The 54,128-nt window shown below is 60.4% G+C and carries 62 protein-coding genes, 1 other RNA gene, 1 pseudogene and 1 riboswitch (2 of these 65 only partly in view); of the genes and pseudogenes, 30 read left to right on the forward strand and 34 right to left on the reverse strand.

The features are described from left to right. From rsmH to rsmI, 4 genes are all read right to left on the reverse strand, one after another. Positions 1–233, reverse strand: the beginning of a protein-coding gene (gene rsmH / locus HKK54_RS04835) for a 16S rRNA (cytosine(1402)-N(4))-methyltransferase RsmH (RefSeq protein ID WP_010170491.1). Its footprint begins 715 nt before the window's first position; 233 of the gene's 948 nt are visible here — the first part of the coding sequence; its start codon is at positions 231–233; its stop codon lies off the left edge, out of view. Beyond that, positions 230–685 (reverse strand): division/cell wall cluster transcriptional repressor MraZ, encoded by a 456-nt coding sequence (mraZ, locus tag HKK54_RS04840; RefSeq protein ID WP_003171868.1) that lies wholly within the window; start codon positions 683–685, stop codon positions 230–232. The genes rsmH and mraZ overlap by 4 nt, the downstream gene beginning before the upstream one ends. Before the next feature lie 355 nt (positions 686–1,040). Then, positions 1,041–1,394, reverse strand: an RNA gene (rnpB, locus tag HKK54_RS04845) — RNase P RNA component class A. Positions 1,395–1,489: 95 nt separating this feature from the next. Next, positions 1,490–2,395, reverse strand: a complete 906-nt coding sequence (rsmI, locus tag HKK54_RS04850) for a 16S rRNA (cytidine(1402)-2'-O)-methyltransferase (RefSeq protein WP_169386287.1) — start codon at positions 2,393–2,395, stop codon at positions 1,490–1,492. Positions 2,396–2,571: 176 nt separating this feature from the next. On the opposite strand from rsmI, the gene HKK54_RS04855 reads away from it, so the two are divergent. The 4 genes from HKK54_RS04855 to HKK54_RS04870 all read left to right on the forward strand — a co-directional run bounded on the left by HKK54_RS04855 (position 2,572) and on the right by HKK54_RS04870 (position 6,018). Next, positions 2,572–4,383, forward strand: a complete 1,812-nt coding sequence (locus HKK54_RS04855; protein ID WP_169386288.1) for a penicillin-binding protein activator — start codon at positions 2,572–2,574, stop codon at positions 4,381–4,383. Continuing rightward, complete coding sequence (locus HKK54_RS04860) at positions 4,383–4,754, forward strand: YraN family protein (protein ID WP_010170499.1); 372 nt, start codon at positions 4,383–4,385, stop codon at positions 4,752–4,754. Before HKK54_RS04855 ends, HKK54_RS04860 begins: the two co-directional genes overlap by 1 nt. A gap of 92 nt (positions 4,755–4,846) precedes the next feature. Beyond that, positions 4,847–5,440: a phosphoheptose isomerase gene (locus HKK54_RS04865; protein WP_003216190.1), complete on the forward strand. Its 594-nt coding sequence runs from the start codon at positions 4,847–4,849 to the stop codon at positions 5,438–5,440. Continuing rightward, positions 5,437–6,018, forward strand: coding sequence for a BON domain-containing protein (locus HKK54_RS04870; RefSeq protein WP_010170507.1), 582 nt, complete (start codon positions 5,437–5,439; stop codon positions 6,016–6,018). Before HKK54_RS04865 ends, HKK54_RS04870 begins: the two co-directional genes overlap by 4 nt. Positions 6,019–6,086: 68 nt before the next feature. Here the strand turns inward: HKK54_RS04870 and HKK54_RS04875 are convergent, their stop codons facing one another. Continuing rightward, complete coding sequence (locus HKK54_RS04875) at positions 6,087–6,857, reverse strand: OmpA family protein (RefSeq protein WP_029615883.1); 771 nt, start codon at positions 6,855–6,857, stop codon at positions 6,087–6,089. A 217-nt stretch (positions 6,858–7,074) separates the two neighbouring features. Beyond that, a complete protein-coding gene (locus HKK54_RS04880) occupies positions 7,075–7,719 on the reverse strand; it encodes an MBL fold metallo-hydrolase (protein WP_169386289.1) in 645 nt (214 codons plus the stop codon). A 169-nt stretch (positions 7,720–7,888) separates the two neighbouring features. Between HKK54_RS04880 and HKK54_RS04885 the strand changes: the two genes are divergently transcribed. From HKK54_RS04885 to HKK54_RS04905, 5 genes are read left to right on the forward strand one after another with little or no spacing between them, the layout of a single operon-like run. Beyond that, positions 7,889–8,485, forward strand: coding sequence for a paraquat-inducible protein A (locus HKK54_RS04885; protein WP_010170513.1), 597 nt, complete (start codon positions 7,889–7,891; stop codon positions 8,483–8,485). Further along, complete coding sequence (locus HKK54_RS04890) at positions 8,482–9,126, forward strand: paraquat-inducible protein A (RefSeq protein ID WP_169386290.1); 645 nt, start codon at positions 8,482–8,484, stop codon at positions 9,124–9,126. The genes HKK54_RS04885 and HKK54_RS04890 overlap by 4 nt, the downstream gene beginning before the upstream one ends. Then, complete coding sequence (locus tag HKK54_RS04895) at positions 9,107–10,762, forward strand: PqiB family protein (RefSeq protein ID WP_169386291.1); 1,656 nt, start codon at positions 9,107–9,109, stop codon at positions 10,760–10,762. Before HKK54_RS04890 ends, HKK54_RS04895 begins: the two co-directional genes overlap by 20 nt. A gap of 17 nt (positions 10,763–10,779) precedes the next feature. Beyond that, positions 10,780–11,334: a PqiC family protein gene (locus HKK54_RS04900; RefSeq protein WP_169386292.1), complete on the forward strand. Its 555-nt coding sequence runs from the start codon at positions 10,780–10,782 to the stop codon at positions 11,332–11,334. Between the two features lie 23 nt (positions 11,335–11,357). Beyond that, positions 11,358–11,702 carry a hypothetical protein gene (locus HKK54_RS04905; RefSeq protein WP_010170520.1) on the forward strand — a complete coding sequence of 115 codons (345 nt, stop codon included), beginning with the start codon at positions 11,358–11,360 and terminating at the stop codon, positions 11,700–11,702. A gap of 9 nt (positions 11,703–11,711) precedes the next feature. Here the strand turns inward: HKK54_RS04905 and HKK54_RS04910 are convergent, their stop codons facing one another. The 5 genes from HKK54_RS04910 to HKK54_RS04930 form a co-directional block, all read right to left on the reverse strand. Further along, entirely contained in the window at positions 11,712–14,441 is a 2,730-nt protein-coding gene (locus tag HKK54_RS04910; RefSeq protein ID WP_169386293.1) for a LuxR C-terminal-related transcriptional regulator, read from the reverse strand. Positions 14,442–14,751: 310 nt separating this feature from the next. Then, positions 14,752–16,116, reverse strand: coding sequence for a DUF1329 domain-containing protein (locus HKK54_RS04915; protein WP_169386294.1), 1,365 nt, complete (start codon positions 16,114–16,116; stop codon positions 14,752–14,754). A 43-nt stretch (positions 16,117–16,159) separates the two neighbouring features. After that, entirely contained in the window at positions 16,160–18,028 is a 1,869-nt protein-coding gene (locus HKK54_RS04920; RefSeq protein WP_169386295.1) for a DUF1302 domain-containing protein, read from the reverse strand. A gap of 330 nt (positions 18,029–18,358) precedes the next feature. Beyond that, positions 18,359–20,041 carry a fatty acid--CoA ligase gene (locus HKK54_RS04925; protein ID WP_010170531.1) on the reverse strand — a complete coding sequence of 561 codons (1,683 nt, stop codon included), beginning with the start codon at positions 20,039–20,041 and terminating at the stop codon, positions 18,359–18,361. Positions 20,042–20,172: 131 nt separating this feature from the next. Continuing rightward, complete coding sequence (locus HKK54_RS04930; RefSeq protein ID WP_010170532.1) at positions 20,173–20,805, reverse strand: LysE family translocator; 633 nt, start codon at positions 20,803–20,805, stop codon at positions 20,173–20,175. Between the two features lie 84 nt (positions 20,806–20,889). On the opposite strand from HKK54_RS04930, the gene HKK54_RS04935 reads away from it, so the two are divergent. The 3 genes from HKK54_RS04935 (at position 20,890) to HKK54_RS04945 (ending at position 23,728) form a co-directional block, all read left to right on the forward strand. Next, complete coding sequence (locus HKK54_RS04935) at positions 20,890–21,855, forward strand: 2-hydroxyacid dehydrogenase (protein ID WP_010170533.1); 966 nt, start codon at positions 20,890–20,892, stop codon at positions 21,853–21,855. 30 nt (positions 21,856–21,885) lie between these two features. Beyond that, positions 21,886–22,884, forward strand: a complete 999-nt coding sequence (locus tag HKK54_RS04940; RefSeq protein ID WP_010170534.1) for a class I SAM-dependent methyltransferase — start codon at positions 21,886–21,888, stop codon at positions 22,882–22,884. Between the two features lie 50 nt (positions 22,885–22,934). Then, positions 22,935–23,056: riboswitch (yybP-ykoY riboswitch) on the forward strand. Between the two features lie 87 nt (positions 23,057–23,143). Next, positions 23,144–23,728 carry a TMEM165/GDT1 family protein gene (locus tag HKK54_RS04945; RefSeq protein ID WP_003216166.1) on the forward strand — a complete coding sequence of 195 codons (585 nt, stop codon included), beginning with the start codon at positions 23,144–23,146 and terminating at the stop codon, positions 23,726–23,728. Positions 23,729–23,886: 158 nt separating this feature from the next. Here the strand turns inward: HKK54_RS04945 and HKK54_RS04950 are convergent, their stop codons facing one another. After that, positions 23,887–24,705, reverse strand: coding sequence for a M48 family metallopeptidase (locus tag HKK54_RS04950; protein ID WP_010170535.1), 819 nt, complete (start codon positions 24,703–24,705; stop codon positions 23,887–23,889). A gap of 1,333 nt (positions 24,706–26,038) precedes the next feature. Between HKK54_RS04950 and HKK54_RS33925 the strand changes: the two are divergent. After that, positions 26,039–26,239: pseudogene (locus HKK54_RS33925) on the forward strand (HAMP domain-containing protein); the annotation flags it as partial. 114 nt (positions 26,240–26,353) lie between these two features. Next, positions 26,354–27,097 (forward strand): methyl-accepting chemotaxis protein, encoded by a 744-nt coding sequence (locus tag HKK54_RS33930; protein ID WP_371318568.1) that lies wholly within the window; start codon positions 26,354–26,356, stop codon positions 27,095–27,097. Positions 27,098–27,227: 130 nt separating this feature from the next. Here HKK54_RS33930 and HKK54_RS04960 read toward each other — a convergent pair whose 3' ends face one another. Genes HKK54_RS04960 through HKK54_RS04970 form a run of 3 tightly spaced genes read right to left on the reverse strand, consistent with a single transcriptional unit; the run spans position 27,228 to position 28,335 of the window. Further along, on the reverse strand, positions 27,228–27,848 hold the full coding sequence (locus tag HKK54_RS04960; protein WP_010170537.1) for an SOS response-associated peptidase: 621 nt from the start codon (positions 27,846–27,848) through the stop codon (positions 27,228–27,230). A 36-nt stretch (positions 27,849–27,884) separates the two neighbouring features. Continuing rightward, positions 27,885–28,145 carry a putative signal transducing protein gene (locus tag HKK54_RS04965; RefSeq protein ID WP_169386296.1) on the reverse strand — a complete coding sequence of 87 codons (261 nt, stop codon included), beginning with the start codon at positions 28,143–28,145 and terminating at the stop codon, positions 27,885–27,887. A gap of 10 nt (positions 28,146–28,155) precedes the next feature. Continuing rightward, positions 28,156–28,335, reverse strand: coding sequence for a CPXCG motif-containing cysteine-rich protein (locus HKK54_RS04970; RefSeq protein ID WP_010170539.1), 180 nt, complete (start codon positions 28,333–28,335; stop codon positions 28,156–28,158). Positions 28,336–28,479: 144 nt separating this feature from the next. On the opposite strand from HKK54_RS04970, the gene HKK54_RS04975 reads away from it, so the two are divergent. After that, entirely contained in the window at positions 28,480–29,643 is a 1,164-nt protein-coding gene (locus HKK54_RS04975) for a 1-acyl-sn-glycerol-3-phosphate acyltransferase (RefSeq protein ID WP_029615884.1), read from the forward strand. Between the two features lie 30 nt (positions 29,644–29,673). On the opposite strand, the gene HKK54_RS04980 is transcribed toward HKK54_RS04975, so the two are convergent. After that, the gene (locus HKK54_RS04980) at positions 29,674–29,931 is read right to left on the reverse strand and encodes a hypothetical protein (RefSeq protein WP_010170543.1); all 258 of its coding nucleotides are present in this window, start codon (positions 29,929–29,931) and stop codon (positions 29,674–29,676) included. 181 nt (positions 29,932–30,112) lie between these two features. On the opposite strand from HKK54_RS04980, the gene HKK54_RS04985 reads away from it, so the two are divergent. After that, a complete protein-coding gene (locus HKK54_RS04985; RefSeq protein WP_008434269.1) occupies positions 30,113–30,322 on the forward strand; it encodes a hypothetical protein in 210 nt (69 codons plus the stop codon). A 57-nt stretch (positions 30,323–30,379) separates the two neighbouring features. Here the strand turns inward: HKK54_RS04985 and HKK54_RS04990 are convergent, their stop codons facing one another. Next, positions 30,380–30,964 carry a YajG family lipoprotein gene (locus HKK54_RS04990; protein WP_010170546.1) on the reverse strand — a complete coding sequence of 195 codons (585 nt, stop codon included), beginning with the start codon at positions 30,962–30,964 and terminating at the stop codon, positions 30,380–30,382. A gap of 184 nt (positions 30,965–31,148) precedes the next feature. On the opposite strand from HKK54_RS04990, the gene HKK54_RS04995 reads away from it, so the two are divergent. Beyond that, complete coding sequence (locus HKK54_RS04995; protein WP_169386297.1) at positions 31,149–31,382, forward strand: hypothetical protein; 234 nt, start codon at positions 31,149–31,151, stop codon at positions 31,380–31,382. Between the two features lie 8 nt (positions 31,383–31,390). Here HKK54_RS04995 and HKK54_RS05000 read toward each other — a convergent pair whose 3' ends face one another. Continuing rightward, positions 31,391–31,711: a hypothetical protein gene (locus HKK54_RS05000; RefSeq protein WP_141629498.1), complete on the reverse strand. Its 321-nt coding sequence runs from the start codon at positions 31,709–31,711 to the stop codon at positions 31,391–31,393. A 397-nt stretch (positions 31,712–32,108) separates the two neighbouring features. Between HKK54_RS05000 and mqo the strand changes: the two genes are divergently transcribed. Continuing rightward, entirely contained in the window at positions 32,109–33,617 is a 1,509-nt protein-coding gene (mqo, locus tag HKK54_RS05005) for a malate dehydrogenase (quinone) (RefSeq protein ID WP_010170555.1), read from the forward strand. Between the two features lie 137 nt (positions 33,618–33,754). On the opposite strand, the gene HKK54_RS05010 is transcribed toward mqo, so the two are convergent. The 4 genes from HKK54_RS05010 to HKK54_RS05025 form a co-directional block, all read right to left on the reverse strand. Beyond that, entirely contained in the window at positions 33,755–34,042 is a 288-nt protein-coding gene (locus HKK54_RS05010) for a PA4642 family protein (RefSeq protein WP_010170557.1), read from the reverse strand. 208 nt (positions 34,043–34,250) lie between these two features. Then, positions 34,251–34,736, reverse strand: coding sequence for a hypothetical protein (locus HKK54_RS05015; protein WP_010170559.1), 486 nt, complete (start codon positions 34,734–34,736; stop codon positions 34,251–34,253). A gap of 35 nt (positions 34,737–34,771) precedes the next feature. Continuing rightward, a complete protein-coding gene (locus HKK54_RS05020; protein WP_169386298.1) occupies positions 34,772–35,239 on the reverse strand; it encodes a WbuC family cupin fold metalloprotein in 468 nt (155 codons plus the stop codon). Between the two features lie 3 nt (positions 35,240–35,242). After that, positions 35,243–35,800, reverse strand: coding sequence for a hypoxanthine-guanine phosphoribosyltransferase (locus HKK54_RS05025; protein ID WP_003216150.1), 558 nt, complete (start codon positions 35,798–35,800; stop codon positions 35,243–35,245). 164 nt (positions 35,801–35,964) lie between these two features. On the opposite strand from HKK54_RS05025, the gene upp reads away from it, so the two are divergent. Continuing rightward, on the forward strand, positions 35,965–36,603 hold the full coding sequence (gene upp, locus HKK54_RS05030; protein ID WP_003216149.1) for a uracil phosphoribosyltransferase: 639 nt from the start codon (positions 35,965–35,967) through the stop codon (positions 36,601–36,603). A 2-nt stretch (positions 36,604–36,605) separates the two neighbouring features. Continuing rightward, positions 36,606–37,880, forward strand: a complete 1,275-nt coding sequence (locus tag HKK54_RS05035) for a uracil-xanthine permease family protein (RefSeq protein ID WP_010170563.1) — start codon at positions 36,606–36,608, stop codon at positions 37,878–37,880. A gap of 137 nt (positions 37,881–38,017) precedes the next feature. Here the strand turns inward: HKK54_RS05035 and hisC are convergent, their stop codons facing one another. From hisC to HKK54_RS05090, 11 genes are all read right to left on the reverse strand, one after another. Continuing rightward, on the reverse strand, positions 38,018–39,070 hold the full coding sequence (gene hisC / locus HKK54_RS05040; RefSeq protein ID WP_169386299.1) for a histidinol-phosphate transaminase: 1,053 nt from the start codon (positions 39,068–39,070) through the stop codon (positions 38,018–38,020). A gap of 3 nt (positions 39,071–39,073) precedes the next feature. Then, on the reverse strand, positions 39,074–40,402 hold the full coding sequence (gene hisD, locus HKK54_RS05045) for a histidinol dehydrogenase (RefSeq protein ID WP_010170565.1): 1,329 nt from the start codon (positions 40,400–40,402) through the stop codon (positions 39,074–39,076). A gap of 127 nt (positions 40,403–40,529) precedes the next feature. Continuing rightward, positions 40,530–41,165, reverse strand: a complete 636-nt coding sequence (hisG, locus tag HKK54_RS05050; RefSeq protein WP_003188599.1) for an ATP phosphoribosyltransferase — start codon at positions 41,163–41,165, stop codon at positions 40,530–40,532. Positions 41,166–41,405: 240 nt separating this feature from the next. Next, positions 41,406–42,671, reverse strand: a complete 1,266-nt coding sequence (gene murA, locus HKK54_RS05055; protein ID WP_010170568.1) for a UDP-N-acetylglucosamine 1-carboxyvinyltransferase — start codon at positions 42,669–42,671, stop codon at positions 41,406–41,408. 23 nt (positions 42,672–42,694) lie between these two features. After that, positions 42,695–42,934: a BolA family protein gene (locus tag HKK54_RS05060; protein ID WP_010170570.1), complete on the reverse strand. Its 240-nt coding sequence runs from the start codon at positions 42,932–42,934 to the stop codon at positions 42,695–42,697. Between the two features lie 114 nt (positions 42,935–43,048). Continuing rightward, a complete protein-coding gene (locus HKK54_RS05065; RefSeq protein ID WP_010170571.1) occupies positions 43,049–43,354 on the reverse strand; it encodes an STAS domain-containing protein in 306 nt (101 codons plus the stop codon). Then, complete coding sequence (locus tag HKK54_RS05070) at positions 43,351–44,004, reverse strand: MlaC/ttg2D family ABC transporter substrate-binding protein (RefSeq protein ID WP_010170573.1); 654 nt, start codon at positions 44,002–44,004, stop codon at positions 43,351–43,353. The genes HKK54_RS05065 and HKK54_RS05070 overlap by 4 nt, the downstream gene beginning before the upstream one ends. 11 nt (positions 44,005–44,015) lie before the next feature. Then, complete coding sequence (mlaD, locus tag HKK54_RS05075) at positions 44,016–44,483, reverse strand: outer membrane lipid asymmetry maintenance protein MlaD (protein WP_010170575.1); 468 nt, start codon at positions 44,481–44,483, stop codon at positions 44,016–44,018. Further along, complete coding sequence (mlaE, locus tag HKK54_RS05080) at positions 44,483–45,280, reverse strand: lipid asymmetry maintenance ABC transporter permease subunit MlaE (protein WP_003216131.1); 798 nt, start codon at positions 45,278–45,280, stop codon at positions 44,483–44,485. The genes mlaD and mlaE overlap by 1 nt, the downstream gene beginning before the upstream one ends. Then, positions 45,280–46,089 carry an ATP-binding cassette domain-containing protein gene (locus HKK54_RS05085; protein WP_003216128.1) on the reverse strand — a complete coding sequence of 270 codons (810 nt, stop codon included), beginning with the start codon at positions 46,087–46,089 and terminating at the stop codon, positions 45,280–45,282. The genes mlaE and HKK54_RS05085 overlap by 1 nt, the downstream gene beginning before the upstream one ends. Before the next feature lie 24 nt (positions 46,090–46,113). Then, positions 46,114–46,335, reverse strand: a complete 222-nt coding sequence (locus HKK54_RS05090) for a hypothetical protein (protein WP_141629499.1) — start codon at positions 46,333–46,335, stop codon at positions 46,114–46,116. A gap of 46 nt (positions 46,336–46,381) precedes the next feature. Between HKK54_RS05090 and HKK54_RS05095 the strand changes: the two genes are divergently transcribed. From HKK54_RS05095 to HKK54_RS05140, 10 genes are all read left to right on the forward strand, one after another. After that, positions 46,382–47,356, forward strand: coding sequence for a KpsF/GutQ family sugar-phosphate isomerase (locus tag HKK54_RS05095; RefSeq protein WP_169386300.1), 975 nt, complete (start codon positions 46,382–46,384; stop codon positions 47,354–47,356). Then, positions 47,357–47,881, forward strand: a complete 525-nt coding sequence (locus HKK54_RS05100; protein ID WP_010170579.1) for a KdsC family phosphatase — start codon at positions 47,357–47,359, stop codon at positions 47,879–47,881. Positions 47,882–47,889: 8 nt separating this feature from the next. Then, the gene (gene lptC, locus HKK54_RS05105; RefSeq protein ID WP_010170581.1) at positions 47,890–48,462 is read left to right on the forward strand and encodes an LPS export ABC transporter periplasmic protein LptC; all 573 of its coding nucleotides are present in this window, start codon (positions 47,890–47,892) and stop codon (positions 48,460–48,462) included. After that, positions 48,449–49,021: a lipopolysaccharide transport periplasmic protein LptA gene (gene lptA / locus HKK54_RS05110; RefSeq protein WP_010170582.1), complete on the forward strand. Its 573-nt coding sequence runs from the start codon at positions 48,449–48,451 to the stop codon at positions 49,019–49,021. The genes lptC and lptA overlap by 14 nt, the downstream gene beginning before the upstream one ends. Beyond that, a complete protein-coding gene (gene lptB / locus HKK54_RS05115) occupies positions 49,021–49,746 on the forward strand; it encodes an LPS export ABC transporter ATP-binding protein (protein ID WP_003216119.1) in 726 nt (241 codons plus the stop codon). The genes lptA and lptB overlap by 1 nt, the downstream gene beginning before the upstream one ends. 184 nt (positions 49,747–49,930) lie before the next feature. Then, positions 49,931–51,424: an RNA polymerase factor sigma-54 gene (locus HKK54_RS05120; protein ID WP_010170584.1), complete on the forward strand. Its 1,494-nt coding sequence runs from the start codon at positions 49,931–49,933 to the stop codon at positions 51,422–51,424. Between the two features lie 75 nt (positions 51,425–51,499). Then, a complete protein-coding gene (hpf, locus tag HKK54_RS05125) occupies positions 51,500–51,805 on the forward strand; it encodes a ribosome hibernation-promoting factor, HPF/YfiA family (protein ID WP_010170586.1) in 306 nt (101 codons plus the stop codon). 12 nt (positions 51,806–51,817) lie between these two features. Beyond that, on the forward strand, positions 51,818–52,282 hold the full coding sequence (gene ptsN, locus HKK54_RS05130) for a PTS IIA-like nitrogen regulatory protein PtsN (protein WP_010170588.1): 465 nt from the start codon (positions 51,818–51,820) through the stop codon (positions 52,280–52,282). Positions 52,283–52,284: 2 nt separating this feature from the next. Continuing rightward, on the forward strand, positions 52,285–53,142 hold the full coding sequence (rapZ, locus tag HKK54_RS05135; protein WP_010170589.1) for an RNase adapter RapZ: 858 nt from the start codon (positions 52,285–52,287) through the stop codon (positions 53,140–53,142). 16 nt (positions 53,143–53,158) lie between these two features. After that, positions 53,159–53,431, forward strand: coding sequence for an HPr family phosphocarrier protein (locus tag HKK54_RS05140; protein WP_010170591.1), 273 nt, complete (start codon positions 53,159–53,161; stop codon positions 53,429–53,431). A gap of 108 nt (positions 53,432–53,539) precedes the next feature. On the opposite strand, the gene HKK54_RS05145 is transcribed toward HKK54_RS05140, so the two are convergent. Next, positions 53,540–54,128, reverse strand: the 3' portion of a protein-coding gene (locus HKK54_RS05145) for a ZIP family metal transporter (RefSeq protein ID WP_010170593.1). Its footprint extends 305 nt past the window's final position; the window shows 589 of its 894 coding nt (coding positions 306–894); its start codon lies off the right edge, out of view; its stop codon occupies positions 53,540–53,542.

Consider the following 54,128-nt stretch of genomic DNA (forward strand, 5'->3'; position numbering starts at 1 on the left):
ACGACAAAGCGGCCGTCTTCGGCCGCTAGCGCTTGCCCGGTGGCAATCGCTTGAGGGTCTTTGTCGAACCCGAGGAGCTTTCCGTCCGAACCGAGCTGGCTGAGGATCAGCCGACTGTGCCCGCCCCTGCCGAAGGTGCCATCCAAATAGCAGCCATCTGCGCGTACGGCGAGAGCCTCAACGGCTTCGTCAAGCAGTACGGTGATGTGGTTAAAGCCGCTATCAATAGTCACAGGATCAAATCACGCAGTTCATCAGGCATGGCGCCCGGTTGTTGAATAGCAGCCAGGTCAGCTGCAGAAACAGCATCCCAGGCATCTTCGTCCCACAATTGGAACTTGTTCAGTTGGCCTACCAGCATTGCGCGCTTGTCGAGCTTGGCGTATTCGCGCAGACGCGGTGGAACCAGGAAACGACCACTGCCATCGAGTTCGAGGTCGACGGCATTACCAATCAGCAAACGTTGCAGGCGGCGGTTTTCTTCACGCAATGAAGGCAGCGCACGCAACTTGGTTTCAATCAGCTCCCACTCGTCGAGCGGGTAAACACATAAACAAGGGTCAACGGCATCAATGGTGATGATTAACTGTCCGGAACTTCGCGAAATAAGCTCGTCACGATACCGGCTCGGCATGGCGAGACGGCCTTTTGCATCGAGACTGATAGCGTTAGCTCCGCGAAACACAGATGCGTTTCTCCAAATTTTAGCGTTTTACGTTCAAAAAACCCACTTTGTGCCACTTTCCGCCACTTGCGCACACTATAGGAATGCGCCCACCACACCGTCAAGGCGCGGATTCAAGGAAAAGCCTTACAGAACGGAGATTTAGGAAGGTAAAGCGAGGAGAAACGAGAGTTCGAGGGCGATTTTGACTCGACAACGCCAAATAGCTCAAAGAGCTAGGACTTAAAGTTAAAGTAATTTATTAAGAGTAAGATTTTTTCGGTATTACGAAGACGCATCTGCTAATGATTCAGCAGGGAGGGATTCTCGCGTTACTACCAGGTTCCTGCCCGAGATTCGGACAGAAGGAAAAAAGGTGGAGAGTCGATCTGTAAGCCGGGTTCTGTCTTGAACAGTCATTCGTCTACGATGGCCATCACTGGACATCTTTAGCAACCTACCCGGTCCCAGCGCGGGCCACGCCTTGGGACCCTATTTGGTCTTGCTCCAAGTGGGGTTTACCTAGCCACGAACTGTTGCCAGTCGTGCGGTGCGCTCTTACCGCACCTTTTCACCCTTACCGGTACCGAAGTACTTAGGCGGTTATTTTCTGTGGCACTTTCCGTAGGCTCACGCCTCCCAGGCATTACCTGGCACTTCGCCCTATGGAGCCCGGACTTTCCTCCCCCCTCTAATTTTCATAGAAGGCAGCGACTGTCCAATCGACTCTCCGCCGCGCAGGTTAACGGCACGGCGGCGTTAGAACAAGTATTAAAAGACACTAATGCCATCATGTTCAGACGGAGTGCAGGTTAGAACCTGGAACTATTCGCCCTTTTGTTTATCCAGCGCGACTTGATACAACACGTTTTTGCGCACGCCGGTAATTTCCGCCGCCAGGGCGGCCGCACGCTTCAATGGCATCTCCTTGAGCAGCAGATCAAGAATGCGCATCGCCTCACTGCCCACGGCGTCTTCACTTTCCGGCGCCGCCCAGCCCGCTACCAGCACCACGCACTCGCCGCGCTGCTGATTGCTGTCACCTTCGACGAACGCACGCAGCTCTTCCAGCGGCAGGCCCTTGAGGGTTTCGAAGGTCTTGGTGATTTCCCGCGCCAGCAGCGCAAGGCGATCGCCACCGAACACCAGCTCCATGTCTTGCAGGCACTCAAGGATACGGTGCGGGGCTTCGTAGAAAATCAGCGTGCGCGGCTCTTCTTTCACCAACTCCAGGCGCGCCCGGCGCCCCACTGCCTTGGCCGGCAGGAAACCTTCGAAGATAAAACGGTCCGATGGCAAGCCGGCCGCCGACAATGCAGCAATCAGCGCGCACGCTCCCGGAACAGGCACTACATTGATACCAGCAGCCCGCGCCTGGCGAACCAGGTGATAACCGGGATCGGAAATCAGCGGCGTACCGGCATCCGAGATCAAGGCCACATCATCGCCTGCCAGCAAGCGGGTGATAAAACGACTGCCTTCTTCGCGCTCGTTATGTTCGTGGCACGCGGCCAGGGGCGTTGGAATGCCAAAATGCTGCATTAACCGTTGGGAATGCCGGGTGTCTTCGGCGGCGATCAATTTTACGTCGCGCAACACTTTCAGCGCCCGAGCACTGATGTCGTCCAGGTTGCCAATGGGCGTCGCCACGACAAAAAGCGAGCCTGCAGTGGAATTCAAAGGACCTGGAGCAGTCAAAGCGCACACCTCGATGATTGGCAAAAGCCACATTGTAGCGCGTAGACGCCTTGAAAATATGCCCTCCGGGCAGGCTCCATTTCAGCCATCCATTGGGTCTTGCAACATTTACACGACCTAAATAGACGGTTTCACGCCAGTAACATCGCGCCCCGGCCAGTGCTTGGGTACAATTCCACGCTAATTTGATCGGTATCAGGAACACTTACATGATCGCTTGCCTGCGGCTGTTCTCTGCCCTCTGCCTCGCTGCCCTGTTGGCGGCTTGCGCCAGCTCGCCCTCGTCCAGCCTTGGCGACCTCCCCCGGACCCCGGATGCCAGCATCGAGCAACTGCTCGAACAGGCGACTTCGGCCAAGACTCCGGAAAAAGCCGCGCTGTTGCGCTTGAGTGCGGCTGACCTGGCGTTCCACCAAAACAATCCGGCACGCTCGGCGCAGATTCTTGCCCAGGTCCCACTGGACGTCCTGAAACCGGCGGCGCAGGTATTTGCCAGCACCCTGTCGGCTGAACTGGCGATGGCCCGCAACCAGCCCAAGGCCGCGTTGGCGGCGTTGAACCACCCGAGCCTGCAAAGCCTGAAGGAGCTGCCGCCTGAACAGCAGATCCGTACCGGCACCGTGCATGCACGCGCTTATGAGGCCGACGGCCAGACCCTGGCCGCCGCGCGCGAGCGCGTCGCCATGGCGCCGCTGCTCAGTGGTGACGCTTACAACAGCAACCACGAAGCCATCTGGGCATTGATTGCCGCCCTGCCTGCCGAACAGCTGCAAGCCAGCGGCAACCCGACGCTGGACGGCTGGATCAGCCTGGCCCAGGCGGTCAAGAGCGCCGGCACCCTGGAGCAACAACAGGCAGCCATCGACACCTGGCGTGCCCAGAACCCTGGTCACCCGGCGGCCTCGCAATTGCCGCAGCCGCTGACCAAGCTCAAGCAACTGGCCAGCCAGCCACTGAACAAGATCGCCTTGCTGCTGCCGCAGGAAGGCCCGCTGGCCGGCGTCGCCAAAGCGTTGCGCGAAGGTTTCATGGCCGCGCACTACCAGGCTGAACAAGCCGGGCAGAAGCCGCCAGTGATCGAGTTCTATGACAGCTCGCGCCTGACCTCCATCGATGAGTTCTACGCCAAGGCCCAGGCCGCCGGCGTGCAACTGGTGGTCGGCCCGCTGGAAAAACCGCTGGTCAAACAACTCAGCGCACGTCCGCAATTGCCTATTACTACCCTGGCCCTGAACTACAGCGAAGCCGACCAGAGCCCGGCACAACTGTTCCAGTTCGGCCTGGCCGCTGAAGACGAGGCCCGTGAAGTGTCCCGTCGCGCCCGTGCCGACGGCCTGCACCGCGCCGCCGCCATGGTACCGAGAGGCGAATGGGGCGAGCGTGTCTACAAAGCTTTCCGTCAGGATTGGGAAGCCAATGGCGGCACCGTGGTAGGCGTTGAATACGTTGACCAGCCGGTAGCCCTGGCCCAACAGATTGCTGACCTGTTCCAGTTGCGTAAAAGCGAAGGCCGCGCCAAGAGCCTGCAAAGCACGGTAGGTTCGGACGTTTCAGCCCAGCCATCGCGCCGCCAGGACATCGAGTTCATCTTCCTGGCCGTGACCCCGCAACTGGCCCAACAGATCAAGCCGACCCTGAACTTCCAGTACGCCGGTGATGTGCCGGTGTATGCGACGTCGCACGTGTTCAGCGCCAGTGGCGACAAGAACCAGTACCTGGACATGACCAACGTGATGTTCTGCGAAACCCCTTGGCTCCTGAACACCACCGACCCGCTGCGCAACCAGGTCGCTGCCCAATGGCCACAGGCCAACGGCAGCCTGGGCCGCCTGTACGCGATGGGTGTTGACGCCTATCGCCTGGCGCCGCGCCTGGGGCAACTCAAGGCATTGCCGGACACCCGCGTTGACGGCCTGTCCGGCAGCCTGGGCATCAGCCCCAACCAGCGTGTTGACCGCCAGATGCCATGGGCGAAGTTCGTCGGTGGCGATATCCAGCGCCTGCCTGATACCCCGCGCTGATGCCCGAGCGGTCAAGCGCACAAAGCGGCAAGGACGCCGAACTTCAAGCTCTCGAGTACCTGCAACAACAGGGTCTGCGCCTCCTGGCGCAGAACTGGTTGTGCAAGCGTGGCGAGCTTGATCTGGTCATGCTTGACGGCGATACAGTAGTATTTGTCGAAGTCCGCTACAGAAAACACGCACAATGGGGTGGCGCGCTCGCCAGTATCGACGGGCGCAAGCGCCAGAAGCTGATACTCGCCGCGCAGTTTTTCCTGCTCAAGGAGCGTCGCTGGGCCGATCACCCCTGCCGTTTCGATGTGGTTGCCATAGAAAGCACTCCCCAGGGAACAGCCGATCTGAACTGGCTGCAAGATGCCTTTGACAGCTGATTCGCCGGACATCTACACCGCACATTTTTGCTCTTTGCTTTGCGGGCTGCACATTCCTGTGCCAAACAGCCGCGCTACTTAAGGTCACACAGATGGACATGCAATCCCGAATTCGCCAGCTTTTCCAGGCCAGTATCGATACCAAGCAACAGGCGATGGACGTACTTGCACCGCACATCGAGCAAGCCAGTCAGGTCATGGTCAACGCCTTGCTCAACGAAGGCAAAATGCTTTCGTGCGGCAACGGCGGTTCGGCCGGTGATGCCCAGCATTTCTCCTCCGAGCTGCTCAACCGCTTCGAGCGCGAGCGCCCGAGCCTGCCGGCCATCGCCCTGACCACCGACACCTCGACGATCACCTCGATCGCCAACGACTACAGCTACAACGAAATCTTCTCCAAACAGATTCGCGCCCTTGGCCAGCCGGGCGACGTACTGCTGGCGATCTCCACCAGCGGTAATTCGGCGAACATTATTCAAGCGATCCAGGCCGCACATGATCGTGAAATGATTGTCGTAGCATTGACCGGGCGCGACGGCGGCGGCATGGCCTCGTTGCTGTTGCCCGAGGACGTGGAAATTCGCGTCCCGGCCAATGTCACCGCACGTATTCAGGAAGTCCACCTGCTGGCGATCCACTGCCTGTGCGATCTGATCGACAGCCAACTGTTCGGGAGTGAAGAATGACCGTTAAACGCCTTAGCCTATTGGCAATCACGCTGTGCCTAGGCATCAGCGGCTGCAGCTCGGTAATCGAAGCGAGCCGTGACACGCCTATCCAGGACGATAAAGGCACCCGTACTTTCGGCAGCAAAATCGACGACTCGCTGATTGAAACCAAGGTTTCCGTCAACGTTTCCAAGGCCGCTCCAGACCTGGGCAACGGCGCCTCGCGCATCGTGGTCGTCAGCTTCAACGGCGTGGTGCTGCTCACCGGGCAAACCCCGCGCGCCGACCTGAAGGCCCAGGCTGAACAAGCCGCTTCCACCGTTCAACGGGTCAAGAAGGTACACAACGAATTGCAGGTGATGGAGCCGATCACACTGCTGGCAATCAGCAACGACGCCCTGCTGACCACCAAGATCAAGACCCAGATGCTGACCGACAGCGCGATCCCCGGCTCACGGATCAAGATCGTCACCGACAACGGCATCGTCTACATGATGGGCCTGCTGACCCAGGCAGAAGCCACCCGCGCTGCCAACCTGGTACAAGGCGTGTCGGGCGTACAGAAGATTGTGAAGGTGTTCGAATACATCGACTGATCCCTTCAACAGCTACAAAAAAGGGCGCCGTGCATTGACTGCACGGCGCCCTTTTTATTGCCTGCCCGTTACTGGTATTGCGAGTACGGGTTGCCCTGGAACTGGTTGTTCTGTTGCGGCGCCTGTTGTTGCTGAGCGCCTGGCTGGCCGTATTGCTGGCCAGGGATCGGGCCAAGGTTGACCTCTACACGACGGTTCTGGGCACGGCCATTGACGTCGGCGTTGCTGGCGATCGGGTTGTCCGGGCCGGCACCGCGAGCACTCAGGTTTGTCGGGCTCACGCCTTGGGATGTCAGGTAGTTAGCCACGCTTTGCGCACGACGCTGGGACAGGTCCATGTTGAGCTGGCGGGTACCGGTGCTGTCGGTGTAGCCGACAATCTGGATGGTGTTCTGGTTGAACTGCTTGAGGGAGTTCGCCAGGTTGTTCAGCGGGGTGTAGAAGCTGCTGGAGATCGCGTCCGAGTTGGTGGCGAAGGTGATGTTACCCGGCATGATCAGCTTGATCTGATCGCCCTGGCGCTGCACCTCAACCCCGGTATTGGCCATGCTTTCGCGCAGTTTCTTTTCCTGCTGGTCGGCGTAGTAGCCATACCCCGCACCACCGAGACCGGCGACGGCAGCGCCGATCAGCGCACCTTTGCCGCGGTTGTTGTGGTCGATGGCCGCACCTGCCAACGCACCGGCCAGGGCACCCAGGCCGCCGTACTTGGCGGTATTGCTCACACCGGAAGAGCCACCACCCTGTGCCTGGCTGCCGTCATAAGGATTAGGTGAAGCGCAGCCGGACAACAGGGCTACGGCAGTAGCGACAACAAGCAGACGACGAGAAGTGAACATGAAGGAAGCTCCTACTTTTGCATTCTGTGATGCAGAGGACATTGGCAATGGACCTGTGCCGAGCTTGGAACACGACAAACGGTAAAAATTCCATGCCCGGCCAACGGTGTGCACAGTGAAACCCTAGCAGAGACTACCTGAACGGTAATTGTCATTTTCTCTATAAGGTTCGTCTGATAGTCGCCACTTGGTATCCGGAAAAATACCGGCGTTTGCTTTACGCCCTCACAAACGGATTCTCACGCATTTCATCCCCCAGGCGCGTATCCGGACCGTGCCCGGTCACCACCACAGCCGCCTCATCCAGGGTGTAGAGCCGTTGCTTGATCGAGCGCACGATGGTCGCCTGATCACCGCCCCAGAAATCCGTACGCCCCACGCCACGTCGAAACAGGGTGTCGCCGGCAATCAGCAACTTCGCATCGGCGAACCAGAAACTCATCGAACCAGGTGTGTGTCCAGGTGTGTGCAACGCCACGCCACAGCCGCAGGCCAACTCTTCCTCATCCTCCAGCCAGCAATCCGGCGACGGCACCGGTGTGTACGGCACGCGGAACATCTGGCACTGCATTTCCAGGTTGTCCCACAGAAACTGGTCTTCCTTGTGCAGGTGCAAGGTGGCACCGGTCTTTTCCTTCAACTGCCCGGAGGCCAGGAAATGATCGAGATGGGCGTGGGTGTGAATGATGCTGACCACTTTCAGGCCCAGCGCATCGAGGCGCGCCAGGATCAACTCATGGTTGCCACCCGGGTCGACGACGATGGCTTTTTTGGTGACCGGATCGCCGATGATCGTGCAATTGCACTGCAACGGGCCGACCGGGAAGGTTTCGCGGATCAGCGCGGGGGACTGGATATTCATGGGTATTCCTGCAAATTCAAAGGCACACTCTTTTGTACTGCATTCTGGCGCACAGTATGTTCGACGATGCGCCCGATCCGAAAGCGCACGAGTATCAAACCTGCCAACTGCTAAGCTACTCTGGCGCCCGTCATACAACGCGCAACCCAGAGCGCTTGGAGTGGGACTCATGGCGACCCTCAGCCCATTGATCATCTGTGAACACTGCGATTGCGTGTACGAAAAAGTCACGCTCGCCAAACATCAAAAGACCCTCTGCACCCGCTGCGCAGGCGTGCTCCAGCGCTATAACGGGCTGTCGGTGGAACAGCGCCTGGCCCTGACCCTGACCGCCGCCGTGTTGTGGATTTTCGCTAACTTCTACCCCGTGATGAGCATCAGCCTGCAAGGCCTGAAAAGCAGCGCCACATTATGGGATTCGGTGGTGGCGCTGGCCCAGGGCCCGATTACCTTCATCGCCCTGGTGGCGGCCATTTCCATCATCATCGCGCCGGTGTTCCAGTTGCTGCTGTTGATGTGGGTGTTGAGCTTTGCGATGAAGGGCCGCCGCTCGCCGGCGTTCAAGGTATGCATGCGCTGGCTTGAAGCCCTGCGCCCCTGGAGCATGCTGGAGGTCTGCCTGCTCGGCGCCATGGTGGCGGTGTTCAAGCTGGCGGGCATGCTGGATGTATTGCCCGGCACCGGACTGTTTGCCCTGGCCGCCCTCAGCCTGTTGCTGATCCGCATTGCCGGGCGTGATATTCGCGACCTGTGGGACATTGTATGAGCCGGCCACCGACCGCCAGCGAGCTGAACCTGTGCCTGTGCCACAGCTGCGGCCAGGCCTGCGACGTCAGCGCCAACCCCGACGAATGCGAGCGTTGCGGTGCGCCCTTGCATCGACGCAAGACCCATTCGCTGACCCGCACCTGGGCCTACATGCTGACGGCCCTGGCGTTCTACGTTCCCGCTAATTTACTGCCCGTGATGAACACCTCGATGCTCGGCTCCGGCGCCGACAGCACCATCATGAGTGGCGTGCTGGAGTTCTGGCAGCACGGTGCGTGGGATATTGCCCTGATCATTTTCATCGCCAGCATCGCGGTGCCGGGCATCAAGTTCGTGGCGCTGACCCTGCTGCTGGTCACCGTGCAACGCAACAACCAGTGGGCGCGCAAGGAGCGCTCGAAGCTGTTTCGCTTTGTCGAGGTGATCGGCTATTGGTCGATGCTGGATGTGATCGTGGTGGCGCTGGTGGCTGCCCTGGTGAGGTTCCAGGCCCTGGGCACCATCGAGCCGCGCCTGGGGATTTTATTCTTTGGCCTGGTGGTCGTATTTACCATGCTGTCGGCAATGAGTTTTGACCCACGCCTGATCTGGGAAACCCCACACAACGAGGAGAGGCCGGATGGCGTCGCAAACCCCTGACAAACCGCAGCCTGCGGGCCAACCCGCGATCAAGACGCGGCGCTTCAGCGTCTCGCTGGTGTGGATCGTGCCGATTGTCGCGGTGCTGGTGGGCATTTCGCTGGTGGTGCACAGCATCCTTCAGCAGGGGCCGAGCATTACCATCACCTTCAAGACCGGCAGCGGCCTGACCGCCAACAAGACCGACGTCAAATACCGCAACGTGGTGATCGGCCAAGTGACCGACGTGGAGCTGAGCGACGACCAGAAAAGCGTCAACGCCACGATCAAGCTGTCCAAGCAGGCCGAAAGCTTCACCCGTGAAGACTCGCAATTCTGGGTGGTCCGCCCGCGTATCGGCGCCGGGGGCGTGTCCGGCATTGATACGCTGCTCTCCGGGGATTACATCGGCGCCGACATCGGCCAGTCCGATACCCGCGCCAATCAGTTCAAAGGCCTGGAAAACCCGCCGCCGATTACCTATGGCGAGCCCGGCAAGCGCTTCACCTTGCACACCCAGGATTTGGGTTCACTGGACATCGGCTCCCCGGTCTATTACCGCAAAATCCCCGTCGGCCAGGTGGTGGCCTATGCCCTGGACGCAGACGGCAAAGGCGTGAACATCGACGTGTTCGTGCATGCGCCGAATGACGCCTACGTCACCGAGAACACCCGATTCTGGAACGCCAGTGGAATTGATGTGAGTGTCGGCGCCAACGGGTTCGCGCTGAAAACCGAATCCCTGTCGTCCATGCTGGTGGGCGGCATCGCCTTCCTGGCCCCGCCGTACAGCCCCAACGACAAGCCGGCCAGTGAGGAGCACTCCTATGAGCTGTTCGCCGACCAGCAAACCGCGCTGGCCCCGCCCAATGGCAAGGCGCAATACCTGAACCTGCGGTTCGATCAGGCCTTGCGCGGGCTCACGGTGGGTGCGCCGGTGGAGTTCCTGGGCATCGAGTTCGGCAAAGTGGTATCGATCAACCTGGATTTCGACGAGAAAAAACGCAGCTTCCCGGTCAACGTCGGCATCGTGATTTACCCGCAGCGTCTCGGCGAAGCCAACACCAAAATGCTCACAGTCTTGAAGCATGACCCCAACGATGAAGCGGGCGGCGTGCGCCTGATGGGCAGCTTCATCGAACACGGCCTGCGCGCCCAGGCCCGCAGCGGCAACCTGCTCACCGGCCAGTTGTACATTGCCCTGGACTTCTTTCCCAAGGCCGACAAAGTCGTGTTCGACCCGAACCAGCGCCCCGTCAGCATCCCGACCATCCCCGGCAACCTGGAGCAACTGCAGGAAAAACTCGAAGGCATCGTCAACAAGATCAACCAACTACCCATCGAGCGGATTGCCGGCAACCTCGACGGCAGCCTGGTGGAACTGCGCAAAGGGCTGGGCCAGTTCAATGCCAAGACACTGCCGGGCGTGCAGAACACCCTGGCCGACGTGAGTAAAACCTTGCAGTCCGCCAGTTCGACCCTGGCCGAGGATTCGCCACAACGGGAACAGCTAACCCAGACCCTGGATGAACTGAGCCGCATGTCGCGCTCCCTGCGAGAACTCTCGGACTACCTGGCACGCCATCCCGAATCGCTGATTCGCGGTCGCCCCGACAACGCCGCGCCCTCAGACCTGCAAGGGCCACCGCGCAAATGACCACAGGAGCAACCACCATGGCTTTGCCGCTGAAGATCACGCTGATCACCGGGTTGCTGCTGCTTGCGGCGTGCCGCAGTGAGCCGATTCAATTTCACACCCTGACGCCGGTGCACCGCAGCAATGCGTCACTGGCCGCCGGGGGTGAGATCCGCATTGAAAGCATCACCGTCCCGCCACAGGTCGACCGGCCGCAGATTGTCATCCGTGAGGGCGACAGCGGCGTGGCCATCCTTGAGACGCAATGGTGGGCCGCCAGCCTGGTGGATGAGTTGCGCAGCGCGCTGGTGGATCAACTCGCCAGTCACCGCAAAAACCTCGCGGTGCGCATTGAAGTGCAGCGCTTTGACTCGATTCCCGGGCAATACGCCCTGCTCGACGTCAAATGGCGGCTGCGCCAGACCGGCACAGATGAGCGCACGCCGCTGACATGTCGCACGGTGGTGCAGTCGCCTTCCGGTCCGACCATTGATGACCTGGTGATCGCGCAGCAAAACAACGTCAAACGGTTTGCCGCGCTGCTCAGCCAGGTCGCCGACAGATCACCGAGTGAATGCCCCGCAGCGCAGTAAATATTGATCCAAGGGATTGAGACATGCGCACCTTCTGGAAGTGGTACCTGCAACTGCTGGAGAACGACTTCAGCACCCAAGTCTTCGACAATGTGAAGAACCTGCTGGTATGCGCGCTGCTGTTTGCGGCGGGTACCAATGCACTGGCCGGGAAGCCCGAATTGTTCCTCGGCATATTGGCCTCAAGCGTGGCCGGGTGGGGGTTGATCGTGGTCTCGACCTTGCTGATGGTGCTGAATGTGAGCGATGGCATCCGCAGGCTCGCCAAGCTGCGTTATCACTTGGTGCTGCAACTGCTGCTTATCCTGGTCTATGTGCTGGTGGCAGCCCGCGTGGTGGAAATCGTCTGGGGCTTTCGATCCCATTGATCCAGGTTGCTACCCCAACAAACCCATCTCCTGGGCGCGCGCCACCGCCTGCGTACGCCGTTCCACGCCCAGCTTGCTGTTGATATGGCTCGCATGGGTTTTCACGGTGTGCAGGGAGATGAACAACTGATTGCTGATTTCCTGGTTCGAACAGCCTTGGGCAATCAAGTGCAGTACCGCCAGCTCGCGGGTGCTCAGGGTCTCAAGGGTGTGCGGGGTTTCAACCACCGCGACCTCCGGCAAGAGGGCCAGCAAGCTCTGGTTCAGCAGGCCATGGGAATCCCGGGCAAGCTGCTCCCGCGACCAGTCGGGATAGCGCTCCAACACGCGCTGGAAGGGTTGCATCGCGCCACCGGCAGCCGCCTCAAGCGCACGGGCAAACACCGGCCGGGCCTGCGCCTCCTGTCCACAGTCCAGCAATAACAGCGCCTGCTGGGTCAATGCCATCAGGCTGATCATCTGCCGGCCGCTGTTATGGGCCTGGCTTGCCAGTTCGTCGAGCCGTTGCAGTGAAGCCATCGGCTGATGACGGATAGCGTCGAGCGCCGCCTGTTGCAGTTCGATATGTTGCGGCAGGTGCGGGTGAAACTCCGGCGCAGCGGCGGCCTGTTCACCGTTGTAGGTTTGCCCCAGCCGGGTCAGCCAGGCGTCGGCCAGGTCGGTACGCCCCTGGGCCAGCCACAGCTCGCATTTGACCAGGGTGATCATCGCCAGATAGAAAATCGGCGGCACGTCCCAGATGTGCATCAAGCGCTCAGCCTCGGCCAGCTCGGCAAAGGCCATGGGGAAATCGCCACGGCGGCCTTCGAAGCTGGCAATCACGCAATGGCCGATCAATACGCTGATGTCCCGACAGGCCCGTGCCTCGGCCAATCCGGCACGCAGGCGGGCCAGCCCGGCTTCGGGCTGGCAGCGCATCAGCAACAGGTAGCCTTCATACAACGCCAGTCGGGCACGCACTGCGTACAGCCGTTGCGGCGCGAGGCCTTGCAAGCGTTGCAGGCCCTGGCGCACTTCATCCAGGGAACGCAGGATCTCGCCACGGGCCTGTAACACCCGCGCGCGGTCGTAATGGGCCAACGCCTCGAACAACGGATTGCCGACGCGCTGCGCCAGCTCCAGAGATTCGCGGTTCAGGCCACGGGCGCGCCACAGGTCGGCGTCGACGATGGCCAGGTTGGACAGGGTCGACAGGCACATCAACCGCTGGCCATAGCGTTTGTGCGGCAGGCTTTCCAGGGCCTCGCTGCAATACAACTGGGTCAGCTCGCGGTCGCCACGGCCCCGGGCAATGATTCCGCTGAGGGCCAGCCACTGGGCCAACATCGACTTTTGCGCGGTGGCCGACGGCGCCGGCAGAAAGCGGCTGAGATGGCTGGCCAGTTCCTGCGCCGCGTCCAGCTGGCAGGCCAGGCCCAACGCCCAGCTGTAGAGCACGATCAGGCGTGGCGTGCTCATCAACAAACTGTCGGGCAAGTCCATTTTCCAGCGCAGCAGCATGCCGACGTTTTGCTCCGCCAGCAGTTGCTCTTCGGACAGGTTCTGCACCAGGTTTGCCGCCACATCCAGGTGGCCCGCACGCAGCGCCTGCTCCACCGCCTCGTCGATCAAGCCCTGGGCATTGAACCAGCGGCAGGCCCGCAGGTGCAGGCTGGCTGCCGGCAACACGGCATTGCTCGCGCGCCGAGTGCGCAGCAGGTCGGAAAACAGATGGTGATAACGGTACCAGTGGCCCTGCTCGTCCAGCGGCACCAGGAATACCTGATGGGCTTGCAGGTAGCGCAGGATTTCCGTGCTGTCGTGGGCCTCGCGCACCGCGTCGCACAGTTCGCTGCAAAAACGCTCCTGGGAGGCGGTGTCGTAGAGAAACGCCTGGACCTCCGAGGGCAGGCAGTCGATGACTTCTTCGAGCAGGTAGTCGCGGATCAGCCCTTCCCCGCCGTGCAAGCCTTGGGGTAGCGCGCCTTCGCTGCCGGCCTCGGAAGCCGCCAGCAGCCAGAAACGCAGGCCGGCCACCCAGCCTTCACTGCGCCTGATCAGGTTGTCCAGGGCCTCGCCGCGCAATGAACTGCTGTGGCGATCCAGCAAGGCCAGGGATTCGGCGTGGGTCAGGCGCAGATCCTGCTCGTGCAGTTCCAGCAAATGCCGGGACAGGCGCAGGCGCGCCAGGTGCCAGTCGGGACGCTGACGGCTGGTGACCAGCACCAGCAGGCCGTCGGGCAGATGATTGAGGAAGAATTGCAGGCAGCGGTCGAGTACCGGGCCCTGGGCCAGATGGTAGTCGTCCAGCACCAGCAACAGCGGCGCCTGGGTGGAAAGGTGCACCGTCAGCTCATCCAGCAGGCCGTCGAGCCACTCCTCAAAGGCGAAAGGTTGATGACGCTGGCGCATTTTCAGCAAGCCCAGGGACTGGGCGCCCAACTGCGGGAAGAATTGCTGCAAGCCGTCGAGCAGGCGCTCAAGGAAACGTCCCGGGTCATTGTCCCGCGGGCTAAGGCCCAGCCACAAGCTTTGCCAGTGGGCCGGCAGGCTCTGGCAGAACTCCACCGCCAGCGAACTCTTGCCGAACCCGGCCGGCGCGCTGACCAGCAACAGACGCCCGGCCAGCCCTTCACTCAGCCGTTCGCACAGGCGCGGTCGCAACACGTAGCCATCAGGCAGTGGGGGTCGATAGAAGCGACCTTCCAGGGTCGGAATCACCGCGCTGGCAGGCCCTTGAATTCGGGACAGATCAGTCATCGCCGGGCTCTTGTAGAAGGCTGTTGTCGGCATTGCAGATGTCCGCAGACTAGCGGTAAAAGCGGCAGCTTTGTAGATCTTTGCAACAATTGTCTGAAAAAGACTACAACAAAAAATATCCGGAGTTCTTCTGGAACGACCGACACTCTGTGGCGAGGGAGCTTGCTCCCGCTGGAGTGCGCAGCGCTCCCGTTTTTGGGGCTGCTACGCAGCCCAGCGGGAGCAAGCTCCCTCGCCACAGTGGTCGCGCAAAAAAAAGCCCCGAACCAGTCGGGGCGTTTTTCGAGGATGCGGCCTCTGTTACAGCAAGTTAGCGAACACCATCCTGGCGCAGGGCCGCCGGAGTGAAGTCGCTGGTGGTGGCGGTAAAGCCGAAGTCATAAGCCTGTTTCTCTTCGTTCTTCATGCCCAGGGCCAGGTAGCGGCCGGACTGCAGGTCGTAGAGGGTTTCGAGGGCATACCACGGCACTTGTTTGTCGTAGTAGTTCTCGGCATGGGCTTCAGCCACGCGCCACAGTTGGCCACGACCATCATAGTGGTCGATGACCGCGGCCTGCCAGGTGTCTTCGTCGATGAAGAAGTCACGCTTGGCATAGATGTGGCGCTGGCCTTCCTTCAGGGTTGCAACCACATGCCACACACGACGCAGTTCGTAGCGAGCCAGGTCCTGGTTGATGTGGCCGGCCTTGATGATGTCGACATACTTGAGCTTCGGATCGTCGAGCTTGTAGCTGTTTTCGGCGATGTACAGTTCCTTCTTGCCTTCCAGTTTCCAGTCGTAGCGATCCGGCGCGCCGTTGAACATGTCGAGGTTGTCGGAGGTACGCAGGCCGTCGGCGGCGGTGCCCGGGCCGTCATACGACACTTGCGGCGCCCGGCGCACGCGACGCTGGCCGGCGTTGTAGACCCACGCCGAACGCGGCTCTTTCACCTGGTCGAGGGTTTCGTGCACCAGCAGCACACCACCGGCCAGACGTGCCGGCGCGGTCACTTGCTGCTTGAAGTAGAACAGGATGTTGCCCGGGTTTTTCGGGTCGTAGTCCTTCATCTTGTCGCGGAACACGAACTGGTCGCGGAAGTACACCAGGCTGAACGAGCCGTTGGTTTGCGGCGTGGCCTGGGTCACCAGGCGGGTCACGCTGCCGCCGCGATAGCGGGTGATGTGGTTCCAGATGACTTCCACGCCGCTTTTCGGAATCGGGAACGGTACGGCGGTTTCGAAGTTTTCCAGGCCGTTGCCGCCGGACACCAGGTTGGTGTTGGTGGCGTTTTTCTTGATGGCCGCAAACACATCAGCCGGCACGGTAGCGCCGCGATGGGTCGGGTAGACCGGCATCTTGAAGGTGTCCGGGTAGCGCTTGAACATCGCGTACTGCCCCGGCGCCAGCTTGTCCTTGTACTGCTCGACGTTCTGCGCAGTGATGATGAATTGCGGTTGCTCGCTGGCGTACGGGTTGGCCAGGAAGCCACGGGCATCCACCGCGCCGGCATTGGTGGGCAGCGGTGACCATTTAGGGATGGTGCCGGCCGCGTTGCCGGCCATTTCAGCGCCCATCGGGGTCAGGGTCGTACCCAGCTTGGCGGCTTCATCCGCCGAGACTGCCGCCATGACGCTGCTCGCCATGATCGACAGCCCCAGCACACCCACCTGCAACAGATTTTTAGTTATTTTCATGTTCTGGTTCTTCCTTAAAACATACTGCTTAAAGAGAGTGTGCTTAGAAGTTCACGCCGACGCTGAGGGCGACAAAGTCGCGGTCGTCCACGGTGCTGAAGTCGCCACCGAAGAAGTTGGTGTAGTTCAGGCTCGCGGTGTAGGTGTTCTGGTATTCAGCATCCAGTCCGAGGCTGACCGCCTTGCGGCCTTCCTCGAAGTTGCCGCCAGGGCCAGGTGAATAACCTTTGACGTCATGGGACCAGGCGACGTTAGGCTTGAGGTTTACACCGGCAAAGACGTCCGGGTATTCCCAGATCGCCCGGCCGCGGTAGCCCCAGGAAGTCGCCGTGGTAAAGCCGTCGTTGTTGCAGTTGGTATTCAGGCCGTTGGCGTTAGGCAGCCCCGCGCCTTGTGCAGTGGAGTTGTTGAGCGCAGGGCATGCGCCGTTAGGCAAAGTACCTGGGCCAAACACCGGATCACGTCCGTAGCGAACTTTGGACTTGCTCTCCAAACCACCGACATAGGTCATGCCGACTTCGCCCACCAGCGTCAGGCGGCTGGCGCCCATCACTTGGTCAAAGAAGTGGGTGAAGGTTGTTTGCAGTTGAGTGATTTCCTTACGGCGGTAGCCATGCAAGTCCTGGCCTGGCACTCCGGTCAACAACGAGGCATCTTTGAGCACCGGGGCGCCAATAGGGCGAACACCGGCATACAGAATGTCAGTGGAGTTCAGCTGCACCGGCGCATTGGGACGGTAGCTGACCTCACCGCTCCAGGCAGTTCCCGTAGGCAGGGTGGTGGAGAAGCTCAAGCCGTAGAGACGTATATCTTCCGGGTATTCGACGAAGTAATTGGAGTTACCCGCAACAATCAATGGACGCAGTTGCGCCGGCAACCCCGGCGTCGCCCCGGTGTAAGCAGATTGCGGAGCACCGTGGGCGCTGAAGATCGGCGCCCGGCTGTGATAGTTAATGGCGTAGGCGCCGAACTCGGTGTCGAGCGGCTCATAGTTGTAGTGGAACGCCACGCCGAACTGGCCGCCATCTCTCGCGTCACGATCAGGGCCGCGACGAACCAGAACACCCTCACTGTTCACATCCACACCATAGCGAGCCAGCGCAGGAACCAGCGCTGCCGGCAGGGTGCGAGAGCTGTTCAGCACCCGCAGATTGTCGTTACAGCCACCGGTAATAATGTCCGGCTGGGAGAAAAACGTCCCGCAGTTATCGGTGACGGTCTTGTCCCAGTCCAACTGGTAGAAGCCTTCTGCCGACAGGTTATCGGTCAGGGTCTGCGACACATAGAACATGTTGACCGGAATCAGGCCTTCCTTGATCTCGGCGCCTGGACGACGGAACGCGGCCACGTCAATCGGGTTGATGGCGTTGATACCACCACCGATGAACGTACTCTCCCCCCAACTGATGACCTGTTTACCAAACCGCACGGAGCCTGGCTCATCGGCAACCGAGTAGTTGTGGTAGACAAACGCATCGAGAATCTGCCCACCCGAGGACCTGGCGCCCATCGGGCGACCCTTGTCGCTGATGTTCTTGAAGTCGAGGTCGTCGTCTTTGAGCTTGAAGTCATACCAGTACTTGCCCCGGACAAACACGCCGGTGTCGCCGTATTTCAACTCGAGGTCATGGATACCCTTGAAGATCTTCGAGAAGGAATCACCCTTGTCGAAGTTCAGGTGACCGTCATCAGAGGTTTGCGACAAACCCCTGCCACCATTGTTGGCGCCAATCAGGTCTTTGTTGCGACCCGCCGTCGACCAACTGGCCCCGACCGACAGGGACGAGTCAAAGCTGCCTTCGATTTCACCGATGTTGAAACTGACGCCGAATGCAGGCCCGGCGAGCGTAGAGGCGAGGCTGACGGCCAAAGGCAGTTTTGCCCGGCGCCAGAACTGGTGTGCTGAGATCATCGACGCTACTCCATGTGCATTATTGTTATGGCAGTGAGTCGTTTCTAAGGGCTTGTAACGGCCGGAATACAACGATTCCAATGCCGGGCGAACACATGAACCCGCCGGGCTCACAGCACCGCACCTTGAAAAACTCTGGGATGGACTATAGCCAGCAGGGGGTACCGCTTGATCCCTCTAAAGTGTGATTTGCATCACCAACCCGTCTGCCACAGTCCTTTCGCCATGCTGGCGAAGACCAGCGAGGCAAGGATGGCTGAAAATCGGCAAATCACAAGTGAAGGCTTGGACTAGAGCGCTGCCGTGCCCGTGAGGGCACGGCAAGCAGCGTCAGAGGGTAGAAAGGAAGGTGCTGTTGTTGGCCTGCCATTCGATGATGTCGACACGGATACGTTTTTTGTCGAGCTTGCCGACGCTGGTCTTGGGAATTTCCGTAACAACGGCGATCTGGCTTGGAATCGCCCACTTGCTCAAATGGCCCAATTCCACAAACGGCTTGAGATGTTCCTTGAGCTCCTTGGCCCCTATCACATGGCCATCACGCACCACCAGCAACGCAAACGGGCGCTCGCCCCACTGCGGGTCGGCAATCCCCACCACCGCTACTTCGCGTACCGCCGGGTGGCGGCTGACCAGGTCTTCCAGCGCCAGGGAGGAGATCCACTCGCCGCCGGTCTTGATCACGTCCTTGATGCGGTCACGAATATCGATCACGCCAAACGCGTCGAGGGTGGCCACGTCGCCGGTGTGCATCCAGCCGCCGGCCCAGAGTTCGGCGCCTTTCTGCGGCTCGTTGAAATAGCCTTCGCTGAGCCACGGCGCGCGCAGTACCAGCTCGCCCTGGGATTCACCGTCGGCGGGCAGGAAGTTGCCGTCACCGTCGATGATCGCCGCCTCCACCAGCGGCCCGGGCACGCCGGCCTTGATGCGGTAGGTGGTGCGTTCGTCTTCGGTGCCGGCCATCAATTCTTCATTGAGGTGCGCGCAGGACACCAGCGGCCCGGTCTCGGACATGCCGTACGCCGCCGTCAGTTGAATCCCGCGGGCCTTGGACGCTTCATACAGCGAACGGTTGAGGGCGCTGCCGCCGATCACGATTTTCCAACCGCCGAAATCCACGCCCTGCCCGGCCTTGGCGTTGAGCACCATTTGCAGGATCGTCGGCACGCAATGGGAGAACGTGACCTTCTCCTTGCGCCACAGCTCCACCAGGTATTCGGGGTCGTAGCGGCCGGGGTAGACCTGCTTCAGGCCGAGCATGGTCGCCACATACGGCAGGCCCCAGGCGTGCACGTGGAACATCGGGGTGATCGGCATGTAGACATCATTGGTGCCCAGCAGGCGCACGCTGTCGACGCTGCCCATGATGGTTGCCACGCCCATGGTGTGCAGCACCAGTTGGCGGTGGGTGAAATACACGCCTTTGGGATTGCCAGTGGTGCCGGTGGTGTAGAAGGTGGTGGCGACGGAGTTTTCGTCGAAATCCTGGAAGTCGTACCGGGGGCTTGCCGCCGCCAGCAGCGTTTCGTACTCACCCACGAGGTGGGGCAGCTCGGCGGTTTTTTCCGCGCCGTCGGTGAGCAGCAGGGTTTTCTTGACGGTGGTGAGGTGGCCGGCGATGGCCTGGTAGAGCCCCACAAACTCGCTGTTGACCAGCACAAAGCGGTCCTCGGCGTGGTTCATGGTGTAGAGAATCTGTTCCGGCGACAGGCGCACATTGATGGTGTGGATCACCGCACCGATCATCGGGATGGCGAACATGCATTCCAGGTAACGATGGCTGTCCCAGTCCATCACGGCCACGGTGTCACCGGCCTTGACCCCGGCCTCGGTCAGCACATTGGCCAGGCGGGCGACGCGCTCGATCAGGGTTGGATAGGTGTAACGCAACTGGTCGCGGTAGACGATTTCCCGGGTCTTCTCGTAGCGTGTCCCGGACATCAACAGGCGTTTGATCAACAGCGGGTATTGGTAGGCGCCTTCGGCGGGCGGGATAACACGAGTCTGCAACATACGAATCCCTTATCTGACTGCACGGTCTTGGCTGAAACATCTGCACTGTAGAGCGCTTATGTTTCAGCCAAATCAGCCAAAGGAATGATTTGCAGAGCCCAATGAATGCTAGCTTTGCGCCAGCATCCGGCTTATTTCATGCTGGTAAAGGCCAGCTTCACACCGATGGCAATCAGCACCGCGCCCATGGTGCGGTCGAACCAGTGGCCCATGCGCGCAAAACCGGCGCGTACGCGTTGCTGGCTGAACAGCATCGCCACCAGGCAAAACCAGATCGCAGTGGCCACGGCCAGGTACACGCCGTAACCGGCCTGGATCGCCAGCGGCGTGTGGGGGTTGATCACCACGGTGAACAGCGACAGGAAGAACAGCGTGGCCTTGGGGTTCAAGCCGTTGGTGACAAACCCCGACGTGAACGCGCCGCGCGCGGTGCGCTCGCCCACCTCAAGGTGCAGGTCTTCTTCACTGGCAGGCTTGGCCGGCTGGGCGCGCAGGGCCTTGAAGCCGATGTACAGCAGGTAGGCCGCCGCCGCCCATTTCAGCGCGTTGAACAGCACGATGGACTGGGACACGATCAAGCCGATGCCCAACAGCGAATACCCCACGTGCAGGAAAATCGCCGAACCGACGCCCAGCGCCGTCCAGGTGCCGGCGCGCCGGCCATGGGTCACGCTTTCACGTACCACCACGGCGAAATCCGGGCCAGGGCTGGCCACCGCCAACAGGTGAATCAGTGCCACGGTCAAGAACTCGGTGAGGTACATGCACACTCCAGGAAGTAACTGATTATTTCATCTGATAGGCTCGGCAGATTACGCCTTCACATCCCGCCGCAAAAGGTACAGTTGATGACGAACAATCGCCGCGCCGTCTTCCTTGATCACCCTTCCCTGGACCTCGGGGACCTGGACCTCAACGGGTTGCGGGCCATCTTCAGCGAACTGAGCCTGTACGAGCAGACTACCCCGCAGAACGTTGTAGAGCGCCTGCAAGGCGCGCAGGTGGCGATCAGCAACAAGATCGCGCTGAATGCCGAAACCCTGGCGGCGTGCCCCGAGCTGAAGCTGATCCTGGTGACCGCCACCGGCACCAACAACGTCGACCTCGACGCCGCCCGCGCCCACGGCGTGACCGTGAGCAATTGCCAGGGTTACGGCACGCCGTCGGTGGCGCAGCACACGATCATGCTGCTGCTCAACCTGGCGACACGCCTGAACGACTATCAGCGGGATGTAAACGCTGGGCTCTGGCAGCAAGCCAAGCAGTTCTGCCTGCTGGACTATCCAATCGTGGAACTGGCAGGCAAGACCCTGGGCCTGCTGGGCCATGGCGAATTGGGCGGTGCCGTGGCGCGCCTGGCTGAAGCCTTTGGCATGCGGGTGATCCTCGGCGCGATCCCGGGACGCCCTGCCCGGGCTGATCGCGTGCCGCTGGACGAGTTGCTGGCGCAGGTCGACGCACTGACCCTGCACTGCCCGCTCAACGAATACACCCGCGACTTTATCGGTGCCCGCGAACTGGCGCTGCTCAAGCCCGGCGCATTTATCGTCAACACGGCACGCGGTGGTTTGATCAACGAACAGGCGCTGGCCGATGCCTTGCGCAGCGGACACCTGGGCGGCGCAGCGACCGATGTATTGAGCGTAGAACCCCCGGTCAACGGCAACCCGCTGCTGGCCGGTGACATCCCTCGACTGATCGTCACGCCGCACAATGCGTGGGGCAGCCGCGAAGCCCGGCAGCGCATCGTCGGCCAATTGATCGAAAACGCCGAGGGCTTTTTCAGCGGCGCCCCGCTGCGCGTCGTCAGTTGATAAACTGCGCCCCTTTTCAAGGAGCAGACCATGGATCCGCGCAGTGAAGTACTGCTTCGTCAGGCCGAACTTTTTCAAGGCGACGTGCTGCTGGTGGGCTTGCCCGCCGACGACCTGCTGGGCCGCCTGCCCAATGCCCATGGCTGGAGCTGGCACGCCGGCGATCAGGCGGCACTGGACGCACGCTTTGCCGAGCGCAGCCAGTTCGGCGTGAACGTGCCCGAGCGTTCGTTCGAGACGGCGGTGGTGTTCCTGCCCAAGTCCAAGGACCTCACCGACTACCTGCTCAATGCCGTGGCGGCGCGCTTGCCTGGCAAAGAGTTGTACCTGGTGGGGGAAAAGAAAGGCGGCATCGAAAGCGCGGCCAAACAACTGAACCCGTTCGGCAAACCACGCAAGCTCGACAACGCGCGGCACTGTCAGTTGTGGCTGGTCACGGTGGCCAACGCCCCCGAACCGGTAGCGCTGGAAAGCCTGGCGCAGGTGTTCGAGGTGCCGCTGGCTGAAGGGCCGCTAAAAGTCGTGAGCCTGCCGGGCGTGTTCAGTCACGGTCGGCTGGATCGCGGTACGGCGCTGCTGCTGGAGCATCTGGACAAGTTGCCGAGTGGTCATTTGCTGGATTTCGGTTGCGGGGCGGGCGTGCTCGGGGCGGCGGTCAAGCGTCGCTATCCGCATAACACCGTCACGATGCTCGACGTGGATGCCTTTGCCGCGGCCAGCAGTCGCCTGACATTGGCCGCCAATGGCCTGGAAGCCGAGGTGTTGACCGGTGATGGCATCGACGCCGCGCCGATGAATCTGAACACGATTCTGAGCAACCCGCCGTTTCATGTCGGGGTGCACACCGATTATTTCGCCACCGAGAACTTGCTGCGAAAAGCGGCCAAACATCTGGCAAAAGGCGGCGAACTTCGCCTGGTTGCGAATAGCTTCCTGAAGTACCAACCGCTGATCGAAGAGCATCTGGGCGTGTGCGCAATCAAGGCAGAAGGCCAGGGTTTTCGCATTTACCGTGCCAAGCGCGGCTGAACTCTTTTTCCAAAAGAAGGCTTGCCGAATGGATTTTGCCTAGGCAGAATCCGCTCCGTCCTAGGGGAGTAGTCTCCCACGAGCGCCACGCTCGTCCGGCATACGTCAACATACTTGGTCAACAGACCATGGCGTATGCGACCCAGGAGTCCGCACAGACGGACCGGGGTTTGACAAGACCTATGACACGAACACCTTACCCGGGGCGGGAAGGCTGTACGTGTCATAGCCGTGTCGACCCGCCCCTGGAACTTACCTGATGCTGGATTCTCTGCTCGTCCCTACCGCAATCGTTGCCTTGGCCGAAATTGGCGACAAGACGCAACTGCTCGCGCTCATTCTTGCTGCACGCTTTCGCAAACCCTGGCCGATCATCGCCGGCATCGTCGCCGCGACCTTGGCCAACCATGCGGCCGCCGGTGCCGTGGGGGCCTGGTTCGGGAGTTTCTTCTCGGACGCGGTGTTGCACTGGATCCTCGCGGCGAGCTTCTGCGCCACGGCGCTGTGGACCCTGGTACCCGACAAACTCGACGATGACGAAGCCAGCACCTCCCGCAAATTCGGGCCGTTCCTGACCACACTGATCGCATTCTTCCTCGCGGAAATCGGCGACAAGACCCAGATCGCTACCGTGATGCTCGCGGCGCAATACCCGGAACTGTGGCTGGTGATTATCGGCACGACCCTGGGCATGTTGATTGCCAACGTACCGGTGGTGCTGGCAGGGAATTTTGCGGCGGATAAATTGCCGCTGACGCTGATTCGTCGATTGGCGGCCACGGCGTTTTTCATCCTGGCAATCGTTGCGGTGTACAAGGCCATGCAGAGCAGTGGCTGGATCTAGACACGACCCATGTGGGGCTGGGCTTGTGTAGGAGCTGGCTTGCCTGCGATAGCATCACCTCGGTGCAACTGGCACACCGAGGTGCCTGCATCGCGGGCAAGCCCGGCTCCCACACAAGCCGGGCTCCCACATTTAGATTTGCATTTCAGCCTTATGAATCAGGACTTTTTGGCCTGTTGATACAACGGCATCACCTTCGGAATCGCCGCCTGCAACGAGGCGATCCGGCTGCTGGAGGCCGGGTGAGTGCTCATGAACTCAGGTGGCGAGCCTTCCGAGGCCTTGGCCATTTTGTTCCACAGGGTAATCGCCGCGTTCGGGTTGTAACCGGCACGCGCCGACAACTCCAGGCCGATCAGGTCTGCTTCGTTTTCATTGCTGCGGCTGTTGGGCAAGGTCATGCCGTAGTTGGCCACGGTATCGGCCAACGCCATGCTGTCCTGACCCAGGCCGAACAACGCGCCGGCCCCCTGCTTCGCCATCTCGATACCGTAGGCCTTGGACATGGCTTCGCGACCGTGTTCACGCAAGGCGTGGGCAATTTCATGACCCATCACGGCGGCGAGTTCATCGTCGGTCAACTTGAGATTATCGATCAGCGCGCTGTACACGAAGATCTTGCCGCCAGGCCCACAGTTGGCGTTCATCTCGTCACTTTTGATCAGGTTCACTTCCCACTTCCACTGCGCCGCATCCGGCCGGAACGTCGGCGCCTGGGCGATCAGGCGGTTGGCAATCGCCTGCACACGCTTGGCATTGGCGCTGGTCTTGTCCACCAGGCCTTTGCCGCTGGCTTCACCCAGGGTCTGCTGGTAGGACTGCGCATACATCTGGTCGACTTCCTGGCTCGACAACATGCTGAACATGTACTGCTTGCGCTCAACACCCACGGCACCGCCGCTGGTGGTGTTGACCGACTGGCAACCGGCGAGCAATACCGCCGTGCCCAACGCACATACCGCCACTGTCTTTTTCATCAACCTGCTCCCTGAAAACATGGCGCGTATCGTAGTCGGCCAAATGTATCGGCGCCAGATACAACAGACGTGTAGCCGCCTATTTTCAGATACATCCCACACTGCCGAAAAAAATTCATAAACCGCCGACGACCTTTCCATTTGCGACATTCGCCGATCCGGCACAGTCATTTTGAGGATATGCCCCTCATGTCTCCCCCGCTCGCGGCCGATATAAAAAAGCAGCCAATCTCCCCCTGCGCCCGGAGCCGTCATGAAGTTCAAGTCGATTCAATTTTCTGTCGCGGCACTGGCCGGGGCCATTGTCCTGAGCGTGGTGGCGGTGTTGGTGCTGTACGCCTTGTTCGCCGGGGCGCGTACCCAGGAGATGGTGCAGGAACGCACCCAGGGGCAATTCGAACAGATCATCGAGCAACGCCTGACCGCGCTGGCGCAAACCCAGGCGACGCTGATCCAGCGGGAACTGGAAGCGCCGCTGGTAACCGCCAAGGGCCTGGCCACCGCCAACGCCCTGATGGGCATGAAAGACGCCAACGGCAACCCGCAACTGGCGGTCTCCCGGGAACAGTTGATCAACCTGATCCACGAAACCGTGGTGCGCAACCCGAAGATTCTCGGTGCCTATATAGGCTGGGAAGCCAACGCCATCGACCACAACGACGCCGCCTATGTGAACAGCCCGGTGGTCGGTATCGAAACCAACGGCCGCTTCCTGCCCTGGTGGTTCCGCAATGCCGACGGCAGCCTGGGCCTGGATAAACTCGCGGACGTGGCCGACCAGACCATCCTCTCTACCGGCGTGCGCGCCAGTGAGTACTACCTCTGCTCCAAGGAAAGCAAAAAGCCCTGCGCCATCGACCCGGCCCCTTATAAGGTGGGCAACGCGATGGTGATGCTCGCCTCGTTTATCGAACCGATCATGATCGACGGCACCTTCCAGGGCATTGTCGGCGCCGACCTGTCGGTGAACTTCATCCAGGAAATGCTCACCAAGGCTGATCAGAATTTGTACAACGGCGCCGGTGAACTGGCGCTGATTTCCAGCAACGGCCGCCTGGTGGCCTACACCCAGGACGCCAGCAAGCTGGGGGAAAAAGCCAGTGACCTGCTCGACAGCAACGAACTGGCGAACCTCAGCCAACTGAAGATCGGCGAAGTACGCTACGACGTGGACAAGGAACACGGGCATATCGAGTTGTTCCTGCCGTTCAACATCGGCCAGACCGACGCCCGCTGGACCCTGATGATGCAACTGCCCCTGAGCGCAGTCATGGCCGACTTGCAGGCCATGCAGCATGACCTCGACGCCCAGCGCAAAACCGATATTTTCGGCATGGCCGTGGCCGGATTGCTGATTGCCGGCATCGGCTTGCTGGTGATCTGGCTGGTGGGCCACGGCATTGCCCGGCCGCTCAAGCAAATGGTGGCGATGCTCAATGACATCGCCCAGGGCGAAGGCGACCTGACCCGCCGCCTGACCAGTGATCGCGCCGACGAACTGGGGGCGATTGCCAGTGGCTTCAATACGTTCCTGGCCAAATTGCAGGGGATGATTACCCAGGTGGTGAGCTCGGTGCAGAAGGTCAGCGACTCGTCGGAACACACCGCTGACATCGCGATTCGCACCAACCAGGGCGTGCACAAGCAGATGGTCGAGATCGATCAGGTGGCCACCGCCGTACACGAGATGACCGCGACCGCCCAGGACGTGGCGCGCAACGCCACCCAGGCTGCCCAAGCCGCCAGCCACGCCGACCAGGCGGCGAGCCAGGGCATGCAGATTGTGCGCGACACCTCCACCTCCATCGGCGCCCTCGCCCAGGAAATCGGCAAGGCGGTCGGTGTGGTGCAGGCACTGGCCAAGGACAGCGAGAACATCAACGCCATCCTCACGGCGATTCGCGGGATTGCCGAGCAGACCAACCTGCTGGCGCTCAACGCGGCCATCGAGGCGGCGCGTGCCGGTGAGCAAGGACGCGGATTTGCGGTGGTGGCCGACGAGGTGCGCAACCTGGCGCAGAAGACCCAGAAGGCCACCGAAGAAATCCAGACCATGATCCAGCAACTGCAGCAAGGCACCCGCGACGTGGTGCGGGTGATGGAAGACAGCCAGAACCGCACCGACGAAAGCGTGCAACACGCAGCCAAGGCGGCACAGGCGCTGGAGACCATCACGCAGGCGGTGTCGGTGATCAACGACATGAACACCCAGATCGCCAGCGCCGCCGAGGAACAGAGTGCGGTGGCCGAGGACATCAACCGTAACGTGATCAATATCGGGCAAGTGGCCAATGAAGTGGCGGGCGGGGCGGACGAGTCGAGCGCGGCCAGCGCGGATTTGACCAAGCTGGCGGAGCAGCAGCGCCGGTTGATCAATCAGTTCAAGGTTTGAGGTTATTGGGTGAAGTTCAGGGCCTCATCGCAGGCAAGCCAGCTCCCACACTTTGAATGTATTCACAGATCAAAGGTGGGAGCTGGCTTGCCTGCGATAGGGCCCTAAACCCAAGCAAAAACCTGCAGGCTCAACCCGGCGTCAGGCACTCCGGCCCATTGAGTTTCGGATCGTTGACCATATTGGCCAGCACCCGCTCGCGCAACGCGGTGGGTTCACTGGCCAACAAGGCCTGCAAGGTGTGCAACGGCGTCTCGGGGTTCAGCCAGGCTGCCTGCCCCGCCGCATCGAGAATGAGCGGCCGCCGCTGGCTCTGCGCCGCCTGGGTCACCACCGCCGTACTCAACCACACCTGCTCCTGCACTGGATACGCTTCCCAGATCGCCGCAAAGAACAGCGTGCTGCCCTCCCCCGGCGTCAGCCAATACGGACGCTTGCGCTGGGTGCCGCGCCATTCGTAGAAACCGTTGGCCGGCAACAAACAGCGGCGCTGACGAAAGGCTTCGCGAAACATCGGTTGCTCCGCCAGGGTTTCCGCCCGGGCGTGGGCCGGCGTACGGGAAAGATCGGTCAGCCAGGGCGGCGTGAGGCCCCAGCGCGCCCGCGCCAGGGTGTGCTGGCCGTCGCTCAGGCGCTGGATCAGCACCGAATCATTGGGAGAAATGTTCCACTGGGCCTGCTGGTCGGCCGGAAAGCCCGGCAAGGCAGCAAACGTGGGGTTCCAGCGAAACAGGGCATAACGTCCACACATGGGGCAACACGACTCTTGGAGAAACTGGCCGACAGCCTAACAGACCAACACGTCGGGGAAGCTGTCGGGTTCATCACCCGGCACGGGTTGGGCCCCGTTGTAGGCGGTGATCAACTCACGGGCGTAGGCGGCCTGATCGTTCTCCACCGCCAGCGCCAGCAGGCCGTAGATCGGCAACTCACCGGTGCCACCCAGCAAATCGCGCCCCACCAGGTGCGCAGTGATGCCCTCGCTCTCGAGCATGCCATGCAGCAATTCACCTTCCATCAGGTTTTCCGGTTCGTAGATTCGCTGCATGGGCGTACCTTTATTCGTTCTCGCTGCGCACTTCGAGCATCCATTCATCACCATGAATCTGCAGGATGAAGGTAATGGGCCGGCAGCACACCGGGCAGTCCTCAATATAGTGCTGATCGCCCCCGGACAGGTCCAGTAACGCGGTGACTACCTCTCCACAATAAGGACATTCGTACGACTCCTCTTCCATCGCGGTCTCCCAGGTGACTTGTGCGTATAATCGCCGGTCTATTTACAGGGCTATTTTTCGTCCCGGCCAATTGCCCGGACCACGCCCTGATATTTATTGTTCCAAACCTTTACTTACCCTAGCCGTTTCTAACAAGAGAGCATGATGGGCGAATTCGATACCATCCGACCTTACAACGACAGCGAAGTCCCGGCAGTGCTGGCCCGACTGTTCAGTGACAAGGCCTTTCTGGACATCCTGACGCACTTTCGCTTCCCGCGCTTTGCCGGCGCCTTCGGCTGGCTGCTCAAGCCGATGATCGCCCACAAGCTGCGCCGTGAGTTCGCCGGCGTCACCACCGTGGCCACGCTGCAGGACAAAGTCGAGTTTTACGTCGACCACACCATCGAGCGCGCGACCGACGGCGTGACGTACACCGGCGTGGAGCAGTTCAAGTCTGGCAGCGCCTACCTGTTCCTGGCCAACCACCGCGACATCGTGATGGACCCCGCCTTCGTCAACTACGCCGTGTACCACGCCGGCCTGCCGACGCCGCGTATCGCCATCGGCGACAACTTGCTGCAAAAACCGTTTGTCAGCGACCTGATGCGCCTGAACAAGAGTTTCATCGTGCACCGCTCGATCACCGGGCGCAAAGAGAAGATGGCCGCTTACCAGCTGCTGTCGGCCTACATCAACCATTCGATTCGCAACGACTGCCAGTCGATCTGGATCGCCCAGGCCGAAGGCCGCGCCAAGGATGGGGATGATCGCACCGAGTCGGCGATCCTCAAGATGTTTCACATGAGCCGCAAGGACGAGCCATTCGCCGAGGTCATCCAGTCACTGAACCTGACGCCGGTGTCCATCAGCTACGAATACGACCCGTGCGACGCAGCCAAGGCCCGCGAGTTGTACATCCGCGCCACCACCGGCACCTACAGCAAGGCACCGGGGGAAGATGACGTGAGCATTGCCCTGGGCATCACCGGCTACAAGGGCCGGGTGCACGTCAACTTCGCGCCGCCGATCACCGAGGCGTTCGAAGACACCAAGCTGCTGGCGATCGAGATGGACCGGCAGATCCTGGGCGGTTATCGGTTGTTCCCGGTGCATTACCTGGCGTACGCCCAATGGAGCGATGCCGACCCGCAATTGCAGGTACCAACCGCCGCCGAAGTGTTCCCGGCGGATGAGTTGGCCAAGGCAAAAGCGGAATGGGAGCGGCGGTTGAACGCATGCCCGGCCGAGCATCGGCCGTATCTGGTGCTGCAATATGCGACGCCGGTGAGGAATCAGTACCGGGTCAAGGCCGGGATTGCGCTCTAAAGACGATCACCTGTAGGTGCCAGCAGGCGCCTACAGGTGTTTGCTCAGCAAGGACACCAGCAACGCCAGCCCAAGACAGGCAAACCCCAACCGGTAGAACAGGCGATGGGTGCGCTGCGTCAGCACATCAAGCAGCAGCATTGGTTGATCAATGGCGCGCAGTGCGCTTTGCGCGTCAAGCCGGGCCATCGCGCGCTGTTCGTGCAGGCGTGTGACAAACAGCAACCAGGCTGCCGGGCAGGCCAGCAACAGGGCAAGGGAATTGAGCAGTAGTGCGGTCAGCGACATCGCAAACCTCGATGTATCAGTATCTTGGTATCAGTTCAGATACAAACCTGAATGATATGCGCCGCCTGCGCGTCATTGCTCCTTCCCCATTGACGGCTAATGTATCCAGTAATTTACAGCGTCACCTGAACGTCACCTTAACAAGCCACTCTGTTGCCCTTCGAAAGCCCGGGAGCTTGTCATGTTGCACGCGCAAAACCAGGATCGGCTGTATCTGATTGCCCCAAGCGATGAGCAGGAAGCACTGGTGGGCGGCCTCGCGTTCAATGTTCAGGACCGCCACTGGCTGGTGTATTGCGCCCTCGGCGGGCATCAGCATGCCGACCTGCCGGAGCTGGATTTGCTCACGGGTGTGAGTGTGCTGGACTTTTATGTCGAAACGGCTGCATGAAACCGACAGGCGAAAAAAAACCGGGCTCAGTGACGAGCCCGGTTTTTTTATGAACGCTTACTGCGAGCTGAGCAGCGAACCGATGCTCGGGTCCTTGAACAGGCGCGTCAGGGCATCGCTCAACACATCGCTGACCAGCTTGGTGTTGGTTTCCTGATTCGGCGCCATGCCGAAGCGCTGGTCCAGCGAAGCGCCATAACGGCCGCTGTAGCGACGGGTGCCGGCGGTTACGTCGGACTTGAAGGTCGCGCCGATGGTGGCTTCAGTCACGTACAGGCCTTCCTTGGGCGACTGATACTTCAGCTCGGCCAGGGTAATGGTCAGCTGAGGAGCACCGGGCGAGTTGGCCGGGGTGAAGCCCAGCAGGCGCACAGCCGCTTCGGCCTGGGCTTGCAGCTTGGGCAGCACGTCGGCACCGGTCACCGTGATGGCGCTGGTTTCCGGGTACAGGCCGCCACGGGTGCCGAGGGTCGGCGACGGACGCCCGTCAACCACACGCACCGACACCGGCTGGCCATGGCCGACAGGCGCCAACTGGGTGGTGATTTTCGGTTGCGGGCTGAGTTGTTGCGGGCTGTGGGCGCAGCCAACCAGGGTCAAACTGGTCACAGTGATCAAACCGAACAACAGGCGTTGCAACATACTCATTTCTCCAGGACTAGATGCAAACAGGGCGCCAGTATAACGGTGAGCGCTCGCCACTCACCAGAATTCCTGAACGGTGGCTGAACTGTCGGCGAAATTACAATTTTCACACAGAACCGTCACCTCAATGTCATGCCAGACTGCCAACCTTCGCAGCATGTAACGAACCGGGTACAAAACCATGCGCCTTCTCAAATCACTGTTCTTTTCCCACACCAGCCATCGCCACTTTGCCCTGCTCGATGCCCAAGGCTGCTGCCAGGCCTTCAAGCAGTGCAGCTTGCCGCCCGTCGGTGAAGGCTGGGTCGAAGTCGAAGAGACCCGCCTGAGCTGGATGCACCGCCCGCTGCCCGCCAGCGCCCGTGTCAGCCCACGGGTTTCGCAGCCACAGCCACGGCATGCGTTGGTCTCCTGACCAGATTGCTAATAAAAGTCATTAAACACGTCCATTTGCGCGCATTTCTTCGCTACAATCTCCCCCCGATTATAAGGACGTCTCCTGATCGGGCCTCGCAGCATCGCTAATGCGCTTGTATTAGCTCCCCGCACCGCCCACAGAGAGCCGCCCACACAGATCGAGTGAAGCTGGCGAGCTTGCTGTTTTCTCTGCAAACCATCGTCTTTACCCGAATCTGCCAGAGCTGCCATGCGCTCGGCCACTTGAGTTGTTTGCCCGTTTTGCCGCTTGCCGGCAGTGATTTCGGGCCAGGTGCCAGGCTGGGGCAGCCCTTTTTTGAGGTTCACGTCTTCAAAAGAGCGTGAAAAAAACGGGTTTTCACAACTTCACAAGAGTGTGGCGAGCAAATGAATAGTTTTGCGTTTGTACAAGCACCATCAGCGTCTGGAACAGCCCCACCACACAGGACCGAGCACTCCTCAAGAACCGGAGCTTGAAGCCTGTCCGCTACGGATTTGGTTGCACGACCGGACGAACTTGACCATAAGTCGAATTGCCACAGGTGCCCTTAAATGCGTTCATACGCAGATCAGGCCCGGCCGGCAGCGTCCGCTTGCGATAAATTGCGAAGAATCGGACATGGCGATCCTGGCCATGGGTAACCTGGGGCATCACGTGAACCGCCCCGTCACTCCTGGCAGCCATGCCGTCAATTTGGTGCTGCAGATTTTGGAGACGCGTTAAATGGCGCATAACGAAGCAGTCGACGTAGTACTGGTAGGTGCGGGCATCATGAGTGCCACCCTCGCCGTACTGCTCAAAGAGCTCGACCCCGGCCTCAAGCTGGAAGTCGTTGAGCTGATGGACTCGGGTGCCGCGGAAAGTTCCAACCCGTGGAACAACGCCGGTACCGGCCATGCCGGGCTGTGTGAGCTGAACTACACACCCGAGGCCGCCGACGGCTCCATCGACATCAAGAAAGCCGTGCACATCAACACCCAATTCGAGGTGTCGAAGCAGTTCTGGGCCTACTTGACCAAGAAAGGCACCTTTGGGTCGTCCAAGTCCTTTATCAGCCCCGTGCCGCACCTGAGCTTCGTGCAGGGCGAGAAAGGCGTGTCGTTCCTCAAGAAGCGCTTTGAAACCCTCAGCCAGCACCACGCGTTCTCGGACATGCACTACACCGAAGACCGCAGCGAAATGGCCGAGTGGATGCCGCTGATGATGCCCGGCCGCCCGCTGGACGAAAAAATCGCAGCCACCCGCGTGATGAATGGCACCGACGTCAATTTCGGTGCCCTGACCAACCAGTTGCTCTCACACCTGACCAGCGCGCCGGATGCACAGGTCAAGTACAGCAAGCGCGTCACCGGCCTCAAGCGCAACGGCGCCGGCTGGACCGTGAGCATCAAGGACGTCAACAGCGGTAACTCCCGTGATGTGGACGCCAAGTTCGTGTTCCTCGGCGCCGGCGGCGCGGCCCTCCCGCTGCTGCAGGCCTCGGGCATCGAAGAAAGCAAAGGCTTCGGCGGCTTCCCGGTCAGCGGCCAGTGGCTGCGTTGCGACAACCCGGAAGTGGTCAAGCACCACCAGGCCAAGGTCTACAGCCAGGCGGCCGTGGGTTCGCCACCGATGTCGGTGCCGCACCTCGACACCCGCGTGGTGGATGGCAAGAAGTCCCTGTTGTTCGGGCCCTATGCCGGCTTCACCACCAAGTTCCTCAAGCACGGTTCGTTCCTCGACCTGCCCCTGTCGATTCGTGCCGGCAACATCGGCCCGATGCTGGCCGTGGCCCGGGACAACATGGACCTGACCAAGTACCTGGTCAGTGAAGTGCGCCAGTCCATGGAGCAGCGCCTGGAATCCCTGCGCCGCTTCTACCCTGAAGCGAAAGCCGAAGACTGGCGCCTGGAAGTGGCCGGCCAACGGGTGCAGATCATCAAGAAAGACCCGAAGAAAGGCGGCGTGCTGCAATTCGGCACCGAACTGGTTGCGGCCAAGGACGGTTCGTTGGCCGCCCTGCTGGGCGCATCTCCGGGTGCTTCGGTGACGGTGTCGATCATGCTGGAACTGATCGAACGCTGCTTCCCGACGAAAGCGGCCGGTGAGTGGGCAGCCAAGCTGCACGAGATCTTCCCGGCTCGGGAAAAGGTCCTGGAGACCGATGCGCAGCTGTATCGCAAGATCAACACGCAGAACAACATCAGCCTGGAACTGGTTGAGCAGAGCAGCGAGACCGAAAGCTACGCTTGAGCGTCGTGACGCAGAGCGTCGTGACGCAGAGCGTCGTGACGCAGAGCGTCGTGACGCAGAGCGTCAGTGGATGCATTCCCACGCAGAGCGTGGGAACGAAAAACGCCCCGATGGGGCGTTTTTTTTGTCCGTAGCAATCAGCCGCGGGCTTGTTCGATCAGCTCGATGTACTCGGCGGCGTTGCGCTGGTCCTTGATCACGTCAACAAACGTCAGGCCATGCTCATCCTTGCCATCGAGGTCCAGGCCGGCTTCCTTGAAGAAAACCAGGAAGCGCTCGAAGTCGTCGATGCGCAGGCCACGGTAAGCCTTGATCAGTTTGTGCAGGGACGGCGAAGTGGCGTCTACCGGCTCGAAATCCAGGAACAGCTTGATTTGCTCGTCGCCGATTTCATCACCAATCAGCTGTTTCTTATCTTTACGCATTACCGACTCCAGCCTGCAGACATTTACACGGGAAAAGCAGTTTACCTGCGGCACAGCGGCTTCGAAAGCTACGCGAGCCAATGTGGGAGCTGGCTTGCCTGCGATAGCGATGCATCAGTAGCAGATGGGCCAACTGACCCACCGCTATCGCAGGCAAGCCAGCTCCCACATTGACTGTATTTACACGGCCGAATCCGCGTCGGCTGGATTATTTGGCGCGAACGGCCCCGGTGTGCAAATCAGCCCAGATATGGCCATTGGCGTAAGTGAGGAATTGCACGTAGACCGTGTCATTGCGCAACAGGTCGACAATCACCCGGTACTGGGTCATCGGATACGACAAGGTGAGGGTTTTGCTTTTATCGTCGAACACCGGCTTTTTCAGGCTTTTGCTTTCGGCGTCGAAGTTGAGGATCACCTGGGCGATGGTCGCGCCCTTGTTCAAGGATTTGCCCTTGAGGCGGATCATCAACGGCGAGGTCACCGGAATCGGCTGCTGGGTGGATTGGCGCTGGTTCCCCACCACCACCGAATAGTCGGTGACTTGCAGCAATTGCTGCTGGTCCGCCGCTTCGGCCCGCAGATTAAGGTCGTCAGGAGGAAGGAATTGGCTGTGCAACGGCGCAGGAGCGGCCGCCAGGGGCAAACTGAAGGTCAGCGCCAGGGCGGCGCAAGTGCGAATCAAAAAGCTCATGGGCCGCTCCGTGAAAGATGGCCCAGCACTTTAGCTCAATCGAACTGGGCAAGCATCCAGCGCTGATACTCAGCCACTTCGGCATCACCTTCGCGGGGCGCCCAACTCGCCAGCTCGCCCTCGCTCACCGGCCGATAAGGCCCGGCCTTGCACTCGAACATAATGGTATCGGGCTCCAACACCACCAGGCCGTGAAACACGCCCGGCGGTAAATCGACGCCCGGGCACTCACCGCCGGCCTGCATCACGCGCTTGACCAACACCTCGCCAGTCTCGCTGAAGATCAGCAGGCCCAGGCAGCCTTTGAGGACCAGCAGGGTTTCCGCCTTATCGGCACTCAAATGGCGATGCGGCGGCACATAGGTGTTGGGCTGCATGCCAACCGCCATGCGATGGCACGGTTCTTCCATCTGGTGAAAGTTATGGTGATGCCGTCCACGAGGGCTGTTAGCCGCTTTCTCGGCCAGTTCCGTCAACAGCGTTTGATCAAGAAAGCTGGCCATTGATTACATTCCTTTAACCGCATAGATGCCGTTGGCGTTGCGCCAGTAGCCTTTGTAGTCCATGCCGTAACCGAAGATGTAACGGTCGATGCACGGCAGGCCCACGTAATCGGCTTTCAGGTCCGGGCGGGCCTTGCGGTCGTGGTCCTTGTCGATCAGTACGGCGGTGTGCACTTTGCGCGCGCCGGCGTGTTTGCAGAAGTCGATGATGGCGCCCAGGGTGTGCCCTTCGTCGAGGATGTCATCGATGATCAGCACGTCGCGGTCAATGAACGAGACTTCCGGCTTGGCTTTCCAGAACAGGTCGCCGCCGCTGGTTTCGTTGCGATAGCGGGTGGCGTGCAGGTAGGACGCTTCCAGCGGGAATTGCAGATGGGTGAGCAATTTACCGGCGAAAATCAGGCCACCGTTCATCACGCAAAAGACCACCGGGTTGGTGTCGGCCATTTCGCGGGAGATGTGCGCGCCGACCTTGGCGATGGCCTCTTCGACTTGCGCTTCGGTGTACAGGCAGTCAGCCTCGCGCATGATTTGACGGATATGCTCGAGATCAGCGGACATGGCGCTCTCCAAGGGGTGCTGTGGCAAGAAAAGCGGGCAAAGGTACGCATGTGAGGCGCAACGTTCAAGCCTTAATGGACTAACGTACTAGATGTCTATAGGACAACACCCTCGGATAGATTAATCTAGGCCGGTTTTTTTGCCCGCCGCCGGAGCCTTTCCCCATGCCCATCCGTGAGATCCGCCATCCGCTGATCCGACATAAACTCGGCCTTATGCGCCGCGCCGACATTAGCACGAAGAACTTCCGTGAGCTTGCTCAGGAAGTCGGAGCGCTGCTCACCTACGAGGCGACCAAAGACCTGCCCCTGGAAAACTACGAGATCGCCGGTTGGTGTGGTCCCGTCCAGGTCGAGAAAATCGCCGGCAAGAAGATTACCGTGGTGCCGATACTGCGCGCCGGTATCGGCATGCTCGAAGGCGTACTCAGCCTGATCCCGGGCGCCAAGGTCAGCGCCGTGGGCGTGGCCCGCAATGAAGAGACGCTGCAGGCCCACACCTACCTGGAAAAACTGGTCCCGGAAATCGACGAACGCCTGGCGATGATCATCGACCCGATGCTCGCCACCGGCAGTTCCATGGTTGCCACCATCGACCTGCTGAAAAAAGCCGGTTGCAAGGACATCCGCGCCATGGTGCTGGTGGCCGCTCCCGAAGGCATCGCCGCCGTCGAGAAAGCCCACCCGGACGTGCTGATCTACACCGCGTCCATCGATGAACGCCTGAACGAACACGGCTACATCATCCCGGGCCTGGGCGATGCCGGCGACAAGATCTTCGGTACCAAGCAGAAGGACGCGTGACCATGCAGGATGAATTCAACGACCCGCTTTGGCGCCAGATCCTGTCTGGCGCACAGATGCTCTTTGTAGCATTTGGCGCGCTGGTGTTGATGCCGCTGATCACCGGTCTCGATCCAAACGTCGCCCTGTTTACCGCAGGCTTGGGCACCTTGTTGTTCCAAGTGGTCACCGGGCGCCAAGTGCCGGTGTTCCTGGCGTCGAGCTTTGCGTTTATCACCCCGATCATTCTCGCCAAAGGCCAATTCGGCCTCGCGGCGACCATGGGCGGCGTGATGGCGGCCGGTTTCGTTTACACCTTCCTGGGCCTGGCTGTGAAGATCAAGGGCACCGGTTTCATCGACCGGCTGCTGCCGCCGGTGGTGATCGGGCCGGTGATCATTTCCATCGGCCTGGCCATGGCGCCGATCGCCGCCAACATGGCAATGGGCAAGGCGGGTGACGGTAGCGAGTTGATCCACTACCAAACCGCCATGCTGATCTCGATGCCGGCGCTGCTGACCACATTGATCGTCGCGGTGTTCGGCAAAGGCATTTTCCGCCTGGTGCCGATCATCTCCGGTGTGTTGGTGGGTTTCGCCATGTCGTTCTACTTCGGTGTCGTCGACACCGCGAAGATCGCTGCCGCACCGTGGTTCGCCCTGCCCCACTTCACCGCGCCGGAATTCAACTGGCAGGCGATCCTGTTTATCGTCCCGGTGGCCCTGGCCCCGGCCATCGAACACATCGGCGGCGTTATTGCCGTGGGCAGCGTGACCGGTCGCGACTACCTGAAAAAGCCTGGCCTGCACCGCACGCTGTTGGGTGATGGTATCGCCACCACCGCTGCCGGCCTCTTCGGCGGCCCGCCCAACACGACCTACGCGGAAGTGACGGGCGCGGTGATGCTGACCAAGAACTACAACCCGAAGATCATGACCTGGGCGGCAGTGTTTGCCATCAGCCTGGCGTTTATCGGCAAGTTCGGCGCGCTGCTGCAAAGCATTCCAGTCCCGGTGATGGGCGGTATTTTGTGCCTGCTGTTCGGTTCGATTGCCGCAGTGGGGATGAACACGCTGATCCGTCACAAGATCGACCTCGGCGAAGCGCGCAACCTGGTGATTGTGTCGGTGACCCTGGTGTTCGGGATTGGCGGTGTGCTGGTAGGTACCGGCACCGGCCCGGATGACTTTGGCCTGAAGGGCATTGCCCTGTGTGCGGTGGTAGCGATTGCGTTGAATCTGTTGCTGCCGGGCAATGACGGCTGGAAGAACAAGAAGCCGGATGAGCCGTTGCTGTAAGGCTTTAGCTCTTTGGTGTTGCTGATGGCCTCATCGCGGGCAAGCCCGGCTCCCACAGGGGACTGCATTCTTTCTGACAATGCATTCCAATGTGGGAGCCGGGCTTGCCCGCGATGGCGCCGGTTCAGTCAATAAAGTTACAGCTCACCCAACGCATCAATCAGCGCCTGATTCTGCTCTGGCGTGCCGATGCTGATCCGCAGGAACTGGGCAATCCGCTCCTGCTTGAAGTGCCGCACGATCACCCCTTGCTCCCGCACCTTGGCTGCCAGCCCGGCGGCGTCGTGCCGTGGGTGACGGGCAAAGATGAAGTTGGCTGCAGACGGCAGCACCTCAAAACCTTTGGCCTGCAACTGCGCCACCAGCTTTTCACGGCTGTCGATCACTAACTGACAGGTCTTCTGGAAGTGCTCACGGTCTTCAAACGCAGCGGCCGCGCCGACAATCGCCAAACGATCCAGCGGATAGGAGTTGAAGCTGTTCTTGACCCGCTCCAGCGCCTCGATCAGGTCCGGATGGCCCACGGCCAGGCCCACCCGCAAACCGGCCAGGGAGCGCGACTTGGAGAGGGTTTGGGTCACCAGCAGGTTCGGGTAGCGGTCCACCAGGCTGATGGCGGTCTCGCCGCCAAAATCGATATAGGCCTCATCGACCACCACCACCGAATCCGGGCTGGCCTTGAGGATCTGCTCCACGGCGTCCAGCGCCATCACGCAACCCGTCGGCGCGTTCGGGTTGGGGAAGATGATCCCGCCGTTTGGCCTGGCGTAGTCCGACACGCGGATCTGGAACTGTTCATCCAGTGGCACCGCGTCGAACGCAATGCGGTACAGGCCGCAGTACACCGGGTAGAAGCTGTAGCTGATGTCCGGGAACAGCAGCGGCAAGTCGTGCTGGAACAAACCGTGGAAGATGTGCGCCAGGACTTCGTCGGAACCGTTGCCGAGGAACACCTTGCCCGCGTCGATCCCGTAATACTTCGCCACTGCCTGCTTGAGCAGGTCACTATTGGGGTCCGGGTACAAACGCAGGTTGTCGTTCAGCTCGGCCTGCATGGCGGCCAGCGCCTTGGGCGATGGGCCGTAGGGGTTTTCATTGGTGTTCAGCTTGACCAGTTTGGTCAGCTTCGGTTGCTCACCGGGCACGTAAGGAACGAGATCCTTGACGAGCGGGCTCCAGAATTTGCTCATGTTTCAGTTCCCCTGCGGCTTATCGTCAACGATGCGGTATTCGGCACTGCGGGCGTGGGCAGTCAGCGACTCGCCACGGGCCAGCACGGAAGCGGTCTTGCCCAACTCCGACGCGCCCTGGGGCGAGCAGAAGATGATCGACGAACGCTTCTGGAAGTCATACACACCCAGCGGCGAAGAGAATCGTGCGGTACCCGAGGTCGGCAACACGTGGTTGGGACCGGCGCAGTAGTCGCCCAGGGCTTCGCTGGTGTGGCGGCCCATGAAGATCGCACCGGCGTGACGAATCAGCGGCAGCCAAGCTTGCGGGTCGGCGACGGACAACTCAAGGTGTTCCGGGGCAATGCGGTTGGCCACTTCGATGGCTTGTTCCATGTCGCGCACCTGGATCAGGGCACCACGGCCGTTGATCGACTTCTCGATAATCTCGGCGCGTTCCATGGTCGGCAGCAGTTTGGCGATGCTGGCGGCGACCTTGTCGAGGAATTCGGCGTCCGGGCTGACCAGGATCGCCTGGGCGTCTTCGTCGTGCTCGGCCTGGGAGAACAGGTCCATGGCGATCCAGTCCGGGTCGGTCTGGCCGTCACACACTACGAGGATTTCCGAAGGGCCGGCGATCATGTCGATGCCGACCTGGCCAAACACGTGGCGCTTGGCGGTGGCCACGTAGATGTTGCCAGGGCCCACCACCTTGTCGACCTTCGGCACGCTTTCGGTGCCATAGGCCAGGGCCGCTACCGCTTGGGCGCCGCCGATGGTGAACACGCGATCGACGCCAGCAATGCAGGCGGCGGCCAGCACCAGTTCGTTGATTTCGCCACGCGGGGTCGGCACCACCATGACCACTTCGGTCACGCCGGCCACCTTGGCCGGAATCGCGTTCATCAGTACCGAGGACGGGTACGACGCTTTACCGCCCGGCACGTACAGGCCGGCGCGGTCCAGCGGCGTGACCTTCTGGCCCAGCACGGTGCCGTCGGCCTCGGTGTAGCTCCAGGAGTCCTGTTTCTGTTTTTCGTGGTAGCTGCGCACCCGCGCGGCCGCTACTTCCAGGGCTTCGCGCTGGGGCGCGGTGATGCGGGTCAGGGCCAGTTCCAGGCGTTCGCGAGGCAGGATCAGGTCGGCCATGGAGGCGACGTCCAGGCCATCGAACTGCCGGGTGAAATCCACCAGCGCCGCGTCACCGCGCTCGCGCACGGCCTTGATGATGTCGAGCACCCGCTGGTTGACCGAATCGTCGGACACGCTTTCCCAGCTCAGCAGATGATCCAGATGATGGGCGAAATCCGGGTCGGCAGCGTTGAGTCGGGCAATTGCAGTGGACGTGGTCATAGCGAGGGCCTCAATAGAATTGGCAAAAACTCAGGCGCCCTAAACTAGCAGTCGTTTCCGCTTGGGCACCTGAGAATTCTGGCTATGAGGCGGATAGACGGGCGCGGCTTAGGGCCGCGCGGGTGAGTCAACCGCGGTGTCGAGACTCCACTGCCTTGCGCAGGGTGTCGATCAACGCCTGGATACGGGCGTGCTGCATTTTCATCGAAGCTTTGTTGACGATCAGGCGGGAGCTGATGTCGGCGATAAAGTCCTGGGGCTCCAGGCCGTTGGCGCGCAGGGTGTTGCCGGTGTCGACCACGTCGATGATCTTGTCGGCCAGGCCGATCAGCGGTGCCAGTTCCATCGAGCCGTAAAGCTTGATGATGTCGACCTGGCGGCCTTGCTCGGCGTAGTAACGCTTGGCAACGTTGACGAACTTGGTTGCCACCCGCAGGCGGCCCTTAGGCTCGACGTCACCGACACGGCCGGCGGTCATCAGCTTGCACAGCGCAATACGCAGGTCCAGCGGCTCGTACAGGCCCTGGCCGCCGTATTCCATCAACACGTCTTTACCCGCCACGCCCAGGTCGGCCGCGCCATGCTCAACGTAGGTTGGCACGTCGGTGGCCCGCACGATCAGCAGGCGAACGTCGTCCTGGGTCGTGGGGATGATCAGCTTGCGGCTCTTGTCCGGATTCTCGGTCGGCACGATGCCCGCTTCAGCCAGAAGCGGCAAAGTGTCGTCAAGGATGCGGCCCTTGGACAGTGCGATGGTCAACATGGGAAACGTCAGTCCTTCATCAGGCTATTGCTGTCCGGTCGCAATCGGCGCCAGACACAGATCGAGGCCATTACAGCCTCGATTTGAAACAAACCATTTAACAACAAACATCTTCCTGTGGCGAGGGAGCTTGCTCCCGCTGGACTGCGCAGCAGTCCCGGTCTAAAGGAGCAGGGCCGCTTCGCGCCCCAGCGGGAGCAAGCTCCCTCGCCACAGTGACGGTGTTTGCAGTTACGGGTATTAGCCCGGTACGCGGCGGATTTTCGCGCCGAGCATCTGCAGTTTCTCTTCGATGCATTCGTAACCACGGTCTATGTGGTAAATGCGGTCGATCAGGGTGTCGCCGTCAGCGCACAGCGCCGAGATGACCAGGCTGGCCGAGGCACGCAGGTCGGTGGCCATCACTGGCGCGCCCTTGAGCTTCTCGATGCCGGTCACGATGGCAGTGTTGCCTTCGACCTGGATCTTGGCGCCCATGCGGTGCAGTTCATACACGTGCATGAAGCGGTTTTCGAAGATGGTCTCGATCACGGCACCAGTACCTTCGGCAATCGCGTTCAGGGAAATGAACTGCGCTTGCATGTCGGTCGGGAACGCCGGGTACGGAGCGGTACGCACGTTGACGGCTTTTGGCCGCTTGCCGTGCATGTTCAGCTCGATCCAGTCTTCACCGGTAGTGATTTCAGCGCCGGCTTCCTTGAGTTTTTCCAGGACGGCTTCAAGGATGGTCGGATCGGTGTCCTTGACCTTGACGCGGCCACCGGTGACGGCAGCAGCCACCAGGTAGGTACCGGTCTCGATGCGGTCCGGCATCACTTTGTAGGTGGCCGAGTGCAGGCGCTTAACACCTTCAATGGTAATGGTGTCGGTGCCGGCGCCAGTGATGTTGGCACCCATGGCGATCAGGAAGTTCGCCAGGTCGACTACTTCCGGCTCGCGCGCGGCGTTCTGCAGCACGCTGCGGCCGTTGGCCAGGGCAGCGGCCATCATGATGTTCTCGGTACCGGTCACGCTGACGGTATCGAAGAAGAAGTTCGCGCCACGCAGGCCGCCTTCCGGCGCCTTGGCCTTGATGTAGCCACCTTCGACGTCGATGGTTGCACCCATGGCTTCAAGGCCACGGATGTGCAGGTCAACCGGACGCGAACCAATGGCGCAACCGCCAGGCAGTGCGACTTCGGCTTCGCCGAAACGGGCAACCATCGGGCCCAGTACCAGGATCGAGGCGCGCATGGTTTTCACCAGTTCATACGGCGCGATCAGGGTCTTGATGGTACGCGGGTCGATTTCGACGCTGAGTTTCTCGTCGATCACCGGCTCAATGCCCATGCGACCGAACAGTTCGATCATGGTGGTGATGTCGTGCAGGTGCGGCAGGTTGGCCACGGTAACCGGGCCATCGCACAGCAAGGTCGCTGCCAGGATCGGCAGGGCGGAGTTCTTCGCCCCGGAAATGCGGATCTCGCCATCAAGACGAGCACCGCCGGTAATAATCAATTTATCCATAAGAATCTCGACGCCTTGGGGGCTCAGGTGCGCTCGGCCCAGGCCGCGCGGCTGAAAAATTTCATAGTGACCGCATGGATGCTGCCATCGGTGATCCACGGGTTCAAATGGGCATAGATCTGCTGTTGACGCTTGACCGGGCTCAACGCCGCCAGTTCATCGCTAATCACGTTCAGCTGGAAATTGCAGCCTTCGCCCTCAACTTCAACATTAGTTTGGGGCAGCTTTCCTTCAAGGAAGCTTTTAACTTCTAGGGCCTGCATGATCAACCTCTATGGGCGCCCAGTGCGCGCGGGTCGCACATCATACAAAAAAGCCCCGCGCCTGCGAACCCCGCATAGCAGGACTCTGACGGGGGGCTTCTTTAATAATGTGTATTAAGGATGCGCCAACAGCTCGGTCAGACCGGAAACCTCAGCGATTTCACGCATGTCTTCGGGCAATGCACGGATGCTTACCGGCTTTTTGACGGCCTGCGCATCACGCATGAAACACAGCAGCAACGACAAGCCGACGCTGCTGGATTTCACCACCGCCGAGCAATCCAGCACCAGCGCGGACGCCGTGCTGGCATTGATCAGCGCTTGCCCCTGCTTGCGCAGGGCTGGCCCGGTGCTGTAATCCAGCACGCCGCTGAGCAGCAGCTCACCGGACTCGCCAAGGCGAATGGCCGACTCGGTCATTGGGCAGGCTTCCCGGCAGCTTTGTCGGTTTCTTCCTTGGCCTTGGCCACTTCGCCGGCCCAACCATTGATGGTCTTGTCCAGGTCATTGCCATTGCGCTGCATTGCATCCGCGAACTGGTCACGGAACAGCTTGCCGATGTTGATGCCGTTGATGATCACGTTACGCAGTTTCCACTCGCCGTTGACCTTCTCCAGCGTGTACTGCACCGGGTACACCGCGCCATTGTTGCCCTTGACGCTCATGTTGACGCTGGTGCGATCACCCGACTCGTCACCGGCCGGAGCGACAGTAATACCCTGGTTGTTGTATTCGAGCAGGGCATTGCCGTAGAACTGGAACAAGCCCTTCTTGAAGTTTTCCTGGAACGTCTGCATCTGCGCAGGGGTCGCCTTGCGCGAGTACTTGACGGTCATGATGCTGCGGGAAATACCTTCAGCATCGACAACAGGGCCCACGATGGTGTTGAGCGCGTTGTAGAACTGACTTGGATCCTGCTTGTACTTTTCCTTGTTGGCCGACAGGTCAGCCAACATTTTGTTGGTAGTGTCCTGCACCAGGTCATGTGCGGAACCGCCAGCAGCGGCGTTAGCCATCAACGGCAGTGCCGCAAGCAGTACCAACAGGCCACGTCGCAAAGTAGAGATCATGAACACATTCCTCATTTGGCGTCTTTATTGACGGTATTGAGCAGGAATTTACCGATCAAGTCCTCCAGCACCAACGACGACTGTGTGTCATGAATGGTCGAGCCATCCTTGAGCAGGGCTGTTTCCCCGCCCACGCTGATACCGATGTACTTCTCGCCCAGCAGGCCAGCGGTGAGGATAGACGCAGTGGAGTCAGTCGGCAGGTTATCCACCTTCTTGTCCACCTGCATGGTCACACGGCCGGTGAAGCTGTCGCGGTCCAGATCGATCGCCGTGACCTTGCCGATGGTTACACCGGCCATGGTCACTTTAGCTCTGACAGTCAAACCGGCGATATTGTCGAAGTAGGCGTAAAGTTTATAAGTATCGGCGGTGGGGCTGGCCGATAGGCCGCTGACTCGCAGGGCGAGCAACAGTAAAGCCAGGATGCCAGCCAGCAAGAAAAGGCCGACACCGATTTCCACAGTGCGGTTTTGCATCAGAAATCTCCAAACATCAAGGCGGTCAAAATGAAGTCAAGGCCCAGTACCGCCAGCGAGGCGTACACAACGGTCTTGGTGGTGGCGCGACTGATCCCTTCAGACGTGGGCTCACAGTCATAGCCTTGGAATACGGCGATCCAGGTCACTACAAAGGCGAAAACAATACTTTTAATGATGCCATTGAGCACGTCACCACTGAAGGTCACGCTGTTCTGCATGTTGCCCCAGTAAGAGCCGTCGTAGACCCCCAGCCAGTCAACCGCCACCCACGAACCGCCCCAGATCCCCACCACGCTGAACACCATCGCCAGCAGTGGAAGAGAGATGAAGCCAGCCCACAGGCGCGGGGCAACAATGTACTTGAGCGGATCGACACCGATCATTTCCAGGCTGGACAGCTGCTCGGTGGCCTTCATGTTGCCGATTTCGGCCGTCAGCGCAGAACCGGCGCGCCCGGCAAATAGCAACGCAGTCACCACCGGACCCAGTTCACGCAACAGGGTCAAGGCAACCATCTGCCCCACCGCCTGCTCGGAACCGTAGCTGGACAGGATATTGAAGCCCTGCAGCGCCAGCACCATGCCGATGAACACCCCGGAAACCACGATGATCACCAGGGACATCACGCCCACGGAATGCAGCTGCTTGATCAACAGGCCAAAGCCGCCGCCAATACCGCCGCGGCCGAGCAACGCATGAAACAGGAAAATCGTCGAACGGCCCAGCACGCCGATGATATCGATGCCGGAGCGGCCGAAAAGGCGAACCTTTTCGAGTAAAGATGTCTTGCGCATCAACGCTTCCCCAGAAGATCTGAGCGGTAGTCCGCTGCCGGAAAGTGAAAAGGCACCGGGCCATCGGGATCGCCGGTCATGAATTGGCGAATGCGCGGGTTATCTGCGTTCATCAGCTCTTCAGGCGTGCCCTGCCCCAGCACCTGGCCATCGCCCACTACATAGAGGTAGTCGGCAATGCTCGCGGTCTCGGCCAGGTCGTGGGAGACCACGATACTGGTGATACCCAGCGCATCATTGAGCAGGCGGATCAGGCGTACCAGGACCCCCATGGCAATCGGGTCCTGGCCAACGAACGGTTCGTCGTACATGAGAATCTGCGGGTCGAGGGCGATGGCACGCGCAAGGGCCACGCGACGCTTCATACCACCGGACAGTTCGTCGGGCATCAGGTCGATGGCACCGCGCAGTCCTACGGCCTGCAGTTTCAGTAACACAATGTCACGAATCATTTCATCGGACAGCTGTGTATGCACCCGCAGCGGGAACGCCACGTTTTCGAAAACGTCGAGGTCGGTAAACAGCGCACCGCTCTGGAACAGCACGCCCATATGCTTGCGGGCATCGAACAGGTCGCTGCGCGAAAGGGTCGGCAGGTTCTGGCCATTCACCCAGACTTCACCGGCGGAGGGGCGCAATTGCATGCCCATCAGGCGCAGCAGCGTCGTCTTGCCGCAGCCGGAAGGCCCCATGATGCCCGTGACTTTGCCACGGGGAATGCGAATATCCACATTATTGAAGATGCTGCGCGTACCGCGCTTGAAGGAAAGGCCCTTCAGCTCGACCGCGTAGGCGTTATCGGCACTCATCTAAACTCCTTGGGATGCAGCCTTTCACTCAGACACCTTATTTTCGACAAATGCTTGCGCCGAATAGACATAAAGGCTGTGCGGACCGAACTGGCGGCGAACTATATCACTGCTGGTACAGCGCCCCCAAGGCCGGAACAGAGCTTGTTCAGAAACAGGACAGGTAAAAAATCCTTGCTGAGGATCAATCTCAACCACAGGGCTGATGAATAAAGCCTGACGAACTTGCGTGAGGGAATTGATCATTACCGCTATAATCGCCGACTTTTCGTCAGGCTATACGATTTCAGACATGAGCCAATCCAGCGACCTTATTCAATCCGCACAACGCACCATCCGCCTCGAGCTTGAAGCCGTAGAAGGTTTACTGGCCCATATCGACGCGGATTTCGTACGCGCATGCGAGATGATTCTGGCCAGCAAGGGCCGCGTAGTCGTGGTCGGCATGGGCAAATCCGGGCATGTCGGCAACAAGATCGCCGCCACCCTGGCAAGCACCGGGACCACCGCGTTCTTCGTGCACCCGGCCGAAGCCAGCCACGGAGACATGGGCATGATCACGCGGGATGACATCATCCTGGCGCTGTCCAACTCCGGCACCACCAACGAAATCGTGACCCTGCTGCCGCTGATCAAGCGCCTGGGCATCCAACTGATCAGCGTGACCGGCAACCCGGACTCGACGCTGGCCAAAGCCGCCGAAGTGAATTTGAACGTGCACGTTGCCGAAGAGGCCTGCCCACTGAACCTGGCACCCACCTCCTCCACCACTGCCGCCCTGGTCATGGGCGATGCACTGGCCGTGGCATTGCTGGAAGCTCGCGGGTTTACCGCCGAAGACTTCGCGTTCTCCCATCCGGGTGGCGCCCTGGGCCGTCGCCTGCTGCTGAAAGTGGAAAACGTGATGCACGCCGGCGACGAGTTGCCACAAGTGGCGCGCGGCACCTTGCTTAAGGACGCCTTGATGGAAATGACCCTCAAGCGCCTCGGCATGACCGTGATCCTGGAGCCCGACGGGCGCCTGGCCGGGGTTTTCACCGACGGTGACCTGCGCCGCACCCTGGACCGCAGCCTCGACATCCAGACCGCAACCATCGACGAAGTCATGACGCCTCACGGCAAGACCGCCCGCCCCGACATGCTCGCAGCCGAAGCGCTGAAGATCATGGAAGACCATAAAATCCTGGCGCTGGTGGTGGTCGACGGCGACGACCGCCCGGTTGGCGCCCTGAACATGCACGACTTGCTGCGTGCAGGAGTGATGTAAATGACCACCGATCTGTTGCAACGGGGCAAGAACATCAAGCTGGCGATTTTCGACGTCGACGGCGTACTGACGGATGGCCGCCTGTACTTCCTGGAAGACGGCAGCGAGTTCAAGACGTTCAACACCCTCGACGGCCAGGGCATCAAGATGCTGATGGCCGCGGGCGTGCAAACCGGCATCATCAGCGGTCGCAAGACCCCGGTTGTGGAACGCCGCGCACAAAACCTGGGGATTCCTCACCTGTATCAGGGCCGCGAGGATAAACTGGTGGTCCTGGACGAGCTTCTTGGCCAACTCAACCTAAGCTATGAACAGGTCGCCTACCTTGGTGACGATTTACCCGACCTGCCGGTGATTCGCCGGGTCGGCCTGGGCATGGCCGTGGCCAATGCGGCGGCGTTCGTTCGCGAACACGCCCATGGCGTCACCACCGCCCGCGGCGGCGAAGGCGCCGCCCGCGAGTTCTGCGAATTGATTCTGCGCGCCCAAGGCAGCCTTGAAGCGGCTCACGCCGCCTACCTATAGAGCGTTTTATGCTGAGTAAAAAGATTCGCAATTTTCTGATATTTGCCATCATCGCCGCCGTGTTCCTCGCGGTCGGCTACTGGAATATCAGCCCGGAGCGCTTCCTCGACAAGCCTGTTGCGCAGGTCGACGAGAGCGCTATCGACTATTACGCCATCAACGCCCACAGCATCCAGTACCTGCCCGATGGCAAGGTTCAGTATGAAATGACCTCCGACAAGGTCGAACACTTGAAGGCATCCGAGGTCACTTTGCTGACCAAGCCGGACATGAACCTGTATCGCGGCGCCGAATTCCCGTGGCACGTCACCAGTGAGCGTGGCGAAGTCAACCCGGACGGCACCCAGGTGGAATTGATTGACTCGGTGCGCGTAGCCCGTACCGACGCCAAGGACCGCGACACCATTATTACCAGCAGTCGCATGACCGTATTCCCACAGAAGCAATATGCGCAGACCGAGCAAGACGTTAGAATCGACGGCGCTGGCGGTGTATCGACTGGCAAGGGAATGAAAGCGTATTTGAAAGAAAGCAGGATACACCTGCTATCGAACGTAAGAGGACAGTATGAGGCTCGTTAAAACCCTCCCTATTTTGCTCGGCCTGGGCGCAGCACTGGGAAGCGTGAGCGCCTGGGCTCTGCCGAACGATAGCCAGCAACCGATCCACATTCAGGCCGATGATGCGCAACTGGATGACAAGAAAGGTATTGCGACCTACACCGGCGACGTCATCATCACTCAAGGCTCGATGAAAGTGACGGGTAATACCGTGACACTGACTCGCACCCCGGCAGGCGATATCGACGTGGTCACTTCGGTCGGCAACCTGGCGTATTTCGAACAGCTGCAAAAAGTGGGCGACCCGACGCCGGTCAAAGGCTACGGCAAGACGATCCAGTACCACGCGCAGCAAAATCGCATCGTGCTGATCGATCAGGCCAGGGTCATCAATGACGGCAACACCACTGACGGCGAAAAAATCGTCTATGACACGGTGAAGCAGATTGCCCAGGCCGGTCGTGCCACCGGTACGAAGATCGGCACGCCGAAGCCGCGCATCGATATGGTTATCCAGCCGAAGCAGAAAGCCGACGCCGCCCAGCCGACGCCGAAAACCGACGCGAAGAAGGCGAATTAATGGCAACCCTGAAAGCCCAGCATCTGGCCAAGGCCTATAAAAGCCGTCAGGTCGTGCGCGACGTCAGCCTGTCGATCGACAGCGGCCAGATCGTCGGCTTGCTCGGCCCCAACGGTGCCGGCAAGACCACCTGTTTCTACATGATTGTCGGCCTGGTTCAGGCCGATCAAGGCCGCGTGCTGATCGACGACCTGGACGTCAGCCACCAGCCGATGCACGGTCGTGCACAGGCGGGTATCGGCTATCTTCCCCAGGAAGCGTCGATCTTCCGCAAACTGTCGGTTTCCGACAACATCATGGCGATCCTCGAGACCCGCAAGGAACTCGACCGCGCCGGGCGCAAGAAAGAGCTGGAAAGCCTGTTGCAGGAATTCCACATCAACCACATTCGCGACAACCTCGGCATGAGCCTTTCCGGCGGCGAGCGTCGTCGCGTGGAAATCGCCCGTGCCCTGGCCACTGCGCCGAAGTTCATCCTGCTGGACGAACCTTTCGCCGGTGTCGACCCGATCTCCGTCGGCGACATCAAGCAGATCATCCATCACCTCAAGGCCAAGGGCATCGGTGTGTTGATCACCGACCACAACGTCCGTGAGACCCTCGATATCTGCGAAACCGCCTACATCGTCAACGATGGACAGCTGATTGCCGAAGGTGACTCTGCCACTATCCTGGCCAACGAACTGGTCAAGGAAGTGTATCTGGGTCACGAGTTCCGCCTGTAAACACGGTGGTATCAGGCCATTCGCCATGGAGCGCGGGAGTCAATAAAAACCTCAGTATTTTTATTGTTACCGCGCTCTAGGCAAAGCCCCCGATATCAGGCATATAATTTGCTTATGTTTGGCGCTCACGCGCCCTGTCGTGGATGGCGCATTGCGCCGGCGAATAAGGTGTTAAGCCCCTGCCATGAAACCATCGCTAGTCCTGAGAATGGGCCAGCAGCTGACGATGACACCGCAGCTGCAACAGGCCATCCGCCTGCTCCAATTGTCGACCCTGGACCTGCAACAGGAAATCCAGGAGGCCCTGGAGTCCAATCCGATGCTCGAACGCCAGGAAGAAGGCGACGACTTCGATAATGCAGACCCGCTGGCCGACAACATCGAGCAAAAACCCAACCCCGACGTACAGGAACCCTCCTACCAGGAAACCGCCCCCACGGTGGACAACCTCGAGGACGGTGAATGGAACGAACGCATTCCCAACGAGCTTCCCGTCGACACCGCGTGGGAAGACGTCTACCAGACCAGCGCCAGCAGCCTGCCCAGCAATGACGATGACGAGTGGGACTTCACCACCCGCACCTCCGCTGGCGAGAGCCTGCAGAGCCATTTGCTCTGGCAACTGAACCTGGCGCCGATGTCCGACACCGATCGCCTGATCGCCGTCACCCTGATCGACTGCATCAACAATCAGGGCTACCTGGACGAGACCCTTGAGGAGATCCTCGAGGCCTTCGACCCGGAACTGGACATCGAACTGGACGAAATCGAAGCCGTCCTGCACCGCATCCAGCAATTCGAGCCAGCCGGTATCGGCGCCCGCAGCCTCAGCGAGTGCCTGCTGTTGCAACTGCGCCAACTGCCGGCCAAGACGCCTTGGCTGGCCGAAGCGCAGCGCCTGGTCACCGACTACATCGACTTGCTCGGCAGCCGCGACTACAGCCAGCTGATGCGCCGCATGAAGCTCAAGGAAGATGACCTGCGCCAGATCATCGAGCTGGTGCAGAGCCTCAACCCGCGCCCCGGCTCGCAGATCGAGTCCAGTGAAGCCGAATACGTCGTCCCCGATGTGATCGTGCGCAAGGACAACGAGCGCTGGCTGGTGGAGCTGAACCAGGAATCGGTGCCGCGCCTGCGGGTCAACCCGCAATATGCAGGGTTTGTACGCCGCGCCGACACCAGCGCCGACAACACCTTCATGCGCAACCAGTTGCAGGAAGCCCGCTGGTTCATCAAGAGCCTGCAAAGCCGCAACGAAACCCTGATGAAAGTCGCCACCCAGATCGTCGAGCACCAGCGCGGCTTCCTGGAATACGGCGATGAGGCGATGAAGCCGCTGGTACTGCACGACATCGCCGAGGCGGTGGGCATGCACGAATCAACGATTTCCCGGGTGACCACGCAAAAATTCATGCATACCCCACGGGGTATTTATGAGCTGAAATACTTTTTCTCCAGCCATGTCAGCACCTCCGAAGGCGGCGAATGCTCGTCCACGGCGATCCGCGCGATCATCAAAAAACTGGTTGCCGCGGAAAATCAGAAAAAGCCGTTGAGTGACAGCAAGATCGCTGGTTTACTGGAGGCACAAGGCATTCAGGTCGCCCGTCGAACCGTCGCCAAGTACCGCGAGTCCCTCGGGATCGCGCCTTCCAGCGAGCGTAAACGTTTGATGTGACGGGCGGGCCATAGCGTTCCAGTGGCAGGCACCCCGGCCTGCCGCTTTATGCACTGGCAACGAAGGAGAAGCTGTATGCAAGTCAACATCAGTGGACACCAACTGGAAGTGACCGAACCGCTGCGCGCCTATATCGGCGAAAAACTCAAACGAATTGAGGGGCATTTCGACAAGATCACCAACGTGCAAGTCATCATGACTGTCGAGAAGCTCAAGCAGAAAATCGAAGCCACCTTGCGTATACCCGGCGGGGAAGTAGTCGCCAATGCCGAGCATTCAGATATGTATGCTGCCATTGACGACCTCACCGACAAGCTGGATCGCCAAATCAAAAAGCATAAGGAAAAGCAGCAGAGTCTTCTTCAAGGCACTGGCCGCTAACACTCCCCACCCATGATTCGACTTGAAACCATCCTGACCCCCGGCCGTTCCCTCGTGAACGTGCCGGGCGGCAGTAAAAAGCGTGCCCTCGAACAAATTGCCAACCTGATCGGCCGCGAAGTGCCCGAGCTGGATACGCAAGCTGTGTATGAGGCACTGATCGCCCGTGAAAAGCTCGGTTCGACCGGCTTTGGCAACGGCATCGCCATTCCTCACTGCCGCCTGCAAGGCTGTGAGTCTCCAGTCAGCGCCCTGCTGCACCTGGACGCCCCCATCGATTTCGACGCCATCGACGGCGCGCCGGTCGACCTGCTGTTCGTTCTGCTGGTCCCGCAAGCTGCCACCGATGCGCACCTGGAACTGCTTCGGCAGATCGCCAGCATGCTCGACCGCAAGGAAGTACGCGACAAACTGCGCAGCGCTCCCAGCAATGAGGCGCTTTATCAGGTTGTACTGGATGAGCAAAACGGGCAGTAATCATGCGTTTGATCATCGTCAGCGGCCGCTCCGGCTCAGGTAAAAGCACGGCTCTCAATGTTCTCGAGGACAACGGCTTCTATTGCATCGACAACCTGCCCGCCGGCCTGCTGCCGGAACTGGCGGAACGTGCACTGATCCATACCGAGTTGGCGCAACCGCTGGTGGCCGTCTCGATCGACGCCCGCAACCTGCCCAGCCACCTCTCCCGCTTCCCTGAACTGCTCGAAGAAGTGCGGGCCAAGCACATCCACTGCGATGTGCTGTACCTGGACGCCGACGAAGAAACCCTGCTCAAGCGCTTCTCCGAAACCCGTCGACGCCATCCACTGAGCAGCCCGCATCGCTCGCTGGCAGAAGCCATCGAGGACGAGACCAAACTGCTGGGCCCGATCATTGACCTGGCCGACCTCAAGATCAACACCACCAGCCTGAACCTGTATCAACTGCGCGATGCGATCAAGCTGCGCCTGCTGAATCAGCCGGAGCCGGGCACCGCGTTTCTGGTGGAGTCGTTTGGCTTCAAGCGCGGCATGCCGGTGGATGCCGACCTGGTGTTTGATGTGCGCTGCCTGCCCAACCCCTACTGGAAGCCGGAACTGCGCGATCAGTCCGGGCTGGACGAACCTGTGGCGGAATATTTGGCGGCGCAGCCGGATGTAGAGGAGATGTTCCAGGATATCTCCAGCTACCTGCTCAAATGGCTGCCGCGTTTTGCGGCCAGTAACCGGGCTTATGTCACCATCGCCATTGGCTGCACCGGCGGCCATCATCGTTCCGTCTACCTGACCGAACGCCTGGGCAAGGTGCTGCAACAAACCCTCAAGAACGTCCAGGTTCGCCACCGCGACCTTAGCTGAAAGGAACACCCCCGCGATGCCCGCTCTGGAAATTGAAATCATCAACAAGCTGGGCCTGCACGCCCGGGCTTCGGCCAAATTCGTCGGCGTCGCCGGCCAGTTCCCTTGCCAGATTCGCGCCGGGCGTACCGCAGAATCCATGGTCGACGGCAAAAGCATCATGGCCATGATGATGCTGGCGGCGGGCAAGGGCACGAAGATTCACTTGAAGACGGAAGGCGAGCAAGAGCAGGAAGCGATGGATGCGCTGGTGGCATTGATCAACAACTATTTTGACGAAGGCGAGTAACACCCTCTGCAGGAGCCGGTTTACCGGCGATGGGCCCACAAGTCTTGCACTGACCTCAGGAACGCCATCGCCGGCAAGCCGACTCCTACAAGGAATTTGGCAGAGTTCTTAGCCCAACGCTGTATCCATCACCATCATCAAACAAAACCCGATACACAGCCCCAGGCTGGCGAGCTTGTCATGGCCATTGCGCCGCGACTCGGGAATCACTTCGTGGGTCACCACCAACAGCATCGCCCCGGCCGCCAGCGCCAACCCCAACGGCAACAGTACCTCCGCCAGGCTTACCAGCCAGGCACACAGCACCGCAAACACCGGCTCCACCAACCCGGACGCCGCGCCAATCAGGAACGCCCTGACCCGCGACATCCCTGCCCCGGCCAGCACCAAGGCAATCACCAAGCCCTCCGGCACATCCTGCAAGGCAATGCCCATGGCCAGGCTGTCGGCATCGGGCATGCCGCCGCCCGCCGAGACACCCACTGCCATGCCTTCGGGAATGTTGTGGGCAATGATGGCGAACACAAACAGCCAGATGCGCGGCGGAATCACCGGACGTTCCGGACTCCCCACCAGCATTTCCGGGCTGGCGCCGGAGACCTTGCGATCCACCAGATACAGCCCAAATGCGCCCAGCATGATGCCAAAACTGATCAAGCCGCTGGCGGCCCAAGGCGTCAGCCCGAGGTTTTCAGCA

It is taken from the genome of Pseudomonas sp. ADAK13, assembly GCF_012935715.1.
Lineage (GTDB): Bacteria > Pseudomonadota > Gammaproteobacteria > Pseudomonadales > Pseudomonadaceae > Aquipseudomonas.

Coding starts and splice junctions, on each gene's coding strand:
- HKK54_RS05010 (WP_010170557.1), bottom strand. CDS start 34,042: ATGCGTAAAGATAAGAAACAGCTGATTGGTGATGAAATCGGCGACGAG.
- rsmI (WP_169386287.1), bottom strand. CDS start 2,395: ATGTGGCTTTTGCCAATCATCGAGGTGTGCGCTTTGACTGCTCCAGGT.
- HKK54_RS04900 (WP_169386292.1), top strand. CDS start 10,780: ATGGCTTTGCCGCTGAAGATCACGCTGATCACCGGGTTGCTGCTGCTT.
- HKK54_RS05085 (WP_003216128.1), bottom strand. CDS start 46,089: ATGAGTGCCGATAACGCCTACGCGGTCGAGCTGAAGGGCCTTTCCTTC.
- HKK54_RS05020 (WP_169386298.1), bottom strand. CDS start 35,239: ATGGCCAGCTTTCTTGATCAAACGCTGTTGACGGAACTGGCCGAGAAA.
- HKK54_RS04990 (WP_010170546.1), bottom strand. CDS start 30,964: ATGTTGCAACGCCTGTTGTTCGGTTTGATCACTGTGACCAGTTTGACC.
- HKK54_RS04995 (WP_169386297.1), top strand. CDS start 31,149: ATGCGCCTTCTCAAATCACTGTTCTTTTCCCACACCAGCCATCGCCAC.
- HKK54_RS05025 (WP_003216150.1), bottom strand. CDS start 35,800: ATGTCCGCTGATCTCGAGCATATCCGTCAAATCATGCGCGAGGCTGAC.
- lptC (WP_010170581.1), top strand. CDS start 47,890: ATGCTGAGTAAAAAGATTCGCAATTTTCTGATATTTGCCATCATCGCC.
- ptsN (WP_010170588.1), top strand. CDS start 51,818: ATGATTCGACTTGAAACCATCCTGACCCCCGGCCGTTCCCTCGTGAAC.
- HKK54_RS04875 (WP_029615883.1), bottom strand. CDS start 6,857: ATGTTCACTTCTCGTCGTCTGCTTGTTGTCGCTACTGCCGTAGCCCTG.
- HKK54_RS05120 (WP_010170584.1), top strand. CDS start 49,931: ATGAAACCATCGCTAGTCCTGAGAATGGGCCAGCAGCTGACGATGACA.
- mqo (WP_010170555.1), top strand. CDS start 32,109: ATGGCGCATAACGAAGCAGTCGACGTAGTACTGGTAGGTGCGGGCATC.
- upp (WP_003216149.1), top strand. CDS start 35,965: ATGCCCATCCGTGAGATCCGCCATCCGCTGATCCGACATAAACTCGGC.
- HKK54_RS04975 (WP_029615884.1), top strand. CDS start 28,480: ATGGGCGAATTCGATACCATCCGACCTTACAACGACAGCGAAGTCCCG.
- HKK54_RS04905 (WP_010170520.1), top strand. CDS start 11,358: ATGCGCACCTTCTGGAAGTGGTACCTGCAACTGCTGGAGAACGACTTC.
- HKK54_RS04855 (WP_169386288.1), top strand. CDS start 2,572: ATGATCGCTTGCCTGCGGCTGTTCTCTGCCCTCTGCCTCGCTGCCCTG.
- HKK54_RS05070 (WP_010170573.1), bottom strand. CDS start 44,004: ATGATCTCTACTTTGCGACGTGGCCTGTTGGTACTGCTTGCGGCACTG.
- HKK54_RS05060 (WP_010170570.1), bottom strand. CDS start 42,934: ATGCAGGCCCTAGAAGTTAAAAGCTTCCTTGAAGGAAAGCTGCCCCAA.
- HKK54_RS04860 (WP_010170499.1), top strand. CDS start 4,383: ATGCCCGAGCGGTCAAGCGCACAAAGCGGCAAGGACGCCGAACTTCAA.
- HKK54_RS05090 (WP_141629499.1), bottom strand. CDS start 46,335: ATGATCAATTCCCTCACGCAAGTTCGTCAGGCTTTATTCATCAGCCCT.
- HKK54_RS04950 (WP_010170535.1), bottom strand. CDS start 24,705: ATGAAAAAGACAGTGGCGGTATGTGCGTTGGGCACGGCGGTATTGCTC.
- HKK54_RS04985 (WP_008434269.1), top strand. CDS start 30,113: ATGTTGCACGCGCAAAACCAGGATCGGCTGTATCTGATTGCCCCAAGC.
- lptB (WP_003216119.1), top strand. CDS start 49,021: ATGGCAACCCTGAAAGCCCAGCATCTGGCCAAGGCCTATAAAAGCCGT.
- rapZ (WP_010170589.1), top strand. CDS start 52,285: ATGCGTTTGATCATCGTCAGCGGCCGCTCCGGCTCAGGTAAAAGCACG.
- HKK54_RS04930 (WP_010170532.1), bottom strand. CDS start 20,805: ATGTACCTCACCGAGTTCTTGACCGTGGCACTGATTCACCTGTTGGCG.
- HKK54_RS05015 (WP_010170559.1), bottom strand. CDS start 34,736: ATGAGCTTTTTGATTCGCACTTGCGCCGCCCTGGCGCTGACCTTCAGT.
- HKK54_RS05035 (WP_010170563.1), top strand. CDS start 36,606: ATGCAGGATGAATTCAACGACCCGCTTTGGCGCCAGATCCTGTCTGGC.
- HKK54_RS04925 (WP_010170531.1), bottom strand. CDS start 20,041: ATGTTGCAGACTCGTGTTATCCCGCCCGCCGAAGGCGCCTACCAATAC.
- HKK54_RS04940 (WP_010170534.1), top strand. CDS start 21,886: ATGGATCCGCGCAGTGAAGTACTGCTTCGTCAGGCCGAACTTTTTCAA.
- HKK54_RS05065 (WP_010170571.1), bottom strand. CDS start 43,354: ATGACCGAGTCGGCCATTCGCCTTGGCGAGTCCGGTGAGCTGCTGCTC.
- hisD (WP_010170565.1), bottom strand. CDS start 40,402: ATGACCACGTCCACTGCAATTGCCCGACTCAACGCTGCCGACCCGGAT.
- HKK54_RS04970 (WP_010170539.1), bottom strand. CDS start 28,335: ATGGAAGAGGAGTCGTACGAATGTCCTTATTGTGGAGAGGTAGTCACC.
- HKK54_RS04890 (WP_169386290.1), top strand. CDS start 8,482: ATGAGCCGGCCACCGACCGCCAGCGAGCTGAACCTGTGCCTGTGCCAC.
- HKK54_RS04920 (WP_169386295.1), bottom strand. CDS start 18,028: ATGATCTCAGCACACCAGTTCTGGCGCCGGGCAAAACTGCCTTTGGCC.
- HKK54_RS04960 (WP_010170537.1), bottom strand. CDS start 27,848: ATGTGTGGACGTTATGCCCTGTTTCGCTGGAACCCCACGTTTGCTGCC.
- HKK54_RS05095 (WP_169386300.1), top strand. CDS start 46,382: ATGAGCCAATCCAGCGACCTTATTCAATCCGCACAACGCACCATCCGC.
- HKK54_RS33930 (WP_371318568.1), top strand. CDS start 26,354: ATGGTCGAGATCGATCAGGTGGCCACCGCCGTACACGAGATGACCGCG.
- hpf (WP_010170586.1), top strand. CDS start 51,500: ATGCAAGTCAACATCAGTGGACACCAACTGGAAGTGACCGAACCGCTG.
- HKK54_RS04870 (WP_010170507.1), top strand. CDS start 5,437: ATGACCGTTAAACGCCTTAGCCTATTGGCAATCACGCTGTGCCTAGGC.
- murA (WP_010170568.1), bottom strand. CDS start 42,671: ATGGATAAATTGATTATTACCGGCGGTGCTCGTCTTGATGGCGAGATC.
- mlaD (WP_010170575.1), bottom strand. CDS start 44,483: ATGCAAAACCGCACTGTGGAAATCGGTGTCGGCCTTTTCTTGCTGGCT.
- hisC (WP_169386299.1), bottom strand. CDS start 39,070: ATGAGCAAATTCTGGAGCCCGCTCGTCAAGGATCTCGTTCCTTACGTG.
- mlaE (WP_003216131.1), bottom strand. CDS start 45,280: ATGCGCAAGACATCTTTACTCGAAAAGGTTCGCCTTTTCGGCCGCTCC.
- HKK54_RS04935 (WP_010170533.1), top strand. CDS start 20,890: ATGACGAACAATCGCCGCGCCGTCTTCCTTGATCACCCTTCCCTGGAC.
- HKK54_RS04980 (WP_010170543.1), bottom strand. CDS start 29,931: ATGTCGCTGACCGCACTACTGCTCAATTCCCTTGCCCTGTTGCTGGCC.
- hisG (WP_003188599.1), bottom strand. CDS start 41,165: ATGTTGACCATCGCACTGTCCAAGGGCCGCATCCTTGACGACACTTTG.
- lptA (WP_010170582.1), top strand. CDS start 48,449: ATGAGGCTCGTTAAAACCCTCCCTATTTTGCTCGGCCTGGGCGCAGCA.
- HKK54_RS04965 (WP_169386296.1), bottom strand. CDS start 28,145: ATGCAGCGAATCTACGAACCGGAAAACCTGATGGAAGGTGAATTGCTG.
- HKK54_RS05100 (WP_010170579.1), top strand. CDS start 47,357: ATGACCACCGATCTGTTGCAACGGGGCAAGAACATCAAGCTGGCGATT.
- HKK54_RS04865 (WP_003216190.1), top strand. CDS start 4,847: ATGGACATGCAATCCCGAATTCGCCAGCTTTTCCAGGCCAGTATCGAT.
- HKK54_RS05140 (WP_010170591.1), top strand. CDS start 53,159: ATGCCCGCTCTGGAAATTGAAATCATCAACAAGCTGGGCCTGCACGCC.
- HKK54_RS04915 (WP_169386294.1), bottom strand. CDS start 16,116: ATGAAAATAACTAAAAATCTGTTGCAGGTGGGTGTGCTGGGGCTGTCG.
- HKK54_RS04885 (WP_010170513.1), top strand. CDS start 7,889: ATGGCGACCCTCAGCCCATTGATCATCTGTGAACACTGCGATTGCGTG.
- HKK54_RS04945 (WP_003216166.1), top strand. CDS start 23,144: ATGCTGGATTCTCTGCTCGTCCCTACCGCAATCGTTGCCTTGGCCGAA.
- HKK54_RS04880 (WP_169386289.1), bottom strand. CDS start 7,719: ATGAATATCCAGTCCCCCGCGCTGATCCGCGAAACCTTCCCGGTCGGC.
- HKK54_RS04895 (WP_169386291.1), top strand. CDS start 9,107: ATGGCGTCGCAAACCCCTGACAAACCGCAGCCTGCGGGCCAACCCGCG.
- HKK54_RS04910 (WP_169386293.1), bottom strand. CDS start 14,441: ATGACTGATCTGTCCCGAATTCAAGGGCCTGCCAGCGCGGTGATTCCG.